At 71.8% G+C, this 57,549-nt stretch carries 50 protein-coding genes and 1 riboswitch (1 of these 51 running past the window's edge); of the genes, 25 read left to right on the forward strand and 25 right to left on the reverse strand.

All coding sequences use genetic code 11. The features are described 5' to 3' along the window. Positions 1–792, reverse strand: the 5' portion of a protein-coding gene (gene pseI, locus ABZT87_RS15370) for a pseudaminic acid synthase (RefSeq protein ID WP_355136073.1). It extends 261 nt beyond the left edge of the window; 792 of the gene's 1,053 nt are visible here — the first part of the coding sequence; the start codon lies at positions 790–792; its stop codon lies off the left edge, out of view. 133 nt (positions 793–925) lie between these two features. Next, positions 926–2,110 (reverse strand): glycosyltransferase, encoded by a 1,185-nt coding sequence (locus ABZT87_RS15375; RefSeq protein WP_355136075.1) that lies wholly within the window; start codon positions 2,108–2,110, stop codon positions 926–928. A gap of 247 nt (positions 2,111–2,357) precedes the next feature. Here ABZT87_RS15375 and ABZT87_RS15380 point away from each other — a divergent pair, with 247 nt between their 5' ends. The 5 genes from ABZT87_RS15380 (at position 2,358) to ABZT87_RS15400 (ending at position 7,485) form a co-directional block, all read left to right on the forward strand. Beyond that, a complete protein-coding gene (locus tag ABZT87_RS15380; RefSeq protein WP_354855113.1) occupies positions 2,358–3,551 on the forward strand; it encodes an acyltransferase in 1,194 nt (397 codons plus the stop codon). A gap of 92 nt (positions 3,552–3,643) precedes the next feature. Next, the gene (locus tag ABZT87_RS15385) at positions 3,644–4,126 is read left to right on the forward strand and encodes a hypothetical protein (protein WP_355136077.1); all 483 of its coding nucleotides are present in this window, start codon (positions 3,644–3,646) and stop codon (positions 4,124–4,126) included. Between the two features lie 218 nt (positions 4,127–4,344). After that, positions 4,345–5,112 (forward strand): hypothetical protein, encoded by a 768-nt coding sequence (locus ABZT87_RS15390; RefSeq protein ID WP_355136079.1) that lies wholly within the window; start codon positions 4,345–4,347, stop codon positions 5,110–5,112. 285 nt (positions 5,113–5,397) lie between these two features. Further along, positions 5,398–5,538: riboswitch (cyclic di-AMP (ydaO/yuaA leader) on the forward strand. A gap of 232 nt (positions 5,539–5,770) precedes the next feature. Next, the gene (locus tag ABZT87_RS15395; protein ID WP_355136081.1) at positions 5,771–6,613 is read left to right on the forward strand and encodes a C39 family peptidase; all 843 of its coding nucleotides are present in this window, start codon (positions 5,771–5,773) and stop codon (positions 6,611–6,613) included. A gap of 125 nt (positions 6,614–6,738) precedes the next feature. Beyond that, positions 6,739–7,485 (forward strand): alpha/beta hydrolase, encoded by a 747-nt coding sequence (locus tag ABZT87_RS15400; protein WP_355136083.1) that lies wholly within the window; start codon positions 6,739–6,741, stop codon positions 7,483–7,485. A 4-nt stretch (positions 7,486–7,489) separates the two neighbouring features. On the opposite strand, the gene ABZT87_RS15405 is transcribed toward ABZT87_RS15400, so the two are convergent. From ABZT87_RS15405 to ABZT87_RS15420, 4 genes are all read right to left on the reverse strand, one after another. Then, positions 7,490–9,160: a CDP-glycerol glycerophosphotransferase family protein gene (locus ABZT87_RS15405; protein WP_355136085.1), complete on the reverse strand. Its 1,671-nt coding sequence runs from the start codon at positions 9,158–9,160 to the stop codon at positions 7,490–7,492. 39 nt (positions 9,161–9,199) lie between these two features. Further along, complete coding sequence (locus ABZT87_RS15410) at positions 9,200–10,705, reverse strand: bifunctional cytidylyltransferase/SDR family oxidoreductase (protein WP_355136087.1); 1,506 nt, start codon at positions 10,703–10,705, stop codon at positions 9,200–9,202. Between the two features lie 144 nt (positions 10,706–10,849). Continuing rightward, on the reverse strand, positions 10,850–11,659 hold the full coding sequence (locus ABZT87_RS15415) for an ABC transporter ATP-binding protein (RefSeq protein WP_354862102.1): 810 nt from the start codon (positions 11,657–11,659) through the stop codon (positions 10,850–10,852). 4 nt (positions 11,660–11,663) lie between these two features. Further along, on the reverse strand, positions 11,664–12,560 hold the full coding sequence (locus ABZT87_RS15420) for an ABC transporter permease (protein WP_354862092.1): 897 nt from the start codon (positions 12,558–12,560) through the stop codon (positions 11,664–11,666). Positions 12,561–12,735: 175 nt separating this feature from the next. On the opposite strand from ABZT87_RS15420, the gene ABZT87_RS15425 reads away from it, so the two are divergent. From ABZT87_RS15425 to ABZT87_RS15435, 3 genes are all read left to right on the forward strand, one after another. After that, positions 12,736–13,377 (forward strand): TetR/AcrR family transcriptional regulator, encoded by a 642-nt coding sequence (locus ABZT87_RS15425; RefSeq protein ID WP_355136089.1) that lies wholly within the window; start codon positions 12,736–12,738, stop codon positions 13,375–13,377. A gap of 276 nt (positions 13,378–13,653) precedes the next feature. After that, positions 13,654–15,657 (forward strand): DUF6077 domain-containing protein, encoded by a 2,004-nt coding sequence (locus ABZT87_RS15430; protein WP_355136091.1) that lies wholly within the window; start codon positions 13,654–13,656, stop codon positions 15,655–15,657. A 403-nt stretch (positions 15,658–16,060) separates the two neighbouring features. Further along, entirely contained in the window at positions 16,061–17,818 is a 1,758-nt protein-coding gene (locus tag ABZT87_RS15435) for a CDP-glycerol glycerophosphotransferase family protein (RefSeq protein WP_355136093.1), read from the forward strand. 115 nt (positions 17,819–17,933) lie between these two features. Here ABZT87_RS15435 and ABZT87_RS15440 read toward each other — a convergent pair whose 3' ends face one another. Continuing rightward, the gene (locus ABZT87_RS15440) at positions 17,934–18,272 is read right to left on the reverse strand and encodes a DUF952 domain-containing protein (RefSeq protein WP_354862097.1); all 339 of its coding nucleotides are present in this window, start codon (positions 18,270–18,272) and stop codon (positions 17,934–17,936) included. Positions 18,273–18,398: 126 nt separating this feature from the next. On the opposite strand from ABZT87_RS15440, the gene ABZT87_RS15445 reads away from it, so the two are divergent. The 3 genes from ABZT87_RS15445 to ABZT87_RS15455 all read left to right on the forward strand — a co-directional run bounded on the left by ABZT87_RS15445 (position 18,399) and on the right by ABZT87_RS15455 (position 20,899). Then, positions 18,399–18,710 (forward strand): hypothetical protein, encoded by a 312-nt coding sequence (locus tag ABZT87_RS15445; protein WP_007457840.1) that lies wholly within the window; start codon positions 18,399–18,401, stop codon positions 18,708–18,710. An 83-nt stretch (positions 18,711–18,793) separates the two neighbouring features. Then, positions 18,794–19,450 (forward strand): response regulator transcription factor, encoded by a 657-nt coding sequence (locus tag ABZT87_RS15450; RefSeq protein ID WP_355136095.1) that lies wholly within the window; start codon positions 18,794–18,796, stop codon positions 19,448–19,450. Positions 19,451–19,459: 9 nt separating this feature from the next. Continuing rightward, positions 19,460–20,899 (forward strand): HAMP domain-containing sensor histidine kinase, encoded by a 1,440-nt coding sequence (locus ABZT87_RS15455; RefSeq protein ID WP_355136097.1) that lies wholly within the window; start codon positions 19,460–19,462, stop codon positions 20,897–20,899. Positions 20,900–20,945: 46 nt separating this feature from the next. Here the strand turns inward: ABZT87_RS15455 and ABZT87_RS15460 are convergent, their stop codons facing one another. The 4 genes from ABZT87_RS15460 to ABZT87_RS15475 form a co-directional block, all read right to left on the reverse strand. Beyond that, positions 20,946–21,899: a TAXI family TRAP transporter solute-binding subunit gene (locus ABZT87_RS15460; protein ID WP_355136099.1), complete on the reverse strand. Its 954-nt coding sequence runs from the start codon at positions 21,897–21,899 to the stop codon at positions 20,946–20,948. Positions 21,900–21,979: 80 nt separating this feature from the next. Beyond that, positions 21,980–22,672 carry a hypothetical protein gene (locus ABZT87_RS15465; protein ID WP_355136101.1) on the reverse strand — a complete coding sequence of 231 codons (693 nt, stop codon included), beginning with the start codon at positions 22,670–22,672 and terminating at the stop codon, positions 21,980–21,982. Between the two features lie 106 nt (positions 22,673–22,778). After that, positions 22,779–23,576: a peroxide stress protein YaaA gene (gene yaaA, locus ABZT87_RS15470; protein WP_355136103.1), complete on the reverse strand. Its 798-nt coding sequence runs from the start codon at positions 23,574–23,576 to the stop codon at positions 22,779–22,781. A 52-nt stretch (positions 23,577–23,628) separates the two neighbouring features. Further along, positions 23,629–25,296, reverse strand: a complete 1,668-nt coding sequence (locus ABZT87_RS15475) for a hypothetical protein (RefSeq protein WP_355136482.1) — start codon at positions 25,294–25,296, stop codon at positions 23,629–23,631. A 123-nt stretch (positions 25,297–25,419) separates the two neighbouring features. On the opposite strand from ABZT87_RS15475, the gene ABZT87_RS15480 reads away from it, so the two are divergent. After that, positions 25,420–26,460, forward strand: a complete 1,041-nt coding sequence (locus ABZT87_RS15480) for a phosphatase domain-containing protein (protein ID WP_354856704.1) — start codon at positions 25,420–25,422, stop codon at positions 26,458–26,460. Between the two features lie 16 nt (positions 26,461–26,476). Here ABZT87_RS15480 and ABZT87_RS15485 read toward each other — a convergent pair whose 3' ends face one another. Both ABZT87_RS15485 and ABZT87_RS15490 read right to left on the reverse strand, forming a co-directional pair. Beyond that, positions 26,477–27,007 carry a DUF6036 family nucleotidyltransferase gene (locus ABZT87_RS15485; protein ID WP_354856705.1) on the reverse strand — a complete coding sequence of 177 codons (531 nt, stop codon included), beginning with the start codon at positions 27,005–27,007 and terminating at the stop codon, positions 26,477–26,479. Then, positions 27,004–27,366: a hypothetical protein gene (locus ABZT87_RS15490; RefSeq protein ID WP_354856706.1), complete on the reverse strand. Its 363-nt coding sequence runs from the start codon at positions 27,364–27,366 to the stop codon at positions 27,004–27,006. Before ABZT87_RS15490 ends, ABZT87_RS15485 begins: the two co-directional genes overlap by 4 nt. 1,004 nt (positions 27,367–28,370) lie before the next feature. Between ABZT87_RS15490 and ABZT87_RS15495 the strand changes: the two genes are divergently transcribed. Beyond that, on the forward strand, positions 28,371–28,697 hold the full coding sequence (locus ABZT87_RS15495; RefSeq protein ID WP_355136105.1) for a hypothetical protein: 327 nt from the start codon (positions 28,371–28,373) through the stop codon (positions 28,695–28,697). A 116-nt stretch (positions 28,698–28,813) separates the two neighbouring features. Here the strand turns inward: ABZT87_RS15495 and glgB are convergent, their stop codons facing one another. Both glgB and ABZT87_RS15505 read right to left on the reverse strand, forming a co-directional pair. Further along, positions 28,814–30,916, reverse strand: coding sequence for a 1,4-alpha-glucan branching protein GlgB (gene glgB, locus ABZT87_RS15500; protein WP_355136107.1), 2,103 nt, complete (start codon positions 30,914–30,916; stop codon positions 28,814–28,816). Next, a complete protein-coding gene (locus ABZT87_RS15505) occupies positions 30,904–33,150 on the reverse strand; it encodes a maltotransferase domain-containing protein (protein WP_355136109.1) in 2,247 nt (748 codons plus the stop codon). The genes glgB and ABZT87_RS15505 overlap by 13 nt, the downstream gene beginning before the upstream one ends. Before the next feature lie 116 nt (positions 33,151–33,266). Between ABZT87_RS15505 and ABZT87_RS15510 the strand changes: the two genes are divergently transcribed. Then, positions 33,267–33,524 carry an AbrB/MazE/SpoVT family DNA-binding domain-containing protein gene (locus ABZT87_RS15510; RefSeq protein ID WP_354856713.1) on the forward strand — a complete coding sequence of 86 codons (258 nt, stop codon included), beginning with the start codon at positions 33,267–33,269 and terminating at the stop codon, positions 33,522–33,524. Further along, positions 33,514–33,969, forward strand: coding sequence for a type II toxin-antitoxin system VapC family toxin (locus ABZT87_RS15515; protein ID WP_355136111.1), 456 nt, complete (start codon positions 33,514–33,516; stop codon positions 33,967–33,969). The genes ABZT87_RS15510 and ABZT87_RS15515 overlap by 11 nt, the downstream gene beginning before the upstream one ends. Positions 33,970–34,203: 234 nt before the next feature. Here the strand turns inward: ABZT87_RS15515 and ABZT87_RS15520 are convergent, their stop codons facing one another. Further along, entirely contained in the window at positions 34,204–34,431 is a 228-nt protein-coding gene (locus ABZT87_RS15520; RefSeq protein ID WP_354856718.1) for a winged helix-turn-helix domain-containing protein, read from the reverse strand. 430 nt (positions 34,432–34,861) lie between these two features. Here ABZT87_RS15520 and ABZT87_RS15525 point away from each other — a divergent pair, with 430 nt between their 5' ends. After that, positions 34,862–36,040, forward strand: a complete 1,179-nt coding sequence (locus ABZT87_RS15525; RefSeq protein ID WP_355136113.1) for a helix-turn-helix domain-containing protein — start codon at positions 34,862–34,864, stop codon at positions 36,038–36,040. 22 nt (positions 36,041–36,062) lie between these two features. Here ABZT87_RS15525 and ABZT87_RS15530 read toward each other — a convergent pair whose 3' ends face one another. Further along, positions 36,063–37,313: a DUF222 domain-containing protein gene (locus ABZT87_RS15530; protein WP_355136115.1), complete on the reverse strand. Its 1,251-nt coding sequence runs from the start codon at positions 37,311–37,313 to the stop codon at positions 36,063–36,065. A gap of 108 nt (positions 37,314–37,421) precedes the next feature. Between ABZT87_RS15530 and ABZT87_RS15535 the strand changes: the two genes are divergently transcribed. Further along, the gene (locus ABZT87_RS15535) at positions 37,422–38,366 is read left to right on the forward strand and encodes an inositol-3-phosphate synthase (protein ID WP_355136117.1); all 945 of its coding nucleotides are present in this window, start codon (positions 37,422–37,424) and stop codon (positions 38,364–38,366) included. Here ABZT87_RS15535 and ABZT87_RS15540 read toward each other — a convergent pair. After that, positions 38,338–38,832, reverse strand: coding sequence for a hypothetical protein (locus ABZT87_RS15540; protein WP_355067320.1), 495 nt, complete (start codon positions 38,830–38,832; stop codon positions 38,338–38,340). The two genes, ABZT87_RS15535 and ABZT87_RS15540, sit on opposite strands and share 29 nt — an antisense overlap. Positions 38,833–38,845: 13 nt before the next feature. Further along, positions 38,846–40,051 (reverse strand): glycogen synthase, encoded by a 1,206-nt coding sequence (glgA, locus tag ABZT87_RS15545; RefSeq protein WP_355136119.1) that lies wholly within the window; start codon positions 40,049–40,051, stop codon positions 38,846–38,848. A 72-nt stretch (positions 40,052–40,123) separates the two neighbouring features. Between glgA and glgC the strand changes: the two genes are divergently transcribed. Together glgC and pgm are read left to right on the forward strand one after the other, a co-directional pair. Next, complete coding sequence (glgC, locus tag ABZT87_RS15550; protein ID WP_354856733.1) at positions 40,124–41,356, forward strand: glucose-1-phosphate adenylyltransferase; 1,233 nt, start codon at positions 40,124–40,126, stop codon at positions 41,354–41,356. 28 nt (positions 41,357–41,384) lie between these two features. Then, positions 41,385–43,022: a phosphoglucomutase (alpha-D-glucose-1,6-bisphosphate-dependent) gene (gene pgm, locus ABZT87_RS15555; protein ID WP_355136121.1), complete on the forward strand. Its 1,638-nt coding sequence runs from the start codon at positions 41,385–41,387 to the stop codon at positions 43,020–43,022. Positions 43,023–43,090: 68 nt separating this feature from the next. Here pgm and ABZT87_RS15560 read toward each other — a convergent pair whose 3' ends face one another. Both ABZT87_RS15560 and ABZT87_RS15565 read right to left on the reverse strand, forming a co-directional pair. Beyond that, positions 43,091–44,968, reverse strand: coding sequence for a nucleoside-diphosphate sugar epimerase/dehydratase (locus tag ABZT87_RS15560; protein WP_355136123.1), 1,878 nt, complete (start codon positions 44,966–44,968; stop codon positions 43,091–43,093). Between the two features lie 163 nt (positions 44,969–45,131). Beyond that, on the reverse strand, positions 45,132–46,058 hold the full coding sequence (locus tag ABZT87_RS15565; protein WP_355136125.1) for an NAD(+)/NADH kinase: 927 nt from the start codon (positions 46,056–46,058) through the stop codon (positions 45,132–45,134). A gap of 250 nt (positions 46,059–46,308) precedes the next feature. Between ABZT87_RS15565 and ABZT87_RS15570 the strand changes: the two genes are divergently transcribed. Together ABZT87_RS15570 and ABZT87_RS15575 are read left to right on the forward strand one after the other, a co-directional pair. Continuing rightward, on the forward strand, positions 46,309–47,514 hold the full coding sequence (locus ABZT87_RS15570; protein ID WP_354856740.1) for a hypothetical protein: 1,206 nt from the start codon (positions 46,309–46,311) through the stop codon (positions 47,512–47,514). Continuing rightward, on the forward strand, positions 47,511–48,797 hold the full coding sequence (locus ABZT87_RS15575) for a hypothetical protein (protein ID WP_355136127.1): 1,287 nt from the start codon (positions 47,511–47,513) through the stop codon (positions 48,795–48,797). The genes ABZT87_RS15570 and ABZT87_RS15575 overlap by 4 nt, the downstream gene beginning before the upstream one ends. Positions 48,798–48,854: 57 nt before the next feature. Here the strand turns inward: ABZT87_RS15575 and ABZT87_RS15580 are convergent, their stop codons facing one another. The 3 genes from ABZT87_RS15580 to gmd are packed head-to-tail and all read right to left on the reverse strand — an operon-like array spanning position 48,855 to position 52,206. After that, on the reverse strand, positions 48,855–49,979 hold the full coding sequence (locus ABZT87_RS15580) for a DegT/DnrJ/EryC1/StrS family aminotransferase (protein WP_355136129.1): 1,125 nt from the start codon (positions 49,977–49,979) through the stop codon (positions 48,855–48,857). Then, positions 49,976–51,196, reverse strand: coding sequence for a glycosyltransferase (locus ABZT87_RS15585; RefSeq protein ID WP_355136131.1), 1,221 nt, complete (start codon positions 51,194–51,196; stop codon positions 49,976–49,978). Before ABZT87_RS15585 ends, ABZT87_RS15580 begins: the two co-directional genes overlap by 4 nt. Further along, positions 51,193–52,206, reverse strand: coding sequence for a GDP-mannose 4,6-dehydratase (gene gmd, locus ABZT87_RS15590; RefSeq protein WP_354856749.1), 1,014 nt, complete (start codon positions 52,204–52,206; stop codon positions 51,193–51,195). The genes ABZT87_RS15585 and gmd overlap by 4 nt, the downstream gene beginning before the upstream one ends. A gap of 214 nt (positions 52,207–52,420) precedes the next feature. On the opposite strand from gmd, the gene ABZT87_RS15595 reads away from it, so the two are divergent. Together ABZT87_RS15595 and wecB are read left to right on the forward strand one after the other, a co-directional pair. Next, positions 52,421–53,668, forward strand: a complete 1,248-nt coding sequence (locus ABZT87_RS15595) for a glycosyltransferase (RefSeq protein ID WP_355136133.1) — start codon at positions 52,421–52,423, stop codon at positions 53,666–53,668. Between the two features lie 55 nt (positions 53,669–53,723). Next, positions 53,724–54,848: a UDP-N-acetylglucosamine 2-epimerase (non-hydrolyzing) gene (gene wecB / locus ABZT87_RS15600; RefSeq protein WP_355136135.1), complete on the forward strand. Its 1,125-nt coding sequence runs from the start codon at positions 53,724–53,726 to the stop codon at positions 54,846–54,848. Here the strand turns inward: wecB and ABZT87_RS15605 are convergent. Further along, on the reverse strand, positions 54,777–55,490 hold the full coding sequence (locus tag ABZT87_RS15605) for an acetyltransferase (protein ID WP_355136484.1): 714 nt from the start codon (positions 55,488–55,490) through the stop codon (positions 54,777–54,779). The two genes, wecB and ABZT87_RS15605, sit on opposite strands and share 72 nt — an antisense overlap. A 193-nt stretch (positions 55,491–55,683) precedes the next feature. Between ABZT87_RS15605 and ABZT87_RS15610 the strand changes: the two genes are divergently transcribed. Then, entirely contained in the window at positions 55,684–56,895 is a 1,212-nt protein-coding gene (locus ABZT87_RS15610; protein WP_355136137.1) for a glycosyltransferase, read from the forward strand. Between the two features lie 129 nt (positions 56,896–57,024). Next, positions 57,025–57,543, forward strand: coding sequence for an acyltransferase (locus ABZT87_RS15615; RefSeq protein ID WP_355136139.1), 519 nt, complete (start codon positions 57,025–57,027; stop codon positions 57,541–57,543). Positions 57,544–57,549: the final 6 nt, after the last annotated feature.

The raw sequence follows: 57,549 nt of genomic DNA on the forward strand, positions 1-57,549 counted from the left end.
CAGCGCCGTCAGCTCCGCCGGGTTCAGCGAGAAGTCCGAGTCGACGCCGCCGTCGGCCCGGTCCAGGGTCACGTGCTTCTCGATGAAGCAGGCGCCCAGCGCCACCGAGGCGACCGCCACGCCGATCCCGGGCGTGTGGTCGGAGAGCCCGACCGGGACGTCGAACGCGCCGGCCAGCACCGGCAGGCGGCGCAGGTTGCTGTCGGCGGGCGGCGCCGGGTAGGACGCGGTGCAGGCCAGCAGGACGATGCCCGCCGCGCCACCGTCGCGGGCGGTCCGCACGGCGGCGTCGATCTCGGCCACCGTCGCCATCCCGGTCGAGATCACCATCGGCTTGCCGGTGCTGGCCACCAGCCGGATCAGCGGCAGGTCCACCAGCTCCGACGAAGCGATCTTGTACGCCGGCGCGTCCAGCGACTCCAGCAGTTCCACGGCGGTCGCGTCGAACGGTGACGAGAAGACCGTCAGCCCCCGCTCGCGGGCCCGGGCGAAGATCGGGGCGTGCCACTCGTACGGAGTGTGCGCCCGCTCGTAGAGGCGGTACAGGTTCTCCCCGCCCCACAGCTCGTGGCCGCTGGAGATGCGGAACGCCGGGCTGTCGACGTCGATCGTGATCGTGTCCGGCCGGTACGTCTGGAGCTTGAGCGCGTGCGCCCCGCTCTCGGCCACCGCGTCGACGATGGCCAGCGCCCGGTCCAGGTCGCCGTTGTGGTTACCGGACATCTCGGCGACCACGAAGGGTCGCTCCCCGGCACCGACCGCGTGCGGTCCGATCTTGATTGTCGCCGTCATTCCGACCTCTGCTCAGGGACGCCCGCACCGGGGTGCGGTGGTGCTGTCGTCGTCCACCCGACGGGCGGACGACCTGGAAAACTCCGGCGCCGGGAGCCGACGTGGCTCCCGGCGTGCGGTGCGGTGCGACGGGTCACGACAGGCGGCCGCCGGCCAGCGCGTCCGACCGGTCCGGGGTGACCTCGGCGGCCGTGTGCCCGGCGTCCGACGTGCTCGCGGGCACCGCCGGTCGGGAAGGGTCGTCGTCGGCCGGCGGCGACCCGGTGCTAGCGTCGGCACCACCGGCCGGGCCGGGCCGGCGCAACCGACCCGCGACCCGGTGCGCCTGCCGCAGCGCCGAGTACGCCAGCCAGTCACCGCGCCCCACCAGGCGGTGCTTGAGCCCGGTCACGCCCGAGGGCATCGGGTAGCCGCCGGTGGGCAGGTAGCGGCGGTAGTGCTCGGCGACCCGGTGGAAGAAGGCCCGCCGCAGGTGCGGGTGCAGCCGGTCGTCGTTGCCGACCACCACCAGGTAGTGGTTGATCATCAGCTGGAACAGCTCGGCCTGCAGGCCCTCGTCCGGGTACCGGCGGTTGACCCAGTCCATCAGCCGCTCGTACTGGCTGAACGCGTCGAAGTGCCGGCCGCTGCGGGTGGAAGTGATGGCGCCCTGGCGGCCCTGCCGGTACAGGTAGCAGACCCGGTCCAGCACGGAGATCTTCTCCGCGCCGATCAGCAGGGGGTGGCTGAACGGGATGTCCTCGTACCAGCCGGGGAAGAAGCGCAGCTCCAGCTCGTCGAGGAAGGCTCGGCGTACCACCTTGTTCCACGCGGTGTGCTGCACCCGCAGCAGCTGCGGCTGGTCGGCCAGGCGGGCCACGCCCGGTACCCCGCGCAGCAGGTGGCTGCTCGCGTCGACCTCCCGCCGGCCGTCCTCGTGCACCCGCAGGTGGTCCAGCATCAGCACGTCGGGCTGGTGCTCGCGCAGCCGGTCCAGCACCGCGCCGATCGTGCCCGGCGGCAGCCAGTCGTCGCTGTCGACGAACCAGACGTACCGGCCGGTGGCCACGTCGAGGCCCGCGTTGCGGGCCAGGCCCAGACCCACGTTCTTGCTCAGGTGTACGACGCGCACGCCGTCGTGGCCGGCGACGTAGGACCGCAGCATCGCACCGCAGCCGTCCGGGGAGGCGTCGTCGACGGCGATCAGCTCGACCGCGTCCGACTCACCCGCTGGGATGTCCGCCCGGATCGACTCGAGGCACTGGTACAGGTACGCCTCGACGCCGTAGACGGGCACGACGATGCTCAGCAGCGGCGCGTGCGTCGGCTCATTGACCACGTCGCCACCTTTGACGACGCGGGTGGCCAGCCCCGGAACCGCACGTGGCGAAGGAAGGTGGAATCCCTGAACACCCGCGAAGCGGAAGGTTAACAACGGCCGCCCGGTTCACCCGGGAGTGACCCGGTAGGGTGCCTCGGTGCGGTCCTGTCGGGCCGTCGCGGGCGTCGCCGTCGCGCCGTCCGACGCCGCGCGCCGAGGAGGAGACGTACGTGCTGGTGACCCTGCGAAGCGTCGGGACCCCGGCATGACGAGCACCACCGACGCGCCGGCCGCGCCGCCCGCGCCCGCTGTGGCCCGGCTGCCCTCACTGACCGGGTTGCGGTGGATCGCCGCGTTGCTCGTCTTCGGCTTTCACGCCGGGACGATGCGGATCATCGCCGAGCCGGACTACAAGGCGGTGGTCGACGGGCTGTTCACCCTCGGCCTGTCCGGGGTGCAGTTCTTCTTCATCCTCAGCGGCTTCGTGCTGGTCTGGTCGGCCCGCCCGGGCGACTCCCGGGCAGCCTTCTGGCGGCGGCGGGTCGCGAAGATCTATCCGAACCACCTGGTGCTGTGGGCGGCCGCGCTGCTGGTCGCCTGGTGGTTCGCCGACCCCGTCCTGCCGGCGGCCGCCCTGGAGAACGTGCTGCTGTTGCAGGCGTGGGACCCCCGGCCGGGCTGGTTCTACAGCATCAACACGGTGAGCTGGTCGCTGTCCTGCGAGTTCTTCTTCTACCTGTGCCTGCCGCTGGCGCTGCCCCTGCTGCGCCGCGCCCGGCCGTCGGTGCTCTGGACGCTGATCATCGCGCTGCCGCTGCTGATCCTCGCGCTCTGGCCGGCGCAGCACCTGGTGCCCGAGGTCAGCCGCTGGTGGTTCACCCAGGTCTTCCCGCCGGTGCGGTCGCTGGAGTTCTGGCTGGGCGCGGTGGCGGCGGAACTGATGCTGCGCGGCCTCTGGCGCGGGCCGCGGCTGACGGCGGCCACCGCGATCTTCGTGGTCACCTGGGTGACCGCCGCGCAGTGGATCCCCGCTCAGTGGTGGACCACGCTGCTCGCCATCGCGTACCTGCTGGTGATCACCGCTGCCGCCGACGCGGACGTGCGGGGCCGGCGCTCGCCGTGGCGCTCCCGCCCGCTGGTCTGGCTCGGTGAGGTCTCCTTCGCCTTCTACCTGGTGCACGTGCTGGTCATGACGAGCGTGCTGCGGCTCAGCGGCGACTGGGGGACCGGCTTCCGGGGCTGGCGCGGCCCTGCGGTGGTGCTCGGGTTCCTGCTGGTGAATCTGGTGCTCGCCGGGCTGCTGCACCGCTACGTCGAGACCCCGATGATGCGCCGGCTCGCGCCGCGCCGCCCGAAGCGGCCGTCGGCCGTCCCTCCACAGCGCACCGGCGACACCGACGACCGGGCCCCCGGCGCAGGCCGGACCGACGAACGATCGACGTACGCCGACTCGCGCTGACCCATCCGCCCAGGCCGGACGCGGTCGGCGCGGCGTGAGCCGACACGCCCGGCGTCGATGCGCACGGTCGTCGTCGGCGGTAGCGTGGGGACGTGCTTCCGGTCGCGCTCACCTGTCCCCTGTGGTGGGTGGCGCGCTGGGCGACACGGGTGCTGACCAGCCTCGCCGTCATCGCCGCCCTCGCGCTCGGCGCGACCACGGCCCTTCCGGGGTCGCCAACGCCAGCCGCCTCGGCGACGTCCGCAGTCGAGCCGCCCGCGTCGCCCGACCGACCCGCCGCCGTGACCAGCACCGGGCCCGCGACGTCCATCGTCGACGACGACCAGACCGCCGCCCGCGACAGCGCCACCCGCGACAGCGCCGCCGTTGACGAGTCCGCCGCCGTTGACGAGGCCGGCTCGGCGTGGTCCGCCGACCCGCAGCCCGCGCTGCACGGCACTTCGCGCACCCTGGTCGCCACGTCGACCGGTGTGACGCCGGCGCGGGCGGTCTCCGAGCGGTCACCCCGCGCCAACAATCCGGCCGCCCGCGCTCCCCGGGCCCCACCGGAGCACCGAATCACGGCGGGTCACTGACCGCGCACCGGCTCCTGACCCGCACCGGGTCACTGACCTCCGCGCCGGCCACTGGCCACCGCACCGGCTGCTGAGCCGCCCCGCCGCAGCGCCGAGGCCCCGATCGAGCGTCCCGCCACCGCACCTGTCGACACACCAGTCCGTACCAGCCGACCCGCGGGTCACCGACCCTCGTGCGGCTTCCCCGTCGCAACGCGCATTCTCCCGAGGTGCCGACCATGGAGACCGTCGTCTTCTACCAGTTCCTGACCGAGGTGCCCCAGGCCGCCGCCATCTGGTCGGCCCTGTTCCTGCTGGCGCTGACCGTTCTCGCCGTGCTGGTCGCCCGTCCCGAGCCGGACTCGACCGCCTCCGAGCCGATGCCGCCGCCCACCGCCCAGGAGGTGGCCGCCGCCGAACTCGCCGACCTGCGCCGCTACGCCGAAGAGGTGGCCGTGGCCGCGGCCCGCGCGGCGCAGACGGCCCGGCGACGACGCGCTGACTGGCTGATCACTCAGGAAGAGGCGCAGGCCGCCTGGTCCCGGTACGACGAGGCGGACACCGCAGCCCGTCGGTTCGCCACCGCCGGGGCGCTGCCGACCCCACGTACCCCGCACACCCCGGCCGAGTACGCGGCCCGGGAGCGCTACCTGCACCGTGCCGCGATGGCGGCGCACTGGCGCGGCGAGTTGACCATGACTCAGCTCGGTGACGTGTTCGGGCACCGGCGCGGCTGGGATCCCCGCCGGCACCCGGTCGAGCAGGAGGTGCTGCTCACCCGGGCGATCCGTGACGCGAGGCTGGCCGACCACCGGGCCGCCGACGAGCGGGAGCGGTCGGCCTGGCGGGACGCGGAGCTGGCCGCCGAGTCGGCACGCACGCTCGCCGAGGAGGCGTACGCGGCGGCGGTCCGGTTGCGGCCGAACCCGCTGCCGTCGCGCCGTACGACGACCCGGGCGTCGCGTTCGGCAGTCGTGACACGCTGGCGTCCGGCCCGGGTCGGTTGAGCCCGATCTGTTATGTGAGGCCCGTCACGGACGATGGAAATCGGGCGACCGGCACCATCGGCGGCCAATGTTCGCGCGATTGCGGCGGCGTTGCCGGCAGCCTGTCCGGTTGTCGCCCGTCGGCGCCTCCGGAACCGGTTGTCCCATCGAGTCACGTCAGCGGCAATACGCGCAGAAATTGGTGCGCCAAACGATGTTTACGCAGGTGGGCGTGGCTTGGCAGGGTCCGCACTGGCCAGTACTGTCGTGCTGTCCGGTGCGGTAACCGATCGCAGGAGGCGACGCCGTGCCGACCCGCTCAATCGTGATCTACGAACCGGGGACCCACAGTAAGTCCGGGGTGAATCCGCGAGCCACGGCCCGCGGTAGGGCGATCTTCCCGCCCGAATCCGTCAGCTAACCCGGTAGGCGGTGACGGAAGGAGTTCCATCCTCGTGCAGCACCTTTCCACCCCTCGGTTGTTCCCCCGCCTCCACGGCGTCGCGGCGCCCCCGCTCATCCGCCTTGTGACGGTGAGCTGACCCCCCGGGTCGCCGCCTTTCCCGCCCGGCCGCGCCGGGCGTTCCCCTGAGCGGTTCACCATCCGCGGACCACGGTTCGCGCGCTGGCGCCTGCCCGGATACCGGCCGAGCCCGGTGTGCCGCTCACCCCCCGAACCGTGGAGGACCCCGTGAAGCACACCCTGCAGCGTCAGCTCCGTCGCCTCGCGACCGAGCGCCCGTACCAGATCGTCGCGGCCTCCGCCGCGGCCCTCGCGATCGCCACCACGACCGGCGCCCTGCTCGCCGGCACCGACGGCGCCCCGGCCAGCGAGCACACCGCGACCACAGTCGCCGAGATGCGCAGCGACACCATCGCGTCCCGCGACCAGGCGCGCGTCGCGTCCCCCTCGGCCGTGCCGAGCACTGCCGCCCCGGCCACCAGCGCCGCGTCGCCCGCCGCGAAGGCCACGAGCAACCCGGACCTCACCCGTAAGCCGACGCCGCCGAAGCCGCCCGCGACCAAGGTGCTCGACTACGACTACGAGGCGCAGAACACGTACTACAACTGCGGCCCGGCGGCCACCCGCAACGCCCTCAGCGCCACCGGCATCGACCGTACGCAGGAGGAGCTCGGCGCCGAGCTGGGCACCACCGAGATGGGCACCAACTCGGCCGAGGACACCACCCGGGTGCTCAACGCCGAGGTGAAGGGTTCCCCGTACCAGACCCGGATGTTCGCGGGCACGCCCAGCCCGGCGCAGATGGACCGCCTCCAGGCCGACGTCGTCAAGGCCATCACCGACGGCCGGGGCGTGGTGGCCAACGTCGTCGGCGACGCCACCGACACCAATGGCGGCTGGCACTCCTACGGCGGTGGGCACTACATCGCCGTCGTGGGCTACAAGGACAACGGCCGGACCGTGCGGATCGCCGACTCGGCGAACGCGGCCGACCCGGCGTACTGGATCACCACGATCGACCTGGCCAACTGGATCGCCACCCGGGGCTACTCCGCCTGACCCAGGCGCTGACGCCCACGACGCCGCGGGCGCCGTCCCCCACGAGGGGCCGGCGCCCGCGGCGTCTCGCGTCGATGCCGATGACGGCTCTCGTACCGGGCCACGAACCGTGGGAGACTGCGGCCGTGGTGGACGAATCGGTTGGTCACGCCGGTCGCGGGCCGGTCCTGCTGCTGCTGCACGGCATGGGAGCGACGGGCGACGTGTGGCTGCCCTGGGCGCCACTGCTGGAGCAGCACTGGCCAGGGCGGTGGTTGGCGCCGGATCTCGCCGGGCACGGCTGGTCGGCCCCGCTGTCGTCGTACTCCTTCGAGGGTCTGGCCCAGCGGATCGCGCAGGGCCTGGCCTTCGACGACCGCATCGTGGTGCTCGGCCACTCGCTGGGTGGGGTGGTCGGCCTGGCGCTGGCGGCCCGCGACGCCGGGCTGCCGGTGGACGCGGTGGTCGGGTTGGGCATCAAGGCGGTCTGGTCACCCGCCGAGCTGGCCCGGGCCGCGGAGCTCGCCGCCCGCCCGCTCGGTTGGTTCGCCAGCCGCACTGAGGCCGCCCGCCGCTACCTGCGGGTCGCCGGCCTCACCGGCCTGGTCTCCCCGGACCACCCGATGGTGGACGCCGGCCTGCGCCAGGTCGACGGCCGGTGGCGGCTCGCGATGGACACGAGCGCGTTCGCCGTCGGCGAGCCCGACCTGACCGCGCTGCTGGCGGCGACCGACGTGCCGGTGGTGCTGGCGCGCGGCGAGCACGACCCGATGGTCACCGACGCGCAGCTCAAGGAGTACGGCGTGCCGGTCGCCACGCTGCCCGGTCTCGGCCACAACGCGCACCTGGAGGACCCGGCCGCCGTGCTGGCGCTGCTGGACGCCTACCGCTGAGCTGCTAGACCGGTGCTGACGTGGCCAGGTTCTCCGCCGGCGCCAGCTCTCGGCGCGCGGCCGTCAGGAAAGCCTCGGCGTACGACTCGGCGGGGAAGTCACCCAGGTAGCGGCGGCGGGTGGCCCAGCGCTCCTCGGCCAGCGGGTCGGTGTCCAGCAGCGCGGTGAGCGCGGCGTCCACATTCGACATGTCGCGCCGCAGCACGTAACCCGACCCGGCCAACGGGAAACGGTGGGTGAACCGGTCGCCCTCGTCGCCCATGTCGGTCACGGCGTACGGCTTGCCGGAGTAGAGGTAGTCCGAGATCACGCCGGACACGTCGGAGACCAGCGCGTCCGAGCGGTTGACGCAGTCGGTCAGGCTCAGCTCGCGGGCCGCCGCGCCGAAGACGTGCTGCCGTCCGCTGCGGGCCCGGTCGGCGGCCAGCAGCTCGGTCAGCCGGCCCAACTGGCGTGCCGACGCCGGGTTCTGCGCCGTGTACGGGTGGGCCCGCAGGATCACCGTGGCACCGCGCTCCAGCAGCCGTCGCAGCAGCTCCTCGGCCACCGGCAGCGAGCAGTAGTCGGCGTCGGCGTGGTGCCCGGTCCAGGTCGGGGTGTAGAGCACCGTCGGGCTCGCGAGGCCGCGCGCCGGCTCCCGGCGTACGTCGATCGACTCGACCTGCGGGCGGCCCACCACCACGAACTTGTCCGCCGGGATCCGCACCCCTGCACGGGCGTACCGGTCGATCGCCGCCGGACCGGCCACGAAGATCCGGTCGAAGATCCCCGAGACCGGGTTGGCGCTCGGCGCCTTGTCGCTGTCGCCGTGGTGCAGCTGGATGTGGGTGAGCTGGGTGAACCGGACGCAGTGGCTGTTCTTCGCCCCGTGGTTGACGTAGAACGCCACCCGCAGGCTCGGCACCAGCGCCTCGTCGATCGCCCGCAGGGTGGGGCAGTAGACCACCGGCGCGTCGGTGGCCGCGGCGATGGGCGCCAGGAACTCCGGCTCGCGCACCAGGACCAAAAACGGCCTGCCGATCCGCTCCAGGTACGGCAGCCACATGGTGACCTGGTATTCCGAGCCGGGCGGCGCGGAGAAGTAGAGCAGGAACTCCGGCTGGTGCCGGCGCAGCGCGCGGGCCACCGGCCCACCGCCGCCGGTGGGCCGGAACCGCCGCCGGGCCAGGTCCAGCGCGACCGCCCCGGCGCCGGCGCCCACCAGCAGGCTGACGACGAGCGCCACGGCGGCGGGCAGGGTCAGCGCGGCGGCGAGGGCCACTGCCGCGAGCAGCCCCAACAGGGCGACGCCGAGCCGGTCGGCGATCAGCGGGGTCCAGGCCCGTACCGGCAGGTTGGCCGCCCGGACCTCCAGGTTGCCGGCGGTCCGCAGCGGCCCCACCAGGAGCACCAGCCCCAGCAGGACCAGCGCCGTGGCGGCCAGCGCCGGGTCGAACCCGTCGTCGAGTCGCCGGGTGTAGCCGACCAGGACCGCCGCGGCGATCAGCGCCGTCTCGGCGACCAGGTCAGCGCCGGGCCGGATCCGCTGCTCGGCGGCCGCCGCGGCCAGCGCCGCGACGGCCAGCGCCAGCCCCCACCCGGTGGCGCCGGTCAGCGCCACCACGACGAACGCCAGCACCGCCAGACCGACGCTCAGGCACCGGGCAAGCAGCTTTCGGACCAGGTCACCACGCATGTCGTTCCGTTCGCCGCCGTCGGAGTTCCGTCGCCCGCGTCAGCTCGCGGAGGTCACGGCCGCCGCCGCCTCGGCCCGCGCCGACTGGGCCGGCACCGACGGACCGTTACCGGGCGCCCGGCGTACGTCGATGACCTGACCGGTCAGGTCGGAGATCAGCACGTCCAGCGACGACTGGGCGACGGCCTCCGCCGCGAGCAGGGTGTGCTCCGGCTCCTCGCCGAACGCCCGGGTCCGCATCGGGGTCGCGGTCCGCTCCGGGTTGATGCAGTTGACGCGGACGCCCACGTCGGCCCACTCGTCGGCGAGCGCCTGGGTCAGGTTGACCAGGGCGGCCTTGGTGGCCGAGTAGAGCGCGTAGCGAGCCCGACCCCGGGTGTACGAGCTGGAGGTGTAGAGCAGCAGCTGGCCCTTGGTCTGCTGGAGGTACGGGAGGGCCTGGCGGGCTATGGTCACCGGGCCGACGAAGTTGACCTGCAACAGCCGGTCCATCGTCTCTTCGTCCATCTCGGCCAGGGCGCCCTTCTCCAGGATCCCGGCGGTGACGACCACGTGGTCGATCCGGCCGGTGGCCTCGAAGGCGGTCGTCAGCGCGGCCTCGACGTCCTCGGCGCGCTCCACGTGGGTGCCAGTGGTGGAGCGGCTGAACGGGAAGACCTGCGCGCCGTAGCGCCGGGCCAGCTCGGTCAGCTCGTGGCCGATGCCGTAGCTGCCGCCGAACACCACGATGGTGCGGCCGGTCAGCTCCTCGCTGTAGCTGCGGTGGTCGGTCAGCCGGGGCGCCTGCGCCGCGGCGAGCTGGAAGAGCTTGTCCGCCAGGTGCACGTCGACCGGGTGGGTGACCTTGATGTTCTCGTCCGAGCCGTCGATCACCTTGATCGGGGTGCCCGGCAGGTAGCGCAGGACCACGCCGCAGTCGTCGGTGGCCGCGAAGTCGGGGTCACCCTCGGCGATCCGGTACGCCTCGCGGATGGTGGGGGAGCGGAACGCCTGCGGGGTCTGTCCCCGGCGCAGCCGGGAGCGCACCGGGATGTCGGTGATGCAGTCGTTCTCGTCCACCTGGATGATCGTGTCGGCGGAGGGGATGGCGACGTCGACGGCGTCGTAGGTCCACAGCGCGTTCACGCACTCGCGGACGATCCGGCCGCTGAGCAGCGGGCGCACCGCGTCGTGGAAGAGGATGTTGCAGTCGGCCGGGCCGACCGCGTCCAGCGCGATCCGGGTGGTCGCGTTGCGGGTGTCGCCACCCTCGATCACCTTCGTGACCTTGCGCAGGCCGGCCTTCTCGACGATCTGCCGGGCGTCCTCGACGTGGCCGGTGGCCATCAGCACGATGATCTCGTCGATCTCCGGAGCGGCCTCGAAGACGGCCAGGGTGTGCTCGATGATCGGCTTACCGGCGATCTTCAGCAGCTGCTTGGGGATGCCGAGGCCCAGCCGGGTCCCGGTGCCGCCGGCCAGCACCACGGCCACTGTCCGCGAGGGCCGCCACGGTGCGGGGGTCTCCGTTGCGGCGTCCGGGCCAGTGGTCTGGTCCTGCGTCATTGCCGGATCCTCACTCTCAGAATTGCGTTAACGGAAGGTTCCGCCCGAGCGGCGACGGAATGAACCTTAACGCGCGGACCGCGCCGCCCCAATGCGGGCGACGCGGTCCTGGTGCCGTGTCGATGCCGGAGGTTGGCCGGCACTCTACTTGCTGTTCGCGTACGCCTCGTATGCGCGGATGACCTCGTCGGTGGGGCCGTCCATCCGGAGAACGCCCGATTCCAGCCAGATCGTCCGTTCGCAGGTGTCACGCACGGACGAGAGCTGGTGGCTGACCAGGAACACCGTGCCGGCGCCCTCGCGCAGCTCGCGTACCCGCTGCTCGCTGCGCTTGCGGAAGCCCTTGTCGCCGGTGGCGAGCGCCTCGTCGATGAGCAGCACGTCGTGCCTCTTGGCGGCGGCGATGGAGAACCGCAGGCGGGCCGCCATCCCGGAGGAGTACGTGCGCATCGGCAGGCTGGCGAAGTCGCCCCGCTCGTTGATCCCGGAGAAGTCGATGATGCCCGCGGCCTGCTTGGCCACCTCGTCGGGGTGCATGCCCATCGCCAGGCAGCCCAGGACGACGTTGCGCTCGCCGGAGAGGTCGTTGAGCAGCGCGGCGTTCACGCCGAGCAGCGACGGCTGCCCCTGGGTGTGGATCGCGCCCCGGTTGACCGGCAGCAGGCCGGCGATGGCCCGCAGGATGGTGGACTTGCCGGAGCCGTTGCTGCCGATCAGCCCGATCGCCTCGCCCCGGTACGCGGTGAACGAGACGCCCTTGACCGCGTGCACCTCCCGGACGTTCGGCGCGTTGGTGCGCTTGACCAGCCGGCGCAGCGCGGCCACCGGAGTGGTGCCACCGGTGGCACCCTGGTGGACCCGGTAGATGATGTGTGCGTCGTCCACCACCACGGTGGGGATCCGCTCCTGCGCCAGCACGGGCAGGGACACGGTCGCCTCGTCGGCGGCCCGCAGGGAATCAACCACGGCCGTACTCCTGTTCGCCGCGCCAGAAGTAGATGTAGCCACCGATGCCGGCCACCAGCGCCCACCCGGCGGCGACCAGCCAGAGCTGGGTCAGCGACTCGTTGAGCATCGGCGGCTCGTCCAGCAGCGCGTAGCGCGCCAGCTCGATGTAGACCAGCAGCGGGTTGAACTGGACCAGCGTCGCCGCCCAGCCGGGCAGCCGCGCGAAGAGGCTGACGCTGTAGAGCACGCCGGAGCCGTACATCCAGGTACGCATGAGGAACGGCATGACCTGCTTGAGGTCGCTCGCCTTGGAGCCCAGCCGGGCGACGATCAGCACCACGCCGGCGTTGAACACCGCTTGGAGCAGCAGGGCCGGCACCAGCACCAGCCATTTCCAGGTGATCGACTCGCCGGTGACCAGCACGATCCCGATCAGCACCACCATCGAGGCGAGCAGTTGCTGGAACTGGGTCACCGTGGTGGACAGCGGCAGGCTGGCCCGAGGGAAGTGCAGGGCCCGGATCAGCCCGAGATTTCCGCTGATCGACTGGGTGCCCGCCAGCACCGCGCTCTGGGTGAAGTTGAAGATGAACAGGCCGGTGGTCAGGTAGCCGATGAAGTTCGGGATCCGGTCGTTCTGTCCCAGCACCACCCCGAAGATCAGGTAGTAGACCGCGGCGTTGGTCAGCGGGGTGAGCACCTGCCAGAGCTGGCCCAGCTTGGCGTTGCTGTACGAGGCGACCAGCTTGGCGTTGGCGTACGCGGCGATGAAGTGCCGGTAGGCCCAGAGTCGGCGGCTGTACTCGGCGAGGGTGGGTCGCTCACCGGCGACCCGTAGCCCGTGCCGAGCGGCCAGCTGCGCCTGGGTCAGGCCCGTGTCGGGGTCGACCAGCGCGGTGGTGGCCATGGAAATGGCGCTCCGATCTTTCGTGCAGACGGGTTGCTCGCGACGATGGAATCCTAGTGGGAAGGGTGCGCGGGGCGCCGCCTCGCCGCTGCGTGGACAGTAGTCCGAAACACGTCGGGACGCAACCGTAGCGTCGTTGCGCTACTGTAGTGGGCGTGACCTGCGAGAAGAGTCCATGGTGACGACCGAGAAGAGGCGTGTCCCGGCCGGCGCTGCGGTGCTGCGCGACGAGATCACCACGGCCATCCGGCGGGCGCTCATGCAGGAGCTCGCCGCGGTCGGCTACGGCCGGCTCTCCATCGAGGCGGTGGCCCGCCGGGCCGGCGTCAGCAAGACGGCGATCTACCGACGGTGGAGTTCGAAGCTGGACCTGGTGGTGGAGATCGTCGCCGCCGCGGCGCACGGCAAGCTGCCGGTGCTGGACACCGGCACTCTGCGCGGCGACCTCGCGCTGCTGTTCCAGGCGGTGGCGCACGCGCTGCGCCACCCCCTGGCCTCGCAGATCATCCCGGACCTGCTGGCCGAGGCCGCCCGCAACCCGGCCATCGAGGAGACCCTGCGTCAGGTGCTGCACGCCCGCCAGCAGGAGATCGGCGGCCGCCTGGTCACCCGCGCCGTGCAGCGCGGCGAGCTGCCCGCCGACACCGACCCGGACGCCGCCGTCGACCTCATCGTCGGCCCGCTCTACTGGCGGCTCGCCATCGCCCGGCTGCCGCTGACCGACAGCTATCTGGACAACCTGGTCGAATCCGTGGCCGCCGGGCTCGGCGCGACCAACTCCGTACCGCTGCCGAGGGTGGCGCCGATCTCTGGCTGACCGGCCCGCGACACCACCTGCGCCGGGGGCCGAGCCTGGCGCCTGCCTCCGCTAGGCTGCCCCCTTGACACCCGGCCGTCACCAAGCCGACATCCGTTTTTCGCCCTCACATCCGCCGCCGGACGACAAGGACGCCCCGTGACGAAAGTCGAAGACGCTGTTGTGGCGCCAGCGCCAGCCGACCGAAGGACTTCCCCTGGTGCGGATGCCCGGGTGGGCGGCGGCAGCGGCCGGCCTGGTCGACGTCGCGGCCTCACCGGCCGCCTCAATGCCGTGGTGGCCGCCACGCCCGTCGTGTTCACCGACGCGGCCGTGGTCGGCTTCGCCATCTGGACGCTGCTCTATCACCTCAACCTTGGCCTCAACCTGCGTCCGTCGATCGTCTTCCTCGCCTGGGTCGTGCTGCTGCCGGCCGCCGCCTACGTGGCGTGGCGGTTCCGGCGGCGGAACCCGGTCGTGGGGCGCGACGACGCGGCGGCGACGCCGACCGAGGGGAGCGCGGCTGTCGACCGGGTGTCCCTGCTGCGTCGCTACGCCCTGCCGGTCGGCACCGCAGTCGCCGCGGCGCTGTTCGCGGCCGTCGGCACCGGCACGCTGAGCTGGTGGCTGGCCGCTGTGTTGGGCTTGGTCTCGGTCGTCTCCGCCTGGCTTGCCCTGTCCGGCCGTGGCGGCGCGGCCGCCGCGGACTCCACGCCGGCCGTCCGGGAGGCCCGGACCACGCCGGCCCAGGCGTACGTGGTTCTTGCCGTCTCACTGGCCGCCGCGTACTTCGCCACCCTCATCGGCCGGGTGTCGCTCGACGACGTCTTCTACGTCGGCAAGTCCGTCTGGGTCGCCGAGCGCGACGAGATCCCGTTCCGGGATTTCCTGTTTACCGAGGGCGTTCTGCCCGGCGGCTCAGCGAATCCGCCGCTGCCGTCCTTCGAGGTTTTCATCGGGGCGCTGGCCCGGGTCCTGCACGTGCACGCCGCGTCGGCGACGTGGTACCTCCTGCTGCCCGTGCTGGCCGTCTTCGCGATCCTCGCGTTGTGGCGACTCGTGCAGCGGTGGGCGCCGCGACGGCCGCTCGTCGTGTTCGGCGTGGCGGTCGCCTACATCCTGCTCGTCGCCTACTACGCCGACGCCCTGAACACCTACCACCTGCCCCGGCTGACCCAGGGCAAGAGCGTCTTCGTCCACGCCCTGATCCCGCTTGCGTGGGTGTACCTCACCGACTACCTGGAGCACCGTTCCCGTCGCGCGCTCGTTCTGCTCGCGCTGCTCTCGGTGGCCAGCGTCGGATACACCACCACCGCCGTCATCCTGCTGCCCCTGCTCGCCGCAGCGGCCGGCGTGGTGCTGCTCGCCACGCGGCGCGTCCGGGATGCGGTTTTGTGCTTCGCGGCCGCCTCGCTCTACCCGCTGCTGTCCGGCGTGCTCGTCCAGGTCCTGCGTGGTGGTGTCGAGGAGGCTGCCGCGACGTACGCCCCACTGCTGCCCTTGCGGACCATCTACGAGCTGACCCTGTGGCTCGGCGTGCTCGGTGTCATCGGTGGGCTCGCCGTGTGGTGGTCGCCTCTGCTGCTCCGTCGTGGTGCGCCGCAGCAGCTCGCCGCCGGCGCCGCGCTGGCCGTGACGGCGCTGATGGTCCCCGGCCTGCTGAAGTTTGGTGGTGACCTGAGCGGCCTGACGGCGGTGCTGTGGCGGGTGCCGTGGATCCTGCCCGTGCCGGCGCTCGTCGGTGTTCTGGCGGTCATCCGCCTACCCGGGCTTGCCCAAGTCAACCGGGTCCTCGCCTTCGCGCTGCCCGTCGTCCTGGTCTTCGCCTTCTACACGCAGGGCAAGCCGATGTGGGCTGGCGACCTGGTGCAGTCAAAGCCGACCTGGCGGATGCCGGAGACCCGCAAGGACGTCTCCTTCTGGATCAAGAATCTGGATCGACCGGAGGGTCTGGTGCTCGCGCCGTCGACCATCATGCGCGCGCTCCCTCAGGTCACTGCGGAAGTCCGGGTGGTGCTACCCCGTGACCTGTACCTCACCGACTATGGCCCGGAGACGGAGTTCGCCCAGGACCGGCTGCTGCTGGCGCGCTTCGCCGACGGCCAGCCAGTCTCGATCTACGAGGTGGACGGTGCCATGCGCAGGGTGGGGGTGAGTGTGGTCTGCGTGTGGAAGACCAACACGACAGTGGCCGACGCCGCCCGGTACCTGGGACTGGAACGGTTCGCGTCGCGCAAGTCCCCCGGTGGGATGTACTGCTACCGCACCACGGCCGGCGCGACGCCGACCACCGGCGGCTGAGCTGACCGAACAGTCGGACACCACGGCCCGGACGCCCACCGCGTTCGGGCCGTGGCGTGACGCCCCGAGGCCCGGCTCGCGCGGCTCGCCGCCAGCAATCAATCGGCCCGGTGCCCCAAATGGTGCCCGACACCCGGGTGATGCCTACGCGTCCCGCGACGTTAAGGTCGCAGTCACGCGTAAGCGGCCCGCTGCCGTGACAGCGGGTCGGCGCGCCCGTGGCACACTGCAATCCTGGAGCTCGGACATCGAACGTGGCGTGTGTGGACCGGGTCGGCCCGGCAGCGGCGCGAGAGGCTGCGAAACCACATCGGCGCGCTGGCCGGCGTCGTCCGTCACCCGCCCCGTCCGGCGTCGCCGTCGAGGGCCCAGCCGGTCACCACTCGCATAGGGAGCTGTACCTTTGTTCGGCACGTTATCGGGACGCATCGGCGTCGCTGCGCAGGGCGCGCTGCTGGTGTTGTCCTACCTGGTCATGCTCGTCGCCGGCGTTTTCGGTTGGGTCGGCCTGTTCGCAGTCGCCGGACTGGCGGCGGTGCTCGGCGAGTTCGCCGTCGCCCGCTGGTCCCCGCAGTCGCAGCTGTTGCTGGAGAAGGTCGGCCTGCACTGGTCGTACCGGCAGTTGACCCGGGACCTGGCGGCCGTGCTGCTGGTCGCCGCGGAGGTCACCCTCGACGGCACCGAGCTGAGCCTGCTGCTGATCCTGCCGGCGGCGGTGTGGGTCGTCTCGGTGTTCGCCGGCGCGCTCTCCACCATGATCGACCGTCGTAACCCGCTGTCGGCCCTGGTGCGCAACATCGAGCTGGGCCCGCTGCGCTCGGCCCCTCGGCCGCCGGCCTGGGCGGCGGCGGTCGCGGGCGAGCGGATGCCCCTGCTCAACGTGCTGCTGGTGCCGGCCGCGGTGGCCGCCGCGGTGCAGCACGATTCGATGCCGTTCCTCGTGGCCGCCACGGTGACGGTGGCGGCGACAGCGGTGGTGGGCGCGATCATCGCGGTGACCTGGCTGCGCGGCCGGGGCTCCGGGCAGGGCCCGTTGCTGCCCGCCGTGCAGCGCTGGCTCGACACGTACCGGCCCGAGGTGGCGCTCTACTTCGCCGGACCGGCCAAGGACGTCTACCAGGCCAACATGTGGCTCGCGCCGACCGAGGCGCTGAACCAGCGCGCGGTGGTGCTGATGCGCAGCCGGGAGGCGTTCAACGAGCTGGCCGACACCCGGCTGCCGGTGATCTGCGTACCGGCCGGGGTGGACTTCATGAACCTCGAACTCGGCAGCGTCCGCGCGGCCCTCTACGCCGCGAACGTCGGCGCGAACATCCACATGCTGCGCGAACCCGGCATGAAGCACGTCTTCGTCGGGCACGGCGACAGCGACAAGCAGGCCAGCGTCAACCCCTACAGCAAGGTGTACGACGAGGTCTGGGTCGCGGGCCTGGCCGGCCGGGAGCGGTACGCCCGCGCCGGGGTGGGCGTGCTCGACGCGGACATCGTCGAGATCGGCCGGCCGCAGCTGGCCGGGGTGCACACCTTCGGCGCCGAGTCGGTGGACCGGCCGTTCACCGTGCTCTACGCGCCCACCTGGGAGGGTTGGCTCGACGACGACCCGTACCACACCTCGCTGGTGCTGATGGGTGAGCGGATCGTCAAGGGCCTGCTGGCCACCAACCCCCGGGTGCGCCTGGTCTACAAGCCGCACCCGCTGACCGGGTCGCGGTCCAAGGCGGCCAAGGCCGTGCACGACCGGATCGTCGAGGCAATCAAGGCCGCCGGCGGCAACCCCAACGCCGCGTCCCTGGACGGCACCGCGCACCTCGTGGTGACCGGCCGTACGCCGGCGCTGTTCGACTGCTTCAACCAGACCGATTTGCTGATCAGCGACGTGTCCAGTGTGGTCTCCGACTTCGTGCAGAGCCAGCGGCCGTACGTGGTGGCCAACCCGGCCGGCCTGCCGGAGGACGAGTTCCGCCGCGAGTACCCGACCGCGCGGGCCGCGTACCTGCTCTCCGCCGACTGTGGCGAGCTGGAGAAGATCGTGGCGGTCACCCGGGCTGGCGACGACCCGATGACCGAGGCACGCCGCGACCTGAAGACCTACCTGCTGGGGCCGGCCGAGGCCAACCCCATGGACCGGTTCGCCGAGGAGATCTCCCGCCTCTGCCGCTGACCCGCGCGTACGACGTCCCGCGCCCGGCCCGACATCCGTCGGACCGGGCGCGGTCGCGTCAGCGGAGCCAGGGTGGCACGGTCGCGTCAGCGGAGCGGGGGTTGGTGCGGTCGCGTCAGTCGAGCAGGGCGGCGACCGCGTCGGCGACCGGTGTGTCGGCGGGCAACGCCCGGGCCGTCACCACAGCGGTCAGCGGCAGCGGTCCGTACAGGTGCGGGAAGAGCTGCCCGCCCCGCGACGGTTCCCAGCGCAGGGCGTCGCCCAGCCGGTCGGCGTCCACGCCCAGCAGGGTGAGGCCGGTGGCGCCGGCGAAGTGCCGGCGGGCCGTCTCCACCACCTGGTCGGCGGCGGAGAGGTGGATGAACCCGTCCTGCCGGTCCACGGCCGAGCCGGCGACGGCGCCGGCGGCCTGCGCGTCGTCCCACTCGACGGTCGGCAACAGCTTGTAGATCACCTCCGCAGACTACGTCGCCGATGTCGCGCTGCGAGAACGTCGGCCGGTGCGCGTTTCGGCCGTACCGCCGCCGACGCCCGTCGCCGCCCGGCATGCTCAGGTGGAGCGGCCGGAAAGGGGTGGACGATGGCGAGCTACGACGACGACTGGACCGACAGCCAGCGCGGGTTGTACGACGAGTGCTACCGGGCCGGCGGTGAGTGGGCCGAGGACCCGGACACCCCGTCCGACGACGTACAGCATGTGATCAACCTGGCCGAGGCGGACGACGACGCCTTCGACGACGCCGAGATCGACTTCCCGCCCCTGGTCGACGCCGTGACCCAGGCCAGCGGGGTCAACGTCACCAGCGTGCCGGCCCGGCACGACGACCCCGGATTCCGGGGCTTCGCCGACGGCGTCCGCGACGCGGTCGCCGACGACGTCTTCGGTCTGTAGCGAGTCGGACCGGGAGGCGGCCCTCCCGCTCGCGGCACGCTTCTGCCACCATTCGCAGGACGGCTGCGACGAATGGGGGCACGGTGCGGATCCTGCTGGTGGAGGACGACCGGCGGGTGGCCGCCGCGCTCTCCTCCGCACTGACCCGCCGCGGCTACCAGGTCGAGCACGCGGCCACCGTCGCCGCGGCGCTCTCCGCCGCCCCTTGCGACCTGGTGCTGCTCGATCTGACCCTGCCCGACGGGGACGGCACCGACGTGTGTCGGGAGCTGCGCCGACGCAGCAGCCAGCTCGGCATCATCGCGGTGACCGCGCGGGGTGAGGAACGCGACCGGGTGCTCGGGCTGCGCCTCGGCGCGGACGACTACGTGGTCAAACCGTTCTCGATGGTGGAGCTGCAGGCCCGGATCGAGGCGGTGCTGCGCCGGGCCGGGAACGCGGCGCCCGAGCGGCACCTGATCGAGGCGGGGGCGGTACGCATCGACGTGGCCGCCCGCACGGTGACGGTGGCGGGGCGCGCGGTCACGCTGACCCGCAAGGAGTTCGACGTGCTGCTGTCGTTGGCCCGCCAGCCGGGGGTGGCGGTGCCCCGCGACCGCATCCTGCTCGACGCCTGGGGCACCACCTGGGCCGACCGGCACACCGTCGAGGTGCACGTCGGGTCGTTGCGCGGCAAGCTGGGCGACGCGCGCCTGGTGGAGACCGTCCGCGGGGTCGGCTACCGGCTGCGCGATGCGTGAGGGGCCGCCGTGCGCCGTCGACTGGTGATCAGTTATCTGCTGCTGATGGTGCTCGTCCTCATCGCGTTGGAGAGCCCGCTCGCCGTCACCCTGGCCAGCCGGGAGACCGAGCGGGTGCGCGCCGACCGGCTCGCCGACGCCACCCGGTTCGCCTCGCTGGCCGGGCCGGCGTTGCGCGGCGGCGAGCCCGGCCCGATCGGGGCGGAGCTGCGCAGCTACGACGAGCTGTACGGAATCGGCGCGGCGGTCGTCGACCGGGACCGGGGCATCGTCGTCGACTCGGCGAGCTGGCAGTCCACGGGGACCGCCACCGTGCTGGACGTCGCGCTCTCCGGGCAGCAGGCCAGCGCGCCCGAGTCGGTCTGGCCGTGGTCGGCCGGGCCGGTGGTGGTGGCGGTGCCCATCAACGACGGCGGTGAGGTCCTCGGCGCGGTGGTGATCGTGACCCCCGCCGACGAGATCCGCCGGGCCGTGAGCACCTGGTGGCTGCTGCTCACCCTGGCCGGCCTGCTCGTCGTGCTGGCCTGTGTGCTCACCGCGTTCGGGCTGGCCGGTTGGGTGCTGCGCCCGGTGACCGAGCTGGACGCGGTCACCCACGAGATCGCCGAGGGCGACCGGGGCGCGCGCGTGCAGCACCGGCTCGGCCCGCCGGAGCTGCGTCGACTCGCGGCCAGTTTCAACCACATGGCCGACGTGGTCTCCGATGTGATGGACCGACAGCGTGCGTTCGTCGCACACGCCAGCCACCAGCTGCGCAACCCGCTCACCGCGCTGCGGCTGCGGGTGGAGGAGCTGGGTCCCAGCCTCACCGACGCGGACGGGCGCTCCGAGCACCGGTTGGCGCTGGAGGAGACCGACCGGTTGGCGCTGGTGCTCGACGCGCTGCTCACCCTGGCCCGGGCCGAACGGGAGGAGAACGAGCGGGTCACCGTGGACACCGCCGCCGTGGCCGCGTCCCGGGTGGCCGCGTGGGCGCCGTTGGCCCGGCACCGGTCGATCGCGCTGCGGCTGGCCACCAGCGACGCCCCGGCGTACGCGCGGACCGTGCCGACCGCCGTCGACCAGGCGCTGGACGCGCTGATCGACAACGCGGTGAAGTTCAGCGGGGCCGGCGGGGCGGTGACGGTGACCGTGGCCCGCCGTGACGACGGGGTGGCCCTGGAGGTGCGCGACACCGGCCCGGGGATGACCGAGAGTCAGCTCGGCCAGGCCACCGAGCGGTTCTGGCGAGCGCCGGACGCGCAGAACGTCGACGGCGCCGGGCTCGGCCTGACCATCGCCGCTGTGCTGGTCGACGCCTCCGACGGCCGGCTCACCATGCGGCCGGCCGAGCCGCGCGGGCTGGTCGCCGGCCTGTGGTTCCCGGCTCCCGAGCCCGAGCCCGAGCCGGCGGGGGAGCCGGCGGACGAGGACCCGTCCGTCGACCTGCGGCCCGCCCGGGCCCGGTAGCGGCCCGACCAGGGCGGCGGGCGCCTCTCGGCGCGGCCGGCGACAGTCAGGGTTTGGCGGCCCGGTACCAGGCGGCGGCACCGGGGTGCAGCGGCAGCGGCGCGGTGGCGATCGCCGAGCGGGGGCTCATCCGTCCCGCCGCCGGGTGCGCCGCGCCCAGCTCGGCCCGCCGCTCCATCAGCAGCCGGGTCACCTCCCGCACCAGCGGCTCCGGCAGGTCTGCCCGCACGATGAGGTAGTTCGGGTCGGCGACAGTGGTCACCGGGTTCATGCCGTACACCGAGCGGGGGATGTCCCGGGAGACGTAGACCTGGCCGTAGCGGGCGCGCAGCGGCTCCGTCCACTCACCGAGGTCCACGATCCGGGTGGCGCTGCGCCCGGCCAGCTCCTCGATGCCCCGCACCGGCAGACCGCCGGAAAAGAAGAACGCGTCGATACGCCCCGAGCGCAGGGCCGCCACCGAATCGTCCAGACCGAGCCGTTCCCGGCGTACCGCGTCGCCACCGAGCCGGGCCACCTCCAGCAGCCGGGTGGCGGTGATCTCGGTGCCGGAGCCGGGCGCGCCCACGGAGACCCGTCGGCCGCGCAGGTCGCCGATCGTGCGGACCGGCCCGCCGTCGGTCGTGACCAGGTGCAGCTGGTCGTCGTACACCCGCGCCACCGCGTCCACCGTCGGGCTCTGCGTCGGGCTGGCGGGCAGCACGTCGGCCTGGGTGAAGCCCAGCTCGGCTGCTCCGGAGCCGACCAGGCGGACGTTCTCCGCCGAGGCGGCGGTGATCACCACGCTGGCCCGTACCCCGGGCAGTTCCCGGTTGAGGATGGTCGCGAGGGACTGCCCGAACGCGTAGTAGACGGCGGTGGGGCTGCCGGTGGCGATCCGGATCGCCACCGGCTCGGCCGGGTCGTCCCGGCAGCCGGCGGCGGTGAGGGCCGCGACCAGCACCAGCGCCGCCGCCCCCGCGCGGCGCGAACCGGCCCGACCCGACGAGGTACGACTCACGCGGTGCACTGTGCGCGCTCCGGCGGACGCGCGCAAGCCCGTACCCGTCGATGCCGCCGTGGGTGCGGCGCGGGCTCCGCTCAGCAGACCGGGTGGCGGGCCGGCTCGGGCACCGCGCCGCGGGCCGGCTCCATCGACGCGCTGCGCAGGATGCGCGCCCGGTCCGGCCCGTCGGCCACGCTGACCAGGAAACAGCCGGTGCCCGGGCGGAGCACGGCCGGCACGTCGAGCACGGCCGCACTGCGGATCAGCACGGCGGCCAACTCCCGGTCGGTGAGCCGCACACCGAGGATGTGCCGCCGCACGTGCCGCCCGCCGGCCAGCAGCGCCGAGCGCCACGCCGCCGCCGCGAGCCGGGACATCCACCGGCGGCGGGCCGGCGAGGCGCCCGGCACGGGACCGCCCAGCAGCTCCCGACGCCCCTGCCACCAACCGGCATCCACCATCCGGGCGTACGCCTTGCGGTGCTCCGGTGGCACCCAGAGCCGGTGCAGCTCGTAGCGGCGGCGCAGGCCGCCGACGGCCACCTCCTGGGTGACCGGGATGTCGAGGCGGGCGAGCAACTGCCGCATCCGCTGCGCGGCGTCCTCCCGGTTGAACTCGACCCCCGGCGCGTGCGAGGGCAGCGGGGCGCCCGACCGGGCGCCGGCCGGTGGCGCCGTGCAGCGCAGCAGGCAGGCGGCCTCGAACGCGTCGCCCAGGGTCAGCCAGTCCAGCGGGGGTGGCGTCGCCGGCGAACGGGGCCGGTCGAGCAGGGCGGGATCGCGGGCCAACGGAGGCTCCCTTGTCGGAGTCTGGGTTCCCCTACCGTGGCCCCCGAGCGGCCGTTGCGGAACGCCTTCCGCCCAGCCTTGAGGAAAATTTGCGGCTCCCGCGCCGCTACAGGTCGGTGACCACCAGGTCCACCTGCCGGACCCGACCGGGAGCGGTGGGTTCCTCCACCACTGTGTGCTTCAGCTCCCGCAGCGTGCCGATCAGCTCCGCGGCGGTGCGCGGTCGGGCCCCGGCGACCAGCAGGTCACGCACCAGCCGCCCCTTGGTCGCCTTGTTGAAGTGGCTCACGACCGAGCGGACCGGCACACCGTCGACCTCCCGCTCGTGCAGCACCCGCACGGTCACCGTCCGCTCGGCCAGCGCGCCGCGCGGCGTCCAGGTGGCGGCGTACGCGCCGGAGCGCAGGTCCAGCACCGGGCCCCGACCGGCCGCCTCGGCCAGGACCGGCGCCAGCTCCCCGCGCCAGTACGCCGACAGCGCCCCGACGCCCGGCAGGCGGGCGCCGATCGGGCAGCGGTACGGCGGGATCCGGTCGGCGAGACGCACCGCCCCCCACAGGCCGGAGCTGATCAGGATCGACCGGCGGGCCGCCCGCAGCGCCGCCGACGGCAGCGTGGCCAGCTCCAGCGCCTCGTAGAGCACCCCGGTGTAGAGCCGCTCGGCCGGCGCGGTGGCCGCCGCGCGCAGCCGGGCGTTGCGGCGCAACTCGCCCCGCTGGCCGTCGCTGAGCCCGAGCGCCGTCCGCGCGGCCTCCTCGTCCGGCCCGGCGCTGAGCGCGACGAGCGCGTCGAGCACCCGCTCACGGGCGGGGTTCAGCTCCGGCAGCGAGAGCTTGTCGGGGGTCCACCGCCGTCCGGTGCCGGCGTCGGCCTTCCCCTCCGAGGGCGGCAGCAGGATGAGCATCGGGTCTCCTCGGGCGGGTGAAGCGGCAGCCCGGCCAGCGTACGACCCGCCGCTAGCGCCAGGGCCGCACCGGGGTGTCGGGGTGGTACACGCGATAGCCGCCCACCTCGCGCACCGGTGCGGCGTCGGGCCGGTCGGCGAGCAGCCGGCGCAGCCGCCGGTCCATCGGCGAGTCGATCTCCACCACGTAACCCGGCCGGGCGGCCCGCCCAACCTGCCGCCAGTACGGGCGGTAGCGGTTCTGCCCGGGGGACAGGTCCCCGTCGAGCACCCCGCAGACCACCGTCTCATCGGTGTTGAAGATCAGCCGGTTGCAGGTCCAGTAGTCCCCGTACACCTCGTGCGGCCCGTCGGCGCGCAGCGCGGCGGCCAGCTCCCGGGCCTGACGCTCCTCGGTCCGCGACGCGGCGGCGCCGGTGGTCGCGAAGAGCACGGTGACCACCAGCGTCGTCGCGGCCAACGCCGCCAGCACGGCGGTGGCGAGCGCGCCGGCCAACCGGCCGAGCACGCCCACCGTGCCCCGCCAGCAGGCCAGGGCCGCCACCCAGAGCGGCCACAGCACCGCCGGCAGCGACAGTTGCAGCACCGACAGGTAGCGGGCGTTGGCCAGGGGACTCGTCGCGGCGAGCGGGCTGCGCACGTACGACAGCAGGGTCAACGCCGCGCCGACGACAAGCGCGAGCTGCACCACCGGCCCGACCCGCGCGCCACGCGGCGTGCCGGCGACCCGCGTGCCGGGCCCCGCGGCCTGCCTGTCGCGCGGCATGCTGACGGCCCGGCGGTACGCGAGGAGCGCGAGCGCCGCGGCGGCCACCAGCAGCACCGGGTACAACACGCCGAACCACTGCTGCCACCGGCCGCAGCCGTCGACCGGGCAGAGCCCGTGCGCCAACGGCACCCCCTCCAGCAGGCCGCCCCGGATCCGGTCGGTCCACGGCGGCAGCGGGCCGGCCTTGGTGCTGACCTCCCGGAACACCGTCAGCGAGTCCTCACCCGGCCCGGCGCGCAGGTTGTCGACGATCATCGGCGCGGTCCCGGCCACGAAACCTGCCACCAGCAGCAGTCCGGACCAGCCGAGCAGTTCCCGCCGCACCGCCCAGACCAGGGCCACCACGGCCACCGCCAGGTACGGCAGGATCAGCCAGTCCGACCAGGCGGCCAGCCCGACCAGCAGCCCGAACAGGGCGACGGCGAGTCGACGGTGGCGCACCGTCCCGGCGGCCAGCCCCACCGTGATCAGCAGCATCAGCAGCACCGCCGGTTTCACCTCCGGCCGGCCGCCGACCACGGTGAGCTGGTCGCGCACCACCCGCTCCGGGCCCAGCGCCAGCAGGCCGACGACGAGGACGGCGAACCACGGCGTGTAGAGCCGGCGGGTGAGCCGGTACACGAGGTAGAGGAAGACCGCGTACAGGGCGAGCATCGGCAGCCGCAGCACCGGCCAGCTCGGCCCGGCCACGGCGAGCAGCGGCGCGGCCAGGTACGACTCCAGCATGCCCATGTAGTGCTGGCCGTAGAGGAAGACGGGGTGTTCCCGGCCCTGCCCGATGTGCAGGGCGGCCAGCCCGAAGGTCGCCTCGTCGCTGTTCGACACCGGCACGGTGTACAGCGTGAGGACCAGCCGGTACCCGACACCGACCAGACCGAACAGCAGCGCGACGAGCGCCGGCCGGTCGAGTCGCGGACGCCACCGCCCGCGGTGCTGCTCTGGATGCGACACGACCACGCCCCCGTCGTCGTCCCGACCGGAGTGTTTCACGGACCACGAGCCGGTCGGGGTGGTTCCGCCCAGTCCGGACCGGCTCGCGTGGCCGTGACCGTCGACGTGTGGCAGGGTTGGCGCGTGCCACCCACACCCGCCGGCCAACTGGCCGTGCCGAACCTGCACCGGGCCGCGCGGATCGAGGACGCCGTGCACCAGCTCGTGGAGCGTCGGTTGCGGCGCACCGGCTGGCGGATGAACATCGTCGCCTACACCGGCTACGGCCGTCCGGGCTGGGTGCGGGTGATGTGCCGGGTGCTGCTGGGTCGTCCGGACACCCGCCAGCGGGGTCGGCTGGACAAGGTCCGGGGCTGGCGCAGCTTCGCCACCCTGCCCGCCAAGCACGTCACGGTGCAGATCGAGGCCGGCGGGGTGCGGCACGAGGCCCAGGCCGACCGCAGCGGTTTCGTCGACACGCTCGTCGAGGCCGACCTGCCGCCCGGGTGGGGCACCGTCCGGCTCAGCGTGGCGGACGCCGAGCCGGTCGACGCGCCGGTGCGCATCATCGACCCGGACGTGAAGTTCGGCATCCTCTCCGACATCGACGACACGGTGATGGTGACGGCGCTGCCCCGGCCGCTGCTCGCCGCGTGGAACACGTTCGTCCTCGACGAGCACGCCCGCAACGCGGTGCCCGGCATGGCGGTGCTCTACGAGCGACTGGTCACCGCGCATCCCGGCGCCCCGGTCTTCTACCTGTCCACCGGCGCGTGGAACGTGGCGCCGACGCTTACCCGGTTCCTGTCCCGGCACCTCTACCCGGCCGGGCCGCTGCTGCTCACCGACTGGGGTCCGACCGCCGACCGCTGGTTCCGCAGCGGCATGGAGCACAAGCGCTCCACCCTGGCCCGGCTGGCCAAGGAGTTCCCCGACGTGCGCTGGCTGCTGGTCGGCGACGACGGCCAGCACGACCAGGAGATCTACCGGGAGTTCGCCGCCGCCCACCCGGAGAACGTCGCCGGGGTGGCGATCCGCAGGCTGTCCCCGACGCAGTCGGTGCTGGCCGGTAGCCTGCCCGCCCCGGCCGGCCGCCCCTCGTCGGGGCCGGTGGGGCAGAAGTGGCTGTCCGCCCCGGACGGCGCCGGCCTGTGGCAACTGCTGCGCGACGCCGGCCTGGTCTGAGGCATTCGTTGCCGACCTAGCGGCCTTCGAACACGTCCTCCAGAACCAGTCTCGCCCGACCCGGCACCTCTTCCTCCGGGAAGATCTCGGCGCAGAGACCCAGGGCCTCCTCGGGGCTCGTGAGGCCGAGGTGGTCCACCAGGAAGCGGATGTCTTCGGCATCCCGACGTCGTGCGGCGAGGACTTTCATGGCGAGCAGGTGCTCCGGGGACGCCGCCGAAACCCGCAAGCCCGGATGATCGAAGACGCGTGGTGCCTCCGGATCCCCGCCAGCGGCGACGTACACGCTTGCCTGCTCGTTCAGCCACCACTGCGGCAGCCCGAGTTCATCGGCGACAGCCCGCGCTTCGTCGAGCACGATGCCGTGTGGCTGAAACACGGCATCGATGTCCCTGGTTGCCCGACGGGCGTCGTAAGCGAGTGCCATGGCAGCCCCGCCGAAGATGTACAGGTCGGCGACCACGCCCCGCCTGGCCAGCCGGTCACCGAGCCTGCGGAAGGCGTCCTCGATGGCAGTGCGGTCGAGCAGTGGGTCGTCGGCGCTCACGCGACCTTCAGCTCCTCTGGGGAGATGAACACCCCACGTCGCCGGAACGCCGCAGGCGCGTGCACCACGGCGTCGACGCGGGCAGCGCGGGTGTTGAAGGGGAACCAGAATCGCCGCAGCGACCGCGTCTCGACCCAGGCGGGTGCGCCGCGCCCGTCCCGGGCGGCAAGGTACTCCGTCAGTGCCGCGAGGAATACGTCCCAGTGGTCGTCACCTGTCGGGGCCGGCTCCTGGATCAGTAGGTCAGCACGATGCTCGGAAGGTTCCCAGCCGTACTCCTCCAGGAACTCCGCTACCAGCCGCCACCGCCTGGTGTCGTCGGCCCCGACGAGCAGGACGCCCAGGTGTGCCATCGTCATTGGCTCGTACCTCGTAGGACGATTGCTCACAGCATCAACGCTAGTACAAGGCTGCGCCAATCCGCCGCAAGGCCCTCCCTGTCGGGGGCAGAGCCAGACGGCACCGAGTGTGGCGACCTGCGCGGGTGGGATAGTCATCCGGGTCTCGGCGCGGACCCCCCGAGGCCGCCCGCCAGATCCGACGCCGCTCCGGCGGGCGGCGGTGGGTTGCCAGGCTTCGCTATGGTCCATGGCGACCCGCCTATCCTGCGCCGGGGAAGCGGGGTGGATGGTGCTGCGGCCGATAGGCCCTTATCCCGATGTCGCGTGTCAACGGCTGGAATCGCCGGTTGGCTTGGCGGACGGTGAGGTCTTTTCCTCTTGATCGAACGTGGTGGTTCGGATTGACCTCGAGCGCTATTCAGCATCGGTACGTGGCGAGGCGTGGATCGTAAGGGTCGCCGTGCAGTAGGGCGATTACCGACAGTGTTTGGCGGCATTGACATGGCGCGGCGCGCAGTTTCCTTAGCGGTGGTGATGGCTGTGATCATGCTGTCGGGATGTGCGGGCAATGGATCGAATGACCCCAGCGGCAGGTCTGACGAGACGGCCGCGCAAGTCCTGGCGGCATACGATCTTCCCCTGCCCGAATGTGCGCGACAGGCAGCCAGCTTCTGGGACAGTCCGGACAACCTGAATAGGAGCCTTGTCTGCAGAGGTGCCGTTGACTTGTCGTGTCTGAAGCAGGCGCTGGCGGTGGTCGGCGTCGATCGGGGCGAGTTGCTTCCATACACGCAGTTGCCGGCCTGGTCCGGGTCAATTGGGGAGAGGTTGCCCTCAGCGGAGATTGTTGGCACCACGACGATCGTTCCGGCAGCTGCTTCTCGCAAGGAGATGCAGGTGGACGTCCATCTCGTGGAATCGAGCCCTGCGTTGCTCTTCCTCCATGCGATCTGTAGTAGAGCCGCTGAAAATCGGCTGCGCCGGAGGCTTCCACCCTCTTGTCTGGTCAGGAGGCTGATGACGTGGAAGAGTTGACGGCTATCACGCAGACAGCAAGGTGGCGACTGGCGGTGCGGAGCTTCCGGCTTGCCCTCGTCATCTTTCCGTTGTTGATCATCTTGACGTTGCTGGCAGGGTTCGATGACCTGGAAACCACAGTCGAACCGTTGGCCGTGATCCTGTTAGTCATGGGCGGAATTGTGGTGATCACCGGATGGTTTGCGGCGATCCTGCTTGCCCGAGACACCACGAGGATGGCTGTGGGGAAGTCCGGGCTTGTCGATCCGGTTCGCACCTGGCTTATGATGCAGCACCTTGTCAGAGACATCTGCAACTTCCGAAGATGGTGAGACAGGTCGAGCCGGCTCTGGAAACAAGCTGCGCCTTGATCACTTGATGCTGACCAGTTCCAGGAGCCTTCTGGCAACTGGTCAGCATTAAGTGATTATGAGGCTGGGGGCGGTGCTCAGCTCTGGCGGAGCCAGACGACGCCCAGCGGGGGGACCTGGAGGGCCGCTGACGCGACCATGCCGTGCCAGGGCACGTCCTCGGCGTGCACCTCGCCCAGGTTGCCCACGCCCGACCCGCCGTAATGGTGGGCGTCGGTGTTGAGCACCTCCGCCCAGGTGCCGCCAGCCGGCAGGCCGATCCGGTAGTCGTGCAGCGGAGACGCGGAAAAGTTCGCCACGCACACCAGCGTCGAACCGTCCGGGGCGATCCGGACGAACGACACGGTGTTGTTGGCGACGTCGTCTCCGGCGATCCAGCGGAACCCGGCCGGTTCGGTGTCCTGCGCCCACAGCGCCGGGGTGTCCCGGTAGACCCGGTTGAGGTCGCCGACGAGCCGCTGCACGCCGGCGCGGGCCGGGTCGTGCAGCAGGTACCAGTCGAGGCCGCGCTCCTCGCTCCACTCCCGGTCGTCGGCCAGCTCGGAGCCCATGAACAGCAGCTGCTTGCCCGGGTGCGCCCACATGTACGCGAGCAGCGCCCGGACGTTGGCCAGCCGCTGCCAGGTGTCGCCGGGCATCTTGCCGGCCAGGGAGCCCTTGCCGTGCACGACCTCGTCGTGGCTGATCGGCAGCACGTAGTTCTCGCTCCAGGCGTACGCCAGGGAGAACGTCAGCTGGTGGTGGTGGTGCTGGCGGTAGATCGGGTCCTTCGAGGTGTAGAGCAGGGTGTCGTGCATCCAGCCCATGTTCCACTTGAACCCGAAGCCCAGCCCGCCGTCCGCGGTGGGTCGGGTGACGCCCGGCCAGGCGGTGGACTCCTCGGCGATCATCACGACCCCGGCGTGGTGCTTGTAGACCGTCGCGTTCACCTCCTGCATGAGCGCGATGGCCTCCAGGTTCTCCCGACCGCCGTACTGGTTGGGGGCCCACTGGCCCTCGTCGCGGGAGTAGTCCAGATAGAGCATCGAGGCGACCGCGTCGACCCGTAGCCCGTCGACGTGGAACTGGTCGCACCAGTAGAGCGCGTTGGCGACCAGGAAGTTGCGCACCTCGTTGCGGCCGAAGTCGAAGACGTACGTGCCCCAGTCGGGGTGCTCGCCGCGCCGCGGGTCGGGGTGCTCGTAGAGCGGGGTGCCGTCGAAGCGGGCCAGGGCCCACTCGTCCTTGGGGAAGTGCGCGGGCACCCAGTCCAGGATCACGCCGATGCCGGCGGCGTGCAGGGAGTCGACGAGGTGGCGGAACTCGTCCGGGTCACCGAAGCGGGACGTCGGCGCGTAGTAGCCGGTCACCTGGTAGCCCCAGGAACCGCCGAACGGGTGCTCCATCACCGGCAGGAACTCGACGTGCGTGAAGCCCAGCTCGGTGACGTACGCGGTGAGCTGATCGGCCAGCTCGCGGTAGCCCAGGCCGGGCCGCCAGGAGCCGAGGTGCACCTCGTACACGCTCATCGGCTCCTGGTGCGGCTGGCGCTCGGCCCGGCGGGCCAGCCAGTCCGCGTCGTTCCACCGGTAGGTCGAGTGGTGCACCACCGACGCGGTGGCGGGCGGCACCTCGGCGTACGCCGCCAAGGGGTCGGCCTTGTCCCGCCACTTACCGTCGGCGCCGAGCACCCGGTACTTGTAGCGGGCCCCGACCCGGGCGTTGGGGACGAACAGCTCCCAGACGCCGCTGAAGCCGAGCGACCGCATCGGCCAGCCGTCGTCCGGACCCCAGCCGGTGAAGTCGCCGACCACCCGCACTCCGCGCGCGCTGGGCGCCCAGACGCTGAACGCCACACCCTCGTCGAAGACCCGGGCGCCGAGCGCGTCCCACAGCCGCTCGTGCCGGCCCTCGCCGATCAGGTGCAGGTCCAGCTCGCCGAGCGTGGGCGGGTAGCGGTACGGGTCGTCGTGGACGGTGCCGTCGACCTCCACCCGGTAGTCGAGCACGGTGCCCTCGATGTGGGTCTCGAAGACGCCCACGTCGTGCACCCGCTTCATCGGGTGCCGTTCGTCGCCGACGAGCAGCAGCACGTCGCCCGCGCCCCGGCGCATCGTGCGGATCGTCGTCCATCCGTCGGCGGGGTGTGCGCCGAGCAGCGCGTGCGGGTCGTGCGTCACGCCGGTGATCAGCTGGTCCATCGGTCGTCCTTCGGGGCGGCGTCGGTCGGTGCGGAGGCGGACGGGCGGGGCTTCGCCGAGCGGGCCGCGGCCGAGCGGGCGGCCGCGGAGCGGGGCGGGGACGGGCGGGCCGCAGGCCGGCGCGCAGCCGCCGTCGTGCCAGCGCCGGCCGTCGGTGCCGGGTTCGTCGGTGCCGGGCTCGTCGCTGCCGGGCTCGTCGGCGCGGTGCCGCCGGACAGGTCGTCCGGGACGTCGGCGACGGTGAGGTCCGCCAGCTCGGCGCCCGCGGGTGCCGGCGCGGCGGGCGGGGTCGGACGGCGGACGGTCAGCACATGCGCCGGTTGCAGGTACGGGTCGAGCCGCACCGCGTTGCGCTGACCCCAGTCGTAGCTGGTGCCGGTCAGCTCGTCGTACACGGTGAACCGCTCGTGCCAGTCGAACCCGAGCTCCGGCATGTCGAGCGTCGTGTTGCCCCACTGCACCACACGTGGGTCGAACGAGCAGATCACGATGACGGTGTTGCCGGTGTCCGGGTCGTGTTTCGACCAGCACAGCAGGGCGGGGTTGTCGATCTCGTGGAAGCGCAGGTTACGCAGCTGGTGCAGGGCCGGGTTGTCGCGGCGGACCCGGTTGAGGGTGGCCAGGAACGGTGCCAGCGAGCGGCCCTGCGCCTCGGCGCCGGCCCAGTCGCGGGGGCGCAGCTCGTACTTCTCGTTGTCCAGGTACTCCTCCGCGCCGGGGCGGGCCACGTGCTCGAACAGCTCGTAGCCCGCGTACAGGCCCCAGGAGGGGGAGAGCAGCGCGGCCAGCACCGCCCGGATCTTGAACATCGGCGGGCCGCCGTGCTGCAACGAGGAGTGCAGGATGTCCGGCGTGTTCGGCCAGAAGTTCGGCCGCATGTGGTCGGCCGACGCGACCAGCTCCTCGCAGTACTCCCGCATCTCGGCGGCCGTCGTGCGCCAGGTGAAATAGGTGTACGACTGCGTGAAGCCGATCTTGCCGAGCCCGTGCATGATGGCCGGCCGGGTGAACGCCTCGGCCAGGAACAGCACGTCCGGGTCGACCTTCTTGACCTCGGCGATCAGCCAGTGCCAGAAGTCGAACGGCTTGGTGTGCGGGTTGTCCACCCGGAAGATCCGGATGCCCTCGCCCACCCAGTGCAGCACCACGCGCAGCACCTCGGCGCGGATGCCGTCGGGGTCGTTGTCGAAGTTGACCGGGTAGATGTCCTGGTACTTCTTCGGCGGGTTCTCCGCGTACGCGATGCTGCCGTCGGCCCGGGTGGTGAACCACTCCGGGTGCTCGGTGACCCACGGGTGGTCCGGCGCGCACTGCAACGCCAGGTCCATCGCCACCTCCAGGCCCTGCGCCGCGGCCGCCTGGATGAAGGCGTGGAAGTCCGCCGGCGTACCCAGGTCGGGGTGGATCGTGTCGTGGCCGCCCTCGGCGGCGCCGATCGCCCACGGCGAGCCCACGTCGGTCGGCCCGGCGGTGAGCGCGTTGTTGCGGCCCTTGCGGTTGATCCGGCCGATCGGGTGGATCGGCGGCAGGTAGAGCACGTCGAAGCCCATCGCCGCCACACCCGGCAGCCGCTCGGTGGCGGTGGGGAAGGTGCCGGAGCGCCCACCCGCCGCTCCTTCGGAGCGCGGGAAGAACTCGTACCAGGCCGAGAAGAGCGCCCGCTTGCGGTCAACCCAGAGGGTGTACGCCTCACCGGCGGTCACCAGCTCCCGCACCGGGTGCTCCCAGAGCAGGTCGGCCAGGGCCAGCGCCGGGTCGACCCGCTGCGGCAACGGCAGGTCGGTGTCGACCAGCGCGGTGAGCGCGTCGGCGACCCGGGGCCGGTCGGCGGCCGGCACCAGCTCCCGGGCGGCGGCCAGCACTCGCGCGCCCTCGGCCAGGTCGTTGGCCAGGTCCTCCGGACCCTGCCCGGCGGCGATCTTCTTGGTCACCGCGTTCTGCCAGGTCAGGTACGGGTCCTGGAACGCCTCGACGGCGAAGGTCCATTCGCCGACCGCGTCCGGCGCGATGGTGGCGTGCCAGCGGTCCTGGCCCGGTTCGCCGGGGCGCATCCGGGTGAACGGCCGCTGCACGCCGTCCGGGCCAGCCCACACCACGTTGCAGCCCAGCGCGTCGTGCCCCTCCCGGTAGGCGCGCGCCGACACCGGGACCGGCTCGTCGACGACTGCCTTCGCCGGGTATCGCCCGCACGAGACGACGGGGGAGACGTCTTCGATCGGGAACCGTCCTGTCACCCCGCCAACCTACTGTGCGAGATCCCTTCGCGCGCGGCCAAGCACCCCGCTCAGCCCCCCGCGCGGTTCATCGGACGCACCGCGTAACGGTGGGTGTCACGTATCGTTCGTATTACGTGACGGAGGTACAGAGCATGCGGTTGAACAGCAAGGGCCAGGTGACCATCCCGGCCGCGCTGCGAGCCCGTTACAACCTGCACGAGGGCGACGAGGTCGACGTGGTGGAGGAGGGCGGGGCCCTGCGCATCGTGCGCGTACACGGCTCCGACACCCGGGGTCAGCGACTCGTCCGCCACATGCGCGGTCGGGGCAGCGCCAAGGAGACCGAGCACATGTCCACCGAAGAGTTGATGGAGTTGCTGCGTGGCGAGTGAACGGTTCCGCGCGGTGCCGTCGCGTGCATCCGACGCGGTGACGACCCTGGTCGACACCAATGTGCTGCTGGACATCCTGACCGACGACGCCAAGTGGGCGGAGTGGTCCGGCGCCGCCCTCGCCGAGGCCCGCGACGCGGGCAACCTGGTGATCAACCCCATCGTGTACGCCGAGGTGTCGGTCCGTTTCGCCCGCATCGAGGAGTTGGACGAGGCATTGCCGGCAGGGGACTTTCTGCGCGAGGAGCTTCCGTACCTGGCCGGCTTCCTCGCCGGCAAGGCCTACGCGCGGTACCGCAAACTGGGTGGCACGAAGCGGTCGCCGGTAGCCGATTTCTACATCGGCGCGCATGCCGCCGTGTGCCGGTACCACCTGCTGACCCGTGATGGGGCGCGATACCGCACGTACTTCCCAACCCTGACGCTGATCACGCCGGTCGACTGACCGCCCCGCCCCGCCCCGCTCCCGGAGCGCAAGCCAAGATCCGCACGCTTTCGGGGAAACTGCCGCCTCAACGCGCGCCGACGCAGCAGTTTCCCCGGAGTTGCGCGGATCTTCACGAGGAGCCTGTGGTTTCAGGCGAGCGGCGACGATCCGTGGCACCTCAGCAGCATCACCCTCGGCGTGTCGAACTGCTCACCTGACAACGATCAACGAAGTCGGGGTATGTCCTCAGGCTCAGGCGGGCGGGTTTGGCGCCACGAACGAGCCCTTGCCTTGGCGAGTGACGATCCAGCCTCGCTCCTCCAAGATCCGCAGGGCGTAACGCACCGGCCAGGCGCTCGACTGGTACTGCTCTCGCATCTCGGCGATGGAGGGCAGCTTGTCGCCCGGCTGCAACGTGCCGGCCTGAATCGAAGCAGCAACGTCATCGATGATCTGCTCGTACAGCGGTGCTTGCGGCATGGTGGCGCCACCTCTCGTCAGCGCACCGATCTTCGCACTGTGGGTAACTCACCGTGCATGCTCTGTTGACTGTGAAGGCAGTGCCTTCTAAGTTGAGGGCAGGGGATCTCTCGTCAGCAGCGGAGTTCCTCCTGGCAGGGCGGGGCGGTTCCCCCGTGTCGCTCCGCCCTGACCTGCGTCGTTACCACCCCTTCCGCCATGTTCGAGGAGGCACAGTTGGACGAGCGTTCTTCGGATGGGCCGTTGCCGCCGGTGTACCCGGTTGCCGGCGGCCGGCCTCCGCAGCCGGACGGAGACCGGGTGCCCTGTCCGCCGCACCCGACGCGGGCACCGCTCACCCGGCGGCAGTACACCTACGGACTCGTGATCGCGGTGGTCGTACTCCTGTTGTTTGTGGTCGGGATCGTGCGGTGAGCGCGACGGGCCTGCGGTGAACGAGCTGCCGGTGGGTCGCCGGGTCGCGCAGTGGCGGGTGCGGCGCAACATGACGCAGCAGCAGTTCGCCGACCGGCTCGGCAAGTCGAAGAGTTGGGTGGACAAGGTCGAGCGTGGGGTACGCCGGTTGGAGCGGGTGTCCAACCTCCGCGAGATCGCCGATACGCTCCGCATCGACGTGGAGGTCCTGCTGGCCACCCGCTCAGCCCGTCCGCAGCCCGTCGCGGCCGGGGTGGACGGGATCCGGGCGGCGTTGGCCCGATACCACCTGCCGGGCTCGACCCAGACGCCCTCCGCCGAGGAGCTGCGAGCCCGTCTGGACCACGCCGACCAGAGCTACCGGCATGCCCGGTACCCGGCGCTACTCGCCCTGCTACCCAGCCTGCTCGACGCCGCGCGTGCGACGCAGGCCGCCCGCGCCGGCGGGGCGGGCGACACACTGCTGGTGTCGGTGTACGCGCTCATCGCCCTGGCGCTGGTGAAGGTCGACCAGGGAGAGCTGGCGTGGCTGGCGGCCGACCGTGGGATCGCCGTCGCCTTCGCCACCAACGATCCCCGGCTCTCCGGTGTCGCCACCGTGCCGTTGAGTCAGGCCCTGCGGTCCCGGGAGCGTCGGCGCTCGGCCGCGGACGTCGCACTCCGAGCCGCGCACGGGATCGAGGCGGCCGGTGCCAATTCCCCGGATGCCGCATCGCTGCGCGGGACGTTGTTGATCCAGGCCGCCCTCGCCGCCGCGCGCGGGGGAGGAGCGCGCAACGCCCATCAGTCCCTCGACCGGGCCGCAGAGCTGGCCCGCACCGTCGACCGCGGTGGTGGCTCCGCTGGGTGTACTGACTTCGGGTCGGCGGCGGTGGAGGCAGCCCGGGTGGTCGTCGAGGCGGCGCTCGGAGATGTCGCGGTGGCGACGGTCCGGCATGAGCGGCTGCTCGCCACCGACGGGTGGCGGTGGCTGTCACCCGAGCACCGGGCCGCGTACCTGCTTGATGTGGCGCGCGTGTACATCTGGGGTGGCGACATGCTCCGGGCCGGCCGCGCGCTGCTCGACGCCGAACGCACCGCGCACGGTGAGGTGCACGACCGGCCGGCGGTGCGGAAGCTGGTTGCCGTCGTGTGGCGGTCCGCCGATGCGCCCACCGGCCTGGCCCAGCTCGCCGCCACTCTCGGCGTCGCCTGACGCGCTGACGGTGGGCCGTTGGTTAGTTGCGTCGGTGGTAGTGGTTGCGGCGGGGGACCTGTTCGGGGTCGAGCCAGGCGGGTGGCACGAACTCGGGGTGGCCGTCGCCGCCGAGGTGGACGGTCCAGTCACCGCGGTGGACGTGTTGGTGGTGGTGGCCGCAGAGGAGCACCGCGTTGTCGAGGCTGGTGTCGCCGCCGTCGGCCCAGTGCCGGATGTGGTGGGCGTCGCACCAGCGGGGTGGGCGGTCGCAGCCGGGAAACGCGCAGCCCCGGTCCCGGAGCACCAGGGCGCGTCGTAGCGGCCCGGTGATGAGTCGGCGTTGCCGGCCGACATCAAGGGGTTGGCCGGCGCCGCCGAGGACGGCGGGGAGGATGGCGGCGTCGCAGGCGAGCCGACGCACGGCCTCGGGGGTGAGCTGAAGGCCAGTGTCAAGGGCTCCGGCGCCCAACTGCCGGGCCAACGCGTCGTAGCCGGTGGTGATGACGACCTGCGTGGGGTCACCGCCGTGCTCGGGCAGCTCGCCGGTGCGCAGGGCGAGTCGGCAGACGTCGGCTAGGGCGTCGTGGCGGCGTTGGCCCGGGGTGCGGGTGTCGTCGGGGCCGGTGGGTGCGGTGAGGGGGTCGATGGCGGCGCGCAGCAGGGCCGCAGCCTCAACATCGAGAACGCCGGTGAGGCGCAGCCGACCGTCGGGCTGCTCGCTCACGGTGACGTGCCGGTCGCGGGCGGCCCGTGACTCCTGCGCCCGCAGCGCCGCATCGACGGCGGCGTCGGCGACCTCCGGGGCGACGTGGTCGAGGATGCGGGTGCCGAGCTTGCGCAACAGGGCGGCGTCGAACTGCGCCGCCCAGTCGACGAGGACACCGACGGCCTTGTCGGCAGCCTCCGCGCCAGCGACGGCGTGCACGGTCTCGACCGTGCCGGAGATGACCCGCACCTGCTCCACGTCGACCGCGCCGCCGACCAACGCGTCACGCACCCCGGATGGGGCGGTGTCGAGCGCTGCGGCCAGCTCGACCAGCCGGCGGGCGGCACCAACCCCGAGACGTAACCGGTCCCGCAGCCACACGGCCGTCGAGGATGCGCCTTGTGCGGTCGCGGTGCCTCGACCGTCCAGCTCGCGCACGAGGGTCAACTTGACCGCGGCCAGGCGTTGCTCAAGGCGGTGCGTCGCATCCAGCGCCGCCACGAGATCGCGCTCGTTGGCAGCCCAGGCGGCCGTGTCGAAGCAGGCCGCCACGGCGGCCTCGGCCTGCTCCAACGCATCGATCACAGTAGGAGACTAGAACACCTGTACGACACTTTCCGGAGACCGTTCGTGGTCCCGTCGGAGCGGATCGCCACCCCGTCGAAACGCGCGGAGGTGACGTAGCCTCCCGCCATGATCGAACGGGTGAAGGTCGCGGTTGTCGGTGTCGGCAACAACACGTCGGCACTGGTGCAGGGGCTTGCTCTCTACCGCCAGAGCGGCAGCCTGGTCGGCATTCGCCGGCCGATGATCGACGGGCTCGGGGTGGGGGACATCGACGTCGTGGCGGCTTTCGCCACCTCCGCGGAGAAGATCGGCCGGGATCTGACCGAGGCGATTTTTCTGGCGCCCAACAACTTCCCTCGGCTGGACTGCGACCTGCCCGAAGCGGGTGTGCCGGTCACGAAGGGCCTCGTCGACGCGACCGAGGTGCAGCGGGTGGCAGCGGCGCTGGCAGGGGCGGAGGTGCTGCTCTACTCGGCGCCGAGCGGCCGGCCAGAGACCGCCCAGGCGTACGCCGAGGCAGCTCACACGGCGGGTGTCGCCTTCATCAACACCACCTCCGACCCGGTAGCGCGCGATCCACGCTGGATCGACAGGTTCGAGGCAGCCGGTCTACCGCTGCTCGGCGACGACCTGGCCAGCCAGTTCGGCACCTCGGTGCTGCACAACGCGCTGCTGCGGCTGCTGGCGGAGCGGGGCCTCACCCTGGTCAGCTCCTACCAGGTCAATCTGGGCGGCACCGAAGACTTCCGCAACCTGGTCGAAAGCCCCAACACCAAGAAGCAGTCCAAGCTCAACGCCCTGTCGGGCGCTGACAGCGTCGAGGTCGCCCCGCTCGGGTACCTGCCGCATCTCGCGTCGCAGAAGGTGGCCCACCTCAACCTTGAGGCGCAGGGTTGGGGTGAGACAGCGGTGAGCCTCGACGTGAAGCTGAAGGTGCACGATCCGAGTGGCGCTGCGGGGGTCAATATCGACCTCATCCGCATCGCCGCCAGCGCGCTCCGGAACGGGCGTGGTGGTTACTGCGCCGAAGCGACGTCGTTGCTCAAGTCGCCGCCGGGGACGGCGATCTGAGGCCGGGGGTGAGCAGGCGTTTCATCCGCTCGTACTCGGCGGTCATCTCCGGGGTGGCGAGGACGTCGTCGAGGTCGGCCGAGACCTGGAAGTCGACCTCCTCGACGGAGCGGATGGCCAACTCATACAGCTCCTCGCGCCGGTCCTCCTCCAGGTAGGTGGTCCAGTGTTCGAGCGCGGTGAGGACGATCAGGATCCCCTGATCCAGGTCGCCGTCGGCGAGGATGCCCGCGTCGATCCGCGTCAACCGTGCGCGGAGCTCCGTCGCGTCGGCCGTCCGGACGTTCTCGCGGGCGCTGGCCAGCGCCGCCCACGCGTCCTCGGTCAGTTCGTCGTCCGAGGCGGTGTCGAGCAGTTCGCTCCGGACCAGCCGGGTGACCGTCTCCAGGCCGAAGACGCGCAGCTTGGCCTCGTCAGCCTCGACGACCAACTGGAGGATCGCCGCTTCGAGTTCGTCGTACCGCATCTCGCCGGCTCCCTCAGGCCGCGCCGACGGAGCGGTAGACCTCCAGGGTCTGGCGGGCGATGGCGTCCCAGGAGAAGTGCTCAACGGCGCGCCGACGGCCGGCCAGGCCGAACCGCTCGGTGCGGGCCGGGTCGGCGAGCAGCGTGTTGATCGCCGACGCCAGGTCGGCCACGAAACGGTCCGGGGCCAGAGGAGTCCCGGACCCGTCGGTGGCCTGCTCGATCGGCACCAGCAGGCCGGTCTCGTCGTCGGCCACCACCTCGGGGATGCCGCCGGTGGCGGTCGCCACCACAGCCGTCTCGCAGGCCATCGCCTCCAGGTTGACGATGCCCATCGGCTCGTACACCGAGGGGCAGACGAAGACTGTCGCGTGGGTGAGCACCTGGATCACCTCGGGCTTGGGCAGCATCTCGGCCACCCAGACCACGCCGGAGCGGTTGGCCCGCAGCTCGGCGACCAGATCTTCCACCTCGGCGGCGATCTCGGCCGTGTCGGGTGCGCCGGCGAGCAGCACGAGCTGGGTGTCGGCCGGCAGCTCCCGGGCCGCCCGCAACAGGTACGGCAGGCCCTTCTGCCGGGTGATCCTGCCCACGTACACCACGCTGGGCAGCGCGGGATCGATGCCGAGCCGCTCCAGCACGTCGGTGCCGGAGTCCGGTGCGTACTGCACGGTGTCGATGCCGTTGTAGACCACCCGGACCCGGTCCGGGTCGATCTGCGGGTAGGCGGCGAGCACGTCGTTGCGCATTCCCGCACTGACCGCGATCACCGCGTCGGCGGCCTCCATCGCGGTGCGCTCGATCCAGGAGGAGAGCGTGTACCCGCCGCCGAGCTGCTCGGCCTTCCACGGTCGCAGCGGCTCCAGGCTGTGCGCGGTCAGCACGTGCGGCACCCCGTGCAGCAGCTTCGCGGTGTGCCCGGCCAGGTTCGCGTACCACGTGTGGCTGTGCACCACGTCGGTGCCGGCGGTGCCGGCGGCCATCTCCAGGTCCACACCCATCGTCCGCAACGCGGCGTTCGCGCCGGTCAGGCCGGGCGGATCGGCGTACGCCGTGACGCCCGGCTCGGTGCGCGGCAGGCCGAAGCAGTGCACGCGTACGTCGGTGAGGTGGCGCAACTCCCGGGCCAGGTACTCGACGTGCACGCCCGCGCCGCCGTAGACCTCCGGTGGGTACTCGCGGGTGAGCAGATCGACGCGCAGCGGGGTGGGTTCCGTCATGACCCCGCACCCTAGTGCAGAAGACTCCCCGTACGAGTGGTGAAGTCCGACGCGGGTGGATAGCGTCTGGGCATGGCTGCCAAGGTGCTCGCGATCGTCCTGGCGGGTGGGGAGGGCAAGCGCCTGATGCCACTCACCACGGACCGGGCCAAGCCGGCCGTCCCGTTCGGCGGGATGTACCGCATGGTCGATTTCGTCCTCTCCAACCTGGCCAACGCCGGCTATCTCAAGATCGTCGTGCTGACCCAGTACAAATCCCACTCCCTCGACCGACACATCACCAAGACCTGGCGGATGTCCACCCTGCTCGGCAACTACGTCACCCCGGTGCCCGCGCAGCAGCGTCGTGGTCCGTGGTGGTTCGCCGGCTCGGCCGACGCCATCTACCAGAGCTTCAACCTCATCAACGACGAGCAACCCGACTACGTGATCGTCTTCGGCGCCGACCACATCTACCGGATGGACCCGCGGCAGATGGTGGAGGACCACATCGCCTCCGGCGCGGCGGTCACCGTCGCCGGCATCCGTCAGCCCCTCTCGATGGCCGACCAGTTCGGTGTCATCGAGGTCGGCGAGGACGGCCGGAAGATCCGTGCGTTCCGTGAGAAGCCCACCGACGCGGTCGGCCTGCCGGACGCGCCCGACGAGATCTACGCCTCGATGGGCAACTACGTCTTCACCACCCGCGCTCTGTGCGAGGTGGTCGAGCGGGACGCGGCGGACAAGTCCAGCAAGCACGACATGGGCGGCAGCATCATCCCGATGCTCGTCGAGCGGGGCGAGGCGAACGTCTACGACTTCCGTGACAACGAGGTGCCGGGCAGCACCGACCGGGACCGCGGCTACTGGCGCGACGTCGGGACGCTCGACTCGTTCTACGACGCGCACATGGATCTGATCAACGTGCACCCCGTCTTCAACCTCTACAACTTCGAGTGGCCGATCTACACGGAGCAGCCGCCGTGGCCGCCCGCGAAGTTCGTCCACCAGTGGGGTGAGCGGGTCGGCCGCGCGGTCGGCTCGATGGTCTCGCCGGGTGTGGTGATCTCCGGCTCGCTGGTGGAGAACTCGATCGTGTCGCCGAAGGTGCGGGTGCACTCCTGGGCGCACGTCGAGGGCTCGGTGCTGATGGAGGGTGTCGAGATCGGCCGGCACGCGGTGGTTCGCCGGGCCATCCTGGACAAGAACGTGTTCGTCCCCGAGGGCGCCGAGATCGGCGTCGACCTGGAGAAGGACCGGCAGCGTTACACCGTCTCCGACAACGGCATCGTGGTGATCGGCAAGGGCCAGCGGGTCGAGCTGTGACCGTCGCACTATCAAGGAGGTAGACCCCGTGACCCATCCCCGTGCCGGCCAGCCCGCCGAGCCCGCCGACCTGGTCGACGTGCCGCGCCTGGTGACCGCCTACTACGCCGAGCATCCGGACCCCGCGGACCCGGCGCAGCAGGTGTCCTTCGGCACCTCCGGCCACCGGGGCTCCAGCCTGCGCAACGCGTTCAACTCCGACCACATCCTCGCGGTCACCCAGGCGCTCTGCGACTACCGGCGGGAGCAGGGCCTCGACGGCCCGCTGTTCCTGGCCCGGGACACGCACGCGCTCTCCGCGCCGGCCGCCGTGGACGCGCTGGAGGTGCTCGCCGCCAACGGGGTCACCGTGCTGGTCGACAGCCGCGACGGCTACACCCCCACCCCGGCGCTGTCGCACGCGATCCTCACCCACAACCGGGGCCGCACCAGCGGGCTCGCCGACGGCATCGTCATCACCCCGTCACACAACCCGCCCGACGACGGGGGCTTCAAGTACAACCCCACCAACGGCGGGCCCGCCGACACCGACGTCACCCGCTGGATCCAGGACCGCGCCAACGTGATCCTCGCCGCCGGGCTCAAGGACGTCCGCCGGATCACCTACGCGCGGGCCCGGGCCGCCGACACCACCGGGGAGTACGACTTCCTCGCGCACTACGTCGACGACCTGCCGGCGGCGATCGACATCGACGCCATCCGCGACGCCGGGGTGCGGATCGGCGCGGACCCGCTCGGCGGGGCCAGCGTGGCGTACTGGGGCGAGATCGCCGAGCGGCACCGGCTGGACCTGACGGTGGTCAACCCGACGGTCGACCCGACCTGGCGGTTCATGACCCTGGACGGGGACGGCAAGATCCGGATGGACTGCTCCTCGCCGAACGCGATGGCGTCCCTGATCGCCGCCCGCGCCGACTACCAGATCTCCACGGGCAACGACGCCGACGCCGACCGGCACGGCATCGTCACCCCCGATGCCGGCCTGATGAATCCCAACCACTTCCTGGCGGTGGCGATCGGGCACCTGTTCCGCACCCGCGCCAACTGGGGTCCGGCCGCCGCGGTGGGCAAGACCCTGGTCTCCTCCTCGATGATCGACCGGGTGGCCGCCGACCTGGGCCGGCCGCTGCTGGAGGTGCCGGTCGGCTTCAAGTGGTTCGTGCCCGGCCTGCTCGACGGTTCGGTCGGCTTCGGCGGTGAGGAGAGCGCCGGGGCGTCGTTCCTGCGCCGCGACGGCTCCACCTGGACCACCGACAAGGACGGCATCCTGCTCTGCCTGCTGGCCTCCGAGATCCTGGCCACGACCGGGCGCAGCCCGAGCGAGCACTGGGCGGAGCTGGCCGAGCGGTTCGGCGCGCCCGCGTACGCCCGGATCGACGCCCCGGCCACCCGGGAGCAGAAGGCCGTGCTCGCCAAGCTCTCGCCGGACCAGGTCGACGCCACCGAGCTGGCCGGTGAGCCGATCACCGCGACCCTGACCACCGCCCCCGGCAACGGCGCACCGATCGGCGGCCTGAAGGTCACCACGGAGTCCGGCTGGTTCGCCGCCCGCCCGTCCGGCACCGAGGACGTCTACAAGATCTACGCCGAGTCCTTCCAGGGCCCGGAGCACCTCCGCCGTCTCCAGCAGGAGGCCCAGGACCTGGTCACGCAGGTTCTCGGCTGAGCGGTCGGGCTTCTACCTCGAACGCGGCGGGGCCGACGCCAGAAGGCGTCGGCCCCGTTTCCGCGAGGTCAGCGGGCCAGCGGTACGCCCCCGCGCCGTTGGGGGAGCGAGCCGTGCGGGCTGCCACAGAGCCGGGCGAGCTGATCGACGACCTTGGCAGGTTCGTCGAACGGATCCAGTCCACTGACCTCGAGGGGGTCCAGGGCCGGAACGGTCACGTGCGAGATCAGCGGGTGCAGTGGCCGGTGGTCGGCCTCGCCCTGACCGAGCAGGTCCTCGTGCAGCTTCTCCCCCGGGCGTAGCCCGGTGTAGACGATCGGGACCGGAGTGGCCGACCGCTCGACCATGCGGCGGGCGAGGTCGTCGATCCGGACCGGCTCGCCCATGTCGAGCACCAGGGCCTCCCCGTCGCGGCCGATGGCGGCCGCCTGGAGGACCAGGTGCACCGCCTCCTGCACCGTCATCAGGTACCGGGTCACGTTGGGGTCGGTGACTGTCAGCGGCTGCCTCGCCTCGATCTGCCGTTGGAAGGCAGTAACCACCGAGCCCCGGCTGCTCAGGACGTTGCCGAACCGGACGCTCAGGAAGGTGCCCGGGTAGGTCGCCGCAGCGTGCGCGGTCAGCATCTCGGTGATGCGCTTCGAGTAGCCGAGCACGCTGATCGGGTCGGCGGCCTTGTCGGTGGAGATGTTGACGAAACGGGCGACGTCCCGGCACGCGTCCAGCACGCTGAGCGTTCCCCAGACGTTGGTCTTGACCGCCTCGCCCGGGTGCCGTTCCAGCAGGGTCAGGTGCTTCAGCGCGGCGGCGTGGAAGACGATCTCGGGGCGGCGTTCCCGCATGATGCGTCGGATACCTTCGTCGTCCCGCAGGTCGGCGAGGATGAGTTCGGGGCCGTCCAGCAGCGCACGTCCGGTGAGCGACATCTGGAGGCTGTGCAGGGCCGACTCGTCCCGGTCCAGCATCATCAGCTCACCGGGGTTGGCCCGCATGATCTGCCGGCACAACTCCGAGCCGATCGAGCCTCCGGCGCCGGTGACCAGAACGCGTCGACCGGTGAGCCCGTTGTCGTCCAAGGTCAGGTCGCCGACCACCTGGTGTCGGCCGAGCAGGTCGCTGATCTGGACGTCCCGCACGTCGCTGACGGTGATCCGGTGATCCACCAGATCCCGGACCGGTGGCAGGACCTTGAACGCTGCGCCGGTGCGCAGCGTCGCCTCCCGCACCTCGCGGATCAGCGTGGCGTCGGCGTTGGCCACCGCGAAGATCACTGTGGTGGCGCCGGTGCGGCGGATCACGTCGACGAGGTGCTGCCGGCCGCCCAGCACCGGGACACCGGCGATGCGGAGGTCGTGTTTGCCCGGGTCGTCGTCGAGCGCGCCGACGGGCAGGTAGCGGCCCTTCGGGTCGCTGAGCATCGCGCGCACCAGCCCCTGCCCGGCCTCGCCGAGGCCGAAGAGCAGCACCGGGGTGGCCGAGCGGGCGTCCGGTCGCATCGCACGGTCCCGTCGGTGGCGGTGCAGGAGCCGGCAGCTGAGCATCAGCAGCAGTGCCAGCGCGGCACCGATCACCGGGGTGCTGGCCGGCACCGGGCGTTCGCCCAGCGTGAGAAGGGCGACGAGGACGATCGCCGCGGTGGTGGCGGTGGTGCCGGCGAGGCCACGAACCTCCTCGACGGTGCCGAGGGGTTGACGACCGGAACGGATGCGACGCAGCGCGCTGACGCCGACGTGCAGCACGGCGGCCCCGCCGCCGAGCAGTACCGCGTTGACCGCCTGGTCGATGGTGAGAGCTAACTCGTACCTCGCCCAGCCCGCGACCGTGAACCCGCCGACCCAGCCGAGGGCGTCGGCGGCGAGGAAGACGGCGGTCCGACGACGACTCACCCTGGCCCGGCCGGTGGCTGGTGATGTCGTTGGCTCAACCCGTTGTATCTCCGGCGGCATCTACGACTCCCTGTCCTGTCCGTGGCCGGGGGTGACCCAGGGCAGGTCAGGGGGCCACGCACGTCCCCTAACTGCTTAACGGATTTTGCGACACGGAATCCGGTTTTCACATTTCCATAACCGTTTGTCTGATTCAGTGTCGGGAAGCCCGACGAAAGTGCCGTTACCGGCGAGGCTCCTCGCGGCGGCCGAGCTGGCGACGCAGGCTCTCGGGAAGCAACTCGCGAAGCTGCTCCGGCAACAGGGGAAGATCCAGCAGCCCCAGCTTGAGCTGATTGCGTTCCTGGTGGCGGCGCGGATCGAGGCGGACCACCAGGCCGGCGCCGTGGCGGTAGTGCACCTCCACCGCACCCGTCGTCGACCTGTTGCGGATCACCCGCCCGTCCACCTCCACCGCGACCGGCCCGGACCCGGGCCGCAGGTCCAGCCGCACCGTCTCCTCCGGCGAGAGCACCACCGACCGGGAGATGCCGGCCATCGGAGCGCTCGGCGTCACCACCACGGCCCGCGTCGCCGGCGAGATCAGGGGTCCACCGGCGGCGTAGCTGTAGGCGGTCGACCCGGTCGGGGTGCACACGACCACCGCGTCACAGCGGTAGTAGCCGTACTGTTGCCCGTCCACGCTCAGGTTCGCGCTGACGAAGCCCTGCCCCGGATGGCGGACCAGCGCGATGTCGTTGAACGCGACGACGTCGTCGCCGCACACCGTGCAGGCCAGGCAGCTGTGTGCCTCGATGGTGTACTCCCCGGTCAGCAGTCGGGCCAGCGCCGCCGGCAGGTCCGGCGGTTCGACCTCCACGAGGAACCCCAGCTTGCCCAGGTGTACGCCGAGCACCGGCTTCGGGTCGTGGACGGCCAGCCGCAGCGCGCCCAGCATCGTGCCGTCCCCGCCGATGGCGATCAGCATGTCCGACCGGGCGGCCAGCTCCTCCTCCGGCACCCCCCGGACCGGCTCGGGCACCCGGTGCCGGTCCTGTTCGCGAACCGCCAGGACGGCGTGGTGCTCGGCGGCCCAGGCCACGATCGTGCCCACCACCGGGGACACGTCCCGGGTGGGATGGAGCACCAGCCCGAGCCGGAACCGATCCATGTTCCCAGCTCATCACAGTTTGGGCGGCCGCACGGGCCGACCCGCGACGACCGCGTACGCAAGGGCGTTTCGCCCGGTCGGTTGGTTCGTTGGGTCAGGAGCGACCAACAACATCCCAAAGGGGGCGCGCGCGATGACCTGGCCCGGGGCTGCCCTCGACCCCGGCGGGCCGACCGGTGGAACCGAGGCGCGGACGGATCGGCCAACCAGGGACAGGGCGTCGGCTGCCCACCGGGATCTCGTCGGTCGGGTGCTCCGCTGCTACCCGGTGACCGTCGTCGTGCTCGCCCCGTACGCGCTGCTCATCCTGCCGACAGCGGTCTTCTACCGGAATCCGGAGACCGGCTTCATCGTCTCCCTGGTCGGGCTCGCGGTGCTGGGCAGCGCCGCCGTGGAAACGGTCGGGCGGCTGCTCGGGCGGCCCGACCCGCGCTGGCGGGAGGGCTTCCGGCGCGCCCACGCCCGGTACCCGCGGCTCTACCCGGTGGCAATCGTGGTCACGCTGACCAGCATCACCGCCAACGTGCTCGGGGCCCACCTCGGGCGCGGCACCATCGTCAACCAGGTCGCCGGTGACCTGACCGACGGGCCGCTCGCGATGGTGAGCACGCTCTTCTCGGGGTGGACAGCCCTGGGCTTCGCGTTGCTGGTGGCCAGCCACCTGAGCGGTCGGCTGTCGCGGGTGAAACTGTACGGCTGGCTGGCCGTCCTCGTCGGCGCGGAGCTCTACGTTGCCCTGCTGACGGCAGTCACCGCTCCGCTGGTCGCGCTGGCGTTCTTCATGGCTGCCACCGGAGCGCTCTGCGGCGTCTTCCGACTGCGTTACCTGGTGGTCTGTGCGGTGGTGCTCTTCCTCGCCTGGCCGGCCGTGTTCGAACACCGCAACAACATTCGGGAGGATCGCGGCGTCGCGGTGGACACCACTGTCACCGCCACGGACCGACTGCGGTTGGACAGTCAGCTCAGTGTGGTGGCGGGCTTCGACGTCCCGGTCGACCTGGGTCAGCCCGGGGTTACCGACTACCTGCGGTACGGGCTGGTGCCCCGGGTGCTGGATCCGGACCGGCCGGTGCTCTCCACCGGGCAGCGGATCAACCTGTACATCGGCGGTGGGTCGACGTCGGCCTACACCTTCCTGCTGCTGGGCAACATCTGGTTCTTCGACGGCCCGGTCGGCGTGGTCGCCGTGCACGCCTTCTGGGCCGCGGTGGCGGCAATGCTGCTGCGCTGGCGGGGGCCGCCCGGCCCGGTCCGGCTGAGCCTCTTCTGCCTGGTGCTCTTCGACCCGCTGCTCTGGTCCAACACCTACCCGGACTCCACCATCAGTTTTCTGCAGCACGTGGTGGCGGCGCTGCCGGTCTTCGTCCTCCTGGGGCTCACCCGCCGCCCCCTGCACGGGGCCCGCAAGAACGCGGGCACCGGCCGACTGCCCACCGCCCGCGGCGCGATCCGGTGACCGTACGGGTGGGCCGGCACGCCGTCGGCCGGCACGCGGTCGGCCGGCACGCCGTCGGCCGGGCCGACGCTCCGGACGGTCCACGCACCGGTCGCCGGGCGCTGCTCGCGCTGGTCGTCGGCGGGCTCTCCAGCGGCGGCAACCTGCTGCTGGCGATCACCGTGACCCGACTGGAGTCGGTCGGCGGGCTGGGTCAGTTCGCCCTGGCCTTCTCGTTCTACATCGTCGGCTCCGGGTTGGTGCGGAGCACAGTGACCGACACCGTGCTGGCCACCGGGATCGGGGTCGCGCCGGCCGCCCGGCGGGCGATCCTGCTCGGCCTCGTCGGTGGCTCCCTGGTCGGCGCGGCCGGCGTGGCGTACGGCTCGACCTACCTGCTGTTCGCGGGCCTCGCCGTGCCCGGGTTGGTGCTCTACGACTACACCAAGGCGGTCGCCGTCGGCATCGGCGCTCCCTCGGCGGCGATGGCCCAGGAGATCGCCTGGGCGGTGCTCACCGGGTGTGCCGCGCTGGCCGGCCTGCTCCGGGTGATCGACGCGCCGTACGTCTTCGCCCTGTGGGCCGTCGGCGGCGCTCTGATCGGCGTGGTCGTGTCGGCCCGGCGCCGGTACGCGCTGGTGCCCGGCTGGCGGGTCGGCCGCGCCGAGAGCCGCGTCGCGGCGGGGTTCGGTGCGCAGTTCCTGCTGACCACCGGGTCGGCGCAGCTGGCGCTGACCGCTGTGGCGTTGGTCGCCGGCACGGCGGTGGTCGGCGCGTTGAGCGCCGGGCGCACGCTGCTGGGGCCGGTCAACCTGGTGCTGTCGACCGCGGCCACGCTGATCCTGCCGCAGTTGGCCCGCACCCGGGCCGAGTCCCGCGCGGTGCGGACTCGGGCGGCTGTCCGGCTCGCGCTGCTCGTGGCCGCCGCCGTTCTGCCGTTGACCATCGTGGTCGCCCTGCTGCCGGACGCGGTCGGGAAGGAACTGCTCGGCGCCAACTGGACCGTCGCCCGGAGCCTGCTGGTACTGCTCGCGCTGGAGAGCCTGCTCGCCGTGCCGGCCACGATCGGCTTCGCCGGGCTGCGGATCGAGCGGGCGAGCCGGCGGGCGATAGTGCTCGGCATCCTGCTCGGCGGGCTCCGTGTGCCGGCGGTCGTCGCCGGGGCGGTCCTGTTCGGCGCGCCCGGGGCGGCCGGCGCGCTTGTCGTGCTGGCCCTGCTCAGCGCGGTGGCCTGGGGCGGCAGCTATCTCCTGCTGCTGTCCGACCGGGCGGTGGAGCGCCCACCGGTCGTCCAACCGGTCTGACCGCCGGACCCGCGCCGACGGGGTCGGCGCGGGTCGGGTGACGGGTCGGGTGGCGGGTCAGGCGATGGTGGCCAGGGCGGCGCGGACGCGCTCCACCACGGCCTTGACCGCCGGTTCGGCCAGATCGGCGTACGTGGGCAGGTTGATGCCGCGCCGACTCAGGTCCTCGGTCACCGGACAGTCCGCGCCCGGATCACGATGCGCGGGTAGGTCCGGGATCGGCACGAAGAACGGGCGGGTCTCCACGCCGAGCCGGGCGAGCGCCCGGGCCAGCGCGTCCCGGGACGTCGCGTCCCCCTCGGCCCCCACGAGGAAGGCCGCCATCCAGGGCGCCCGGCGAACTCCGGCGGCCACCGGCTGCGCCGACAGCGCCGGCTCGTCGGCCAACTGCTCCTCGTAGCCGGCGATCACCCGGTCCCGGAGGGCGATGATCTCGTCGGCCCGCTCCAGTTGGGCGCAGAGCACCGCGGCGCACAGGTTCGTCATCCGGTAGTTGTAGCCCAGCACCGGGAAGTAGTACCGCCGGTGCGGATCCATGCCCTGGTTACGCAGCAGGCGCATCCGGTCGGCCAGGGCCGCGTCGGAGGTGGTCACGCAGCCGCCCTCGCCGGAGGTGAGCACCTTGTTGCCGAAGAACGAGAACGTCGTGACGTCGGCGAGCGATCCGGTGGGCCGCCCGTCGAGGGTGGCGCCGAACGACTCGGCCGCGTCGGCGACCAGGAGCAGACCGTGCCGGTCGCAGAGCTGGCGCAGCGCGGTGTAGTCGGCCGGGTGCCCGTACAGGTCGACGGCGATGACCGCCCGGGTATGCGGGCCGATCGCGGCGCGTACCCCGGCGGGGTCGACACACCAGCTCTCCGGTAGGACGTCCACACAGATGGCGCGCGCGCCGCAGTACGCGACGGCGTTGGCCGTCGCCACGTAGGTCAGCGCGGGCACGATCACCTCGTCCCCCGGCCCGATGCCGGCCGCCGCGAGGACCAGGTGCAGCGCGACAGTGCCGTTGCTGGTCGTCACGGCGGTGTCGGCGGCGCAGCGACGGGCGAAACGCTCCTCGAAGTCACGCAGGTACGGGCCCTGTGAGGAGATCCACCCGCTCCGCAGCGCGTCGAGGACGTACCGCTCCTCCAAACTGGAGAGGCTCGGTCGGGCCACCGGATAGGTGTCCTCCGCGATGCTCATGTTCCAACCTCTCCGCTGTCGACGGCGTCGTTCGCGGCCTCGGCGACGAACGGGGACCGTGGCACCGGACCCGATCCGCCCCGCGCGGCCCAGCTCAGGACGTCCAGGTAGTCGCGCCCGGTGGCCGCCCAGGTACGCCCGGCCAGCCGGTCGTTCGCCCGCCGCGAGGCGGCGACGTAACGTTCCCGCTCGCCCAGCAGGTGCCGCACCGCCTCGGCCAGGGACCGCGGATCCCGCGCCTCGAAGACCGCCGCCTCGGCGCGATTGAACTCCAGCTGGTCGAGCAGCGGCTCGACGTCGGCGCAGGCGACCGGGAGACCCCAGGTGAACGCCTCCAGCAGCGCGCCGCTGGCCGCCTCCCAGAGCGAGGGTACGACCACCGCGTCCGCTCGGGCGTAGATGGCGTTCAGCTCGTCCAGGCTGACGTAGCCGGGGAAGGACACCCGGCCGCGCAGGTCGGGTTGCGCGGCGCGGGCGAGCAACCGGCTCGCCTCGGGCTCGACCAGCGGCCCCGGACAGATCAGGCGGCACTCCGGCAGCAGCGCCATCGCCTCCAGCAGGGTCGCGTGGTTCTTGTGCTCCGCGGTGGACGACGGATAGACCAGCAGCCCCGGTTCGGGCCGCACGTGCGCCTGCTCCGGTGCGGGTTGGAACGCCGGGGTGGGGATGAGCACGGTCCGCTCCGCGGCCTCCGGGAAGAGGCGCAGGGTCTCCCGGTACGGATGGGGCCAGGTCACCACGATCGCCGCCGCGTGGGCCACATTCTCCCGGATCACCGCCGCGAAGCCGGGGGCGTGGAACTCGGCCCCCAGGTGGCGCAGGTCGTGCAGGACGACGACCGATCTGGTCGACCCGATCGGCGCACAGTGGAACGGGAACAGGGTGACGTCGACGTCGGTGTGCCGCATGACGGACCGTTGCCGGATGGCGTTGACGGCCGTGCGGACCGTACGGGAGTTGCGCACGGCCCGCGGCGTCCACCGGCGCAGCAGTTGGCCGGTGGGGTTGTCGGAACGGAGCGGCTGCGCCACCTCGGTCCAGCCGATCCGCGCGTCGGGCACCTGGTCCCGCCACTCGGCCAGCGTGCCCCGCAGGATGTTCACCCGCAGGTCGCAGGAGTCGTCGGCGGCCATACCGGTCAGCAGGCCGTAGGTGAAGGCTTCGAGCCCCGCGGCGTGACCGGGGCGGATGGGTGCGGCGTCGACCGCGACCCTCACCGGTCCACCCGGATCAGTCGGCCCATCCGCTCGTCCTCGAGGAGCTGCCGGTCGGCGTCGACCATGACCCGGACCAGGTCGCTGAAGAGCGTCTTCGGGGCCCAGCCCAGCTTGCGTCGGGCCTTCGAGTAGTCGCCGATGAGGGCGTCGACCTCCGCCGGGCGGAAGTAGGCGGGGTCCAGCTCTACGTACCGCTGCCAGTCCAACCCGACCCGGTCGAACGCGGCCTCGACGAACTCGCGCACTGTGTGGCCCTCGCCGGTGGCGACCACGTAGTCGTCCGGGGTGTCCTGCTGGAGGGCGAGCCACATCGCCTCGACGTACTCCGGTGCGTAGCCCCAGTCCCGAACGGCGTCCAGGTTGCCCAGGTAGAGCTTGTCCTGGATGCCGGCCTCGATCCGCGCCACCGCACGAGTGATCTTGCGGGTCACGAAGTTCTCGCCCCGGCGTGGGCTCTCGTGGTTGAACAGGATGCCGTTGGCGCAGAACATGTTCCAGGACTCGCGGTAGTTCACCGCCGACCAGTAGGCGTACGCCTTCGCGCACGCGTACGGGCTGCGCGGGTGGAACGGGGTTTCCTCGCGTTGCGGCGGCGGGCTCGAGCCGAACATCTCCGACGAGGACGCCTGATAGAACCGGCAACCGACGTCGGCGGAGCGGGCCGCCTCCATCATGCGCAGCGCCCCGAGCCCGGTGACGTCCGCCGTGTACCCGGGGATGTCGAAGGAGACCCGGACGTGGCTCTGCGCGCCCAGGTTGTAGATCTCGTGGGGGCGGATGTCGCGGATCAGCGCGGTCAGCGAGGCGGGATCGGAGAGGTCGCTGTAGTGGAGGAAGAGTCGGGCGTCACCGCTGCGCGGATGGACGTCCACGTGGTCGATCCGCTCGGTGTTGAAAGAGGACGACCGCCGTTTGATGCCGTGCACCGTGTATCCCTTGTCGAGCAGGAACTCCGACAGGTAACTGCCGTCCTGACCGGTGATGCCGGATATGAGTGCCGTTCGTGACATGAAGTCCCTCTCCTGCTGGGCCGGTTTTCCCCGCCGAATCCTTATATCGCTCTCGGAGTCGGCACTCCTGCGGTTTCATGTAACTGGCGGAATTTATTCTTCGCGGCCCCTGCGCAGCCCAGTCGAGGCAGCTCAGTTCGGAGGAGGGCTCAGTCACGGATCGAGCATCCGATCGTTAGGCGAATCGATCCTGTGGCACGAGCGAGGAGCGAGGATGGCCGGCGATCCCACCCCCGCGGCGGACACCCGAGAAAGGCCGGCGACTGTCGACGAGAGCAAATTCCACGTCCTGGTGACCGCCGGCTATTTCGCTCCCGGTTGGCGGGCTGGAGGGCCGGTCCGGTCCATTTCCGAGGTGCTCGCCCTGGCCAGTGACGACATTGAGACGTCAATGCTGACCCGTGACCGCGACCTCGGTTGCCGCGACCCCTATCCGGGGCTCTCCGGTCGCTGGGCCCGGGTCGGCCGGACGAACGTCTTCTATCTCGGCGTACGTCGGCCGGGGCACTGGCGGTCGCTCTGGCGCTCGCTACGCGTCGGCCGGTACGACCTGCTGTACGTCAACAGCGTCTGGTCGACCTTCTCCATCCTGCCGATGGCCGCGGCCCGGCTCGGTCTGCTGCGGGTGGGCCGCATCCTGGTCGCCCCCCGGGGTGAGTTCGGCGCGGCCGCGCTCCAGGTGCACCGACTCCGTAAGCGGATCTTCCTGACCGCCTGGCGGCGGATGCTGCTCGACCCTCGGGTGCTGTGGCACGCCACCACGCCGGTCGAGGCCAACGACATCCAGCGGGTGCTGCCCCGGGCGCGGATCGGTGTCGTCGCGGTCAGCCGGGGCCCCGAGCCGGACGAGTCGCCGGTCGCGACACCCGCGACCCACCACGCGCGGCTGGTCTTCATCGGGCGGATCTCGCCCATGAAGAACCTCGACCTGGTGCTGGCCTCGCTCGCCTTCGTGCCGGTGCCGGTGCCGGTGCGGCTGGACATCTACGGCCCGGTGGAGGACCAGGCGTACTGGCGACGCTGCCGGGAGCACCTGGCCGAGCTGCCCGAGTCGGTCACCGTCAGCTATCGGGGTGAGCTGCCACCCGAGCAGGTCCGCGCGACCTTCTTCCGCTACGACGCGTTCGTCATGCCGACCCGGGGGGAGAACTACGGCAACGCCATCGCAGAGAGCCTCTCCGCGTGCTGCCCGGTGCTCTGCTCCGACCGGACACCCTGGACGGCGGTGCTGCGCGACGGCGGCGGGCTGGTCCTCACCGAGCTGACCGCGGCGGCGTTGGGTGCCCTCGTCACCCAGGTGGCGACCGCCACCCCCGAGCAGCGGCACGCGGCCCGGGTCGAGGCGGGAGAGGCCTACCGCCGTTGGCGGGCGAGCCGGGCGCCGATCAGCGTCCTCGACCAGGCGTGGCGGGTGATCCGCGACCCTGCGTACCGGGTGCCGCCGCAGGGGCGGACCCCGTGAGCCGTACCCGGCCCCGCCTTCCACGACCCGCACATCTGCCACCAGGAGGCGTCAAGTGACCCGCGTGATGACCGTCGTCGGAACCAGGCCGGAGATCATCCGACTGGCCCGGGTGATCGACGCACTCGATCGGACCGTGGACCACACGTTGGTGCACACGGGGCAGAACCGGGACCCGTCCCTCTCCGACGTCTTCTTCAGCGAGCTGGGGGTCCGAGCGCCGGATCTCTTCCTGCGCGCCGACACCCAATCGCTCGGCAGCCTCCTCGGCGCCGTCCTGGTCGGCACCGAGAAGGCGATCGCCGAGCTGCGCCCGGACGCGTTGCTGGTGCTCGGTGACACCAACAGCGCGATCTCGGCGCTGATGGCCCGGCGGATGAACGTGCCGGTGTACCACATGGAGGCCGGCAACCGCTGCTTCGACCTGAACGTGCCGGAGGAGACCAACCGGTGCATGGTCGACCACATCGCCGACTTCAACCTGGTCTACTCGGAACACGCTCGACGCAACCTGCTCGCCGAGGGGCTGCATCCGCGCCGCATCCTGCACACCGGCTCACCCATGCGCGAGGTGCTCGACCACTACCGACGGCAGATCGAGCGGTCCACCGTGCTCGCCCAACTCGAACTCGAACCGGGCGGCTACTTCGTCGTCAGCGCCCACCGGCAGGAGAACGTCGACCACCCGGACCGGCTCCGTCGGCTGCTGGAGTGCCTGCGGGTGGTCCGCGACGAGTGGCGGCTGCCGCTGCTGGTCTCCACGCATCCGCGTACCCGCAAACGGCTTGAGGCGCTGGCGGGCGACGGCCTGCACCTCGACGGCGTGGCCTTCCACGAGCCGTTCGGCTTCTTCGACTACGTGACCCTGCAACGGCATGCCCGATGCACCCTCTCCGACAGCGGCACGGTCAGCGAGGAGGCCGCGATTCTCGGGTTCCCGGCGGTGACCCTGCGCGAGTCCATCGAGCGTCCGGAGGCAATGGACAGCGGGGCGATCGTGATGACCGGCCTGGAGCCCGACGGGGTCGTCGAGGCCATCCGGGTGGTGGTGGCGCAGGTGGCCGAGGGTTCGGTCGCCTGTCCGCTCGACTACCAGGTCCCCGACACGTCACGCCGGGTGGTCGACTTCATCCTGTCGACGGTGCGCCGCCATCACGACTGGGCGGGCATCCGCCGCTGAGCCGGCCGCCGGCCGGGCCGGCACGCCCGTCACCACGACACCCGGGGGGACATCGCGCGTCACGCAGGCGCCGGCGCCCACTGTGGCGTCCCGGCCGACGGTCAGCTTCGGCAGGATCGCGGCGGTGGTGCCCACCAGGACGCCGTCCTCCAGCCGGCAGTACCCGGAGACCGCGGCGAGCGGATTGACCGAGACGTAGTCGCCGAGCACGCTGTCGTGCCCAACGGTGCAGTTCTGGTTGAGGTGCACGTGCCGCCCCAGCAGCACGTTCGTGGTCACCCGGGCGCCACCGGCGGCGAACAACCCCTGCTGGTGGACGCAGTCGGGGCCGATCTCGGCGGCCGGATGCACCACTGTGGCCGCCGGCAGGCCGTACCGGGCGATGGTCTGGTCGGTCTCGCGACGCAACCTCGGATGCCCGACACCGAGCACCACGTGGGTGCTGGCGGGTTGGGCGGCCAGCCACCGGGTCGGGCCGAGGAAGGCGACGCCGAGGCGGTGTACCGACTCGACATTGGACTCGGTGGGGTAGTCGTCGACGAAGCCCAGCATCCGCCACGGCGGCGCATTCTTCGCAATGGTGTTCAACAGCCGAATTACCCCATATGCCTCACGGCCCATCCCGCCCGCGCCTACGATCACTACGTCGGTCGTCAACCGCGGCTCCCTCGGCTACGGAGAACGCTGGCCGCTCTCCGTCATCTGAACCGGTTACCGGCGCCGATGGTGACGGGCGAGTGCCGGCGCTCCCGTCAATCCTCGCGTGTTCCAGGCACCGGCGTGCCCGCGCCGACGCCGGGACAGCAGTCTGGAAGGTGAGTCGAAGGTGAATGAGTTGGCAGGAACGCGTCTCCCCGACCGTGCCGAGACACCACAGAGGACGGCGCGATCCACGACCGCGCCCGGGTACCGGGTGCTCGCCACCGCTCGCGTGTTCGAGCCAGGCTTTCGCGGCGGCGGGCCGATCCGCTCCCTGCGGTTCATCCTCGACACCCTGCCGGACGACCTCGACGTCACACTGGTCACCGGGGACCGGGACCTCTGCTCGTCCGCACCCTACCCGGGCCTGTCCGGTCGACTGGTGCGGCGCGACGACGGCTGCGCCGTTTTCTACCTCGGCCCGTTCGCGCTGCGGCATTGGGTCCGACTCGCGCGGCACATCCGATCCCGCCCGGTCGATCTGATCTACGTCAACAGCCTCTGGTCGCTCTTCTCGGTGCTGCCGATCCTGGCGGTGGCGTTGCGACTGGTACGCGTCCGCGCCATCATGCTGGCCCCGCGCGGCGAGCTCTCGCCCGGCGCGCTCGCCATCAAGTCGCGCAAGAAGCGGCTCTTCCTGGCGGTCTGGGCCCCGCTGCTGCGTCGGCTCGACGTGCGCTGGCAGGCGTGCAGTTGGCTGGAGGAGAAGCAGATCCGCGCCGCCATGCCCTGGGCGCAGATCATGGTGAATGGCAACGAGTGCCCCATCCCGGAGCTGCCGGCGCCCCGGGCCGTCGCCCACGACGGGCCGCTGCGGTTGGTGTTCGTCGGCCGGATCTCCCCGATGAAGAACCTCACCAGGGCGTTGGAGGCGGTCGCCGGCGCCACGCACCCGCTGGAGTTCGACATCTACGGTCCGCGGGAGGACGAGCAGTACTGGGCGGGCTGCCGGCGCCTCATCGACGCGATGCCCGACCACGTCCGGGTCCGCTACCTCGGGGAACTCGAGGCGGACGAGGTGATGGCGACCTTCAGCCGATACGACGCCTTCCTCTTCCCCACGCTGGGCGAGAACTACGGGCACGTCATCCTGGAGAGCCTGGCGTCCGGCTGCCCGGTGGTCTGCTCCGACGCGACGCCGTTCAGCGAGTTGATCGTCGACGGCGGGGGAGCGGTGGTCCGGCCGGCAACCGCGGCCGCGCTGAGCGAGACCCTCGACCGGCTGGCCGACCGCTCGGCCGGGGAGCGCGCCGAGGCGAAGGAGACCGCGGGCCGGCGGTACCAGCTCTGGCGACAGCAGCTCCGGGAACTCAACGTGCTGGACCACGCCCGGCGATTCTGCGCCTGACCCGGCTCGCCGTCACTCGGGCTGGAGCTACCTCGTTGCAATGGTGGGGCCCGCGTGGGTGGGTCCGTCGTCCGCCACCCCGGTAGGCCCGATGAGCGAGGACAGCACGTGCCCAGTCGCGTTCGTACGATGGTCCGACGAGTCCGGGACCACCTGGCCGCCACCCGTGACCCCGAGGCGTTCGCGCGGTCCCTGGGGGTGAACCTGACCGGACGGGTCAGGTTCTACGGCGTCAGCCGGGCGATGTTCGGCTCGGAGCCGTGGCTGATCACCATCGGGAACAACGTCTACATCACCTCCGAGGTGCAGTTCGTCACGCACGACGGCGGCACCCTGATCCTGCGCAAGGACCATCCCGACCTGGACTGGACCGCCCCGATCACGATCGGCGACGACGTCTACATCGGGATGCGGTCGATGATCCTGGCCGGCGTCACCATCGGAAACCGGTGCGTCATCGGGGCGGGCTCGATCGTCACGCGCGACATCCCGGACAACACGGTGGCGGCCGGTGTCCCGGCGCGACCGCTGCGGACCACCGACGAGTACCTCGAACGGTTGCAGGCCAAGTCGCTCGGCATCGGGCACCTTCCCGTCCCGGAGAAGCACGAGGCGATGAAGAGGATCTACGGGGTCACCACCGTCTGACCCCGC

The organism is Micromonospora sp. NPDC005237 (assembly GCF_040607775.1).
Lineage (GTDB): Bacteria > Actinomycetota > Actinomycetes > Mycobacteriales > Micromonosporaceae > Micromonospora.

Coding starts and splice junctions, on each gene's coding strand:
- ABZT87_RS15380 (WP_354855113.1), top strand. CDS start 2,358: ATGACGAGCACCACCGACGCGCCGGCCGCGCCGCCCGCGCCCGCTGTG.
- ABZT87_RS15390 (WP_355136079.1), top strand. CDS start 4,345: ATGGAGACCGTCGTCTTCTACCAGTTCCTGACCGAGGTGCCCCAGGCC.
- ABZT87_RS15405 (WP_355136085.1), bottom strand. CDS start 9,160: ATGCGTGGTGACCTGGTCCGAAAGCTGCTTGCCCGGTGCCTGAGCGTC.
- ABZT87_RS15410 (WP_355136087.1), bottom strand. CDS start 10,705: ATGACGCAGGACCAGACCACTGGCCCGGACGCCGCAACGGAGACCCCC.
- ABZT87_RS15420 (WP_354862092.1), bottom strand. CDS start 12,560: ATGGCCACCACCGCGCTGGTCGACCCCGACACGGGCCTGACCCAGGCG.
- ABZT87_RS15425 (WP_355136089.1), top strand. CDS start 12,736: ATGGTGACGACCGAGAAGAGGCGTGTCCCGGCCGGCGCTGCGGTGCTG.
- ABZT87_RS15445 (WP_007457840.1), top strand. CDS start 18,399: ATGGCGAGCTACGACGACGACTGGACCGACAGCCAGCGCGGGTTGTAC.
- yaaA (WP_355136103.1), bottom strand. CDS start 23,576: ATGCTCATCCTGCTGCCGCCCTCGGAGGGGAAGGCCGACGCCGGCACC.
- ABZT87_RS15490 (WP_354856706.1), bottom strand. CDS start 27,366: ATGACGATGGCACACCTGGGCGTCCTGCTCGTCGGGGCCGACGACACC.
- glgB (WP_355136107.1), bottom strand. CDS start 30,916: ATGGACCAGCTGATCACCGGCGTGACGCACGACCCGCACGCGCTGCTC.
- ABZT87_RS15520 (WP_354856718.1), bottom strand. CDS start 34,431: ATGCCGCAAGCACCGCTGTACGAGCAGATCATCGATGACGTTGCTGCT.
- ABZT87_RS15535 (WP_355136117.1), top strand. CDS start 37,422: ATGATCGAACGGGTGAAGGTCGCGGTTGTCGGTGTCGGCAACAACACG.
- ABZT87_RS15540 (WP_355067320.1), bottom strand. CDS start 38,832: ATGCGGTACGACGAACTCGAAGCGGCGATCCTCCAGTTGGTCGTCGAG.
- glgA (WP_355136119.1), bottom strand. CDS start 40,051: ATGACGGAACCCACCCCGCTGCGCGTCGATCTGCTCACCCGCGAGTAC.
- glgC (WP_354856733.1), top strand. CDS start 40,124: ATGGCTGCCAAGGTGCTCGCGATCGTCCTGGCGGGTGGGGAGGGCAAG.
- ABZT87_RS15560 (WP_355136123.1), bottom strand. CDS start 44,968: ATGCCGCCGGAGATACAACGGGTTGAGCCAACGACATCACCAGCCACC.
- ABZT87_RS15565 (WP_355136125.1), bottom strand. CDS start 46,058: ATGGATCGGTTCCGGCTCGGGCTGGTGCTCCATCCCACCCGGGACGTG.
- ABZT87_RS15580 (WP_355136129.1), bottom strand. CDS start 49,979: ATGAGCATCGCGGAGGACACCTATCCGGTGGCCCGACCGAGCCTCTCC.
- gmd (WP_354856749.1), bottom strand. CDS start 52,206: ATGTCACGAACGGCACTCATATCCGGCATCACCGGTCAGGACGGCAGT.
- ABZT87_RS15595 (WP_355136133.1), top strand. CDS start 52,421: ATGGCCGGCGATCCCACCCCCGCGGCGGACACCCGAGAAAGGCCGGCG.
- ABZT87_RS15615 (WP_355136139.1), top strand. CDS start 57,025: ATGGTCCGACGAGTCCGGGACCACCTGGCCGCCACCCGTGACCCCGAG.